This is a genomic window from Streptomyces sp. NRRL S-118 (assembly GCF_000716335.1).
Taxonomy (GTDB): Bacteria; Actinomycetota; Actinomycetes; order Streptomycetales; family Streptomycetaceae; genus Streptomyces.
Genome location: NZ_KL591008.1, coordinates 108,373 through 163,775 on the forward strand (window position 1 = coordinate 108,373; position 55,403 = coordinate 163,775).

The 55,403-nt window shown below is 73.9% G+C and carries 53 protein-coding genes and 2 pseudogenes (2 of these 55 only partly in view); 33 read left to right on the plus strand and 22 right to left on the minus strand.

Annotated features, from left to right (window positions below; translation table 11 throughout):
• Positions 1-18, plus strand: the final stretch of a protein-coding gene (locus IH00_RS0116000) for a gas vesicle protein K (RefSeq protein WP_031074044.1). The gene continues 237 nt to the left of window position 1, outside the view; 18 of the gene's 255 nt are visible here — the last part of the coding sequence; the start codon falls outside the window, past its left edge; the stop codon is at positions 16-18.
• Positions 19-195: 177 nt separating this feature from the next.
• On the opposite strand, the gene IH00_RS45430 is transcribed toward IH00_RS0116000, so the two are convergent.
• Positions 196-411 (minus strand): helix-turn-helix domain-containing protein, encoded by a 216-nt coding sequence (locus IH00_RS45430; RefSeq protein WP_031074046.1) that lies wholly within the window; start codon positions 409-411, stop codon positions 196-198.
• A 123-nt stretch (positions 412-534) separates the two neighbouring features.
• Here IH00_RS45430 and IH00_RS0116010 point away from each other — a divergent pair, with 123 nt between their 5' ends.
• Entirely contained in the window at positions 535-1,341 is an 807-nt protein-coding gene (locus IH00_RS0116010; protein ID WP_031074048.1) for a hypothetical protein, read from the plus strand.
• Positions 1,342-1,476: 135 nt separating this feature from the next.
• Positions 1,477-2,007, plus strand: a complete 531-nt coding sequence (locus IH00_RS0116015) for a DUF4232 domain-containing protein (RefSeq protein WP_031074050.1) — start codon at positions 1,477-1,479, stop codon at positions 2,005-2,007.
• 166 nt (positions 2,008-2,173) lie between these two features.
• On the opposite strand, the gene IH00_RS0116020 is transcribed toward IH00_RS0116015, so the two are convergent.
• The 6 genes from IH00_RS0116020 to IH00_RS0116045 form a co-directional block, all read right to left on the minus strand.
• Positions 2,174-3,679, minus strand: a complete 1,506-nt coding sequence (locus IH00_RS0116020) for a bifunctional phosphatase PAP2/diacylglycerol kinase family protein (RefSeq protein WP_078887779.1) — start codon at positions 3,677-3,679, stop codon at positions 2,174-2,176.
• A 101-nt stretch (positions 3,680-3,780) separates the two neighbouring features.
• The gene (locus IH00_RS0116025; protein ID WP_031074053.1) at positions 3,781-4,944 is read right to left on the minus strand and encodes a baeRF2 domain-containing protein; all 1,164 of its coding nucleotides are present in this window, start codon (positions 4,942-4,944) and stop codon (positions 3,781-3,783) included.
• A 57-nt stretch (positions 4,945-5,001) separates the two neighbouring features.
• Positions 5,002-5,574: a TIGR03086 family metal-binding protein gene (locus IH00_RS0116030; RefSeq protein WP_031074055.1), complete on the minus strand. Its 573-nt coding sequence runs from the start codon at positions 5,572-5,574 to the stop codon at positions 5,002-5,004.
• 130 nt (positions 5,575-5,704) lie between these two features.
• Entirely contained in the window at positions 5,705-6,250 is a 546-nt protein-coding gene (locus IH00_RS0116035; RefSeq protein WP_031074057.1) for a type 1 glutamine amidotransferase domain-containing protein, read from the minus strand.
• Positions 6,251-6,301: 51 nt separating this feature from the next.
• Positions 6,302-6,730, minus strand: a complete 429-nt coding sequence (locus IH00_RS0116040; protein ID WP_031074059.1) for a CBS domain-containing protein — start codon at positions 6,728-6,730, stop codon at positions 6,302-6,304.
• A 100-nt stretch (positions 6,731-6,830) separates the two neighbouring features.
• On the minus strand, positions 6,831-7,193 hold the full coding sequence (locus IH00_RS0116045; RefSeq protein ID WP_031074061.1) for a DUF2795 domain-containing protein: 363 nt from the start codon (positions 7,191-7,193) through the stop codon (positions 6,831-6,833).
• A gap of 276 nt (positions 7,194-7,469) precedes the next feature.
• On the opposite strand from IH00_RS0116045, the gene IH00_RS0116050 reads away from it, so the two are divergent.
• Positions 7,470-7,889 carry a hypothetical protein gene (locus IH00_RS0116050; protein ID WP_031074063.1) on the plus strand — a complete coding sequence of 140 codons (420 nt, stop codon included), beginning with the start codon at positions 7,470-7,472 and terminating at the stop codon, positions 7,887-7,889.
• Between the two features lie 380 nt (positions 7,890-8,269).
• Positions 8,270-9,064, plus strand: a complete 795-nt coding sequence (locus IH00_RS0116055; protein ID WP_031074065.1) for an RNA polymerase sigma factor SigF — start codon at positions 8,270-8,272, stop codon at positions 9,062-9,064.
• On the opposite strand, the gene IH00_RS0116060 is transcribed toward IH00_RS0116055, so the two are convergent.
• Positions 9,042-10,298 (minus strand): PAS domain-containing protein, encoded by a 1,257-nt coding sequence (locus IH00_RS0116060; protein WP_031074067.1) that lies wholly within the window; start codon positions 10,296-10,298, stop codon positions 9,042-9,044. The genes IH00_RS0116055 and IH00_RS0116060 overlap by 23 nt on opposite strands.
• Before the next feature lie 90 nt (positions 10,299-10,388).
• Between IH00_RS0116060 and IH00_RS0116065 the strand changes: the two genes are divergently transcribed.
• From IH00_RS0116065 to IH00_RS0116075, 3 genes are all read left to right on the plus strand, one after another.
• A complete protein-coding gene (locus IH00_RS0116065; RefSeq protein ID WP_052411416.1) occupies positions 10,389-11,129 on the plus strand; it encodes an ANTAR domain-containing response regulator in 741 nt (246 codons plus the stop codon).
• A gap of 66 nt (positions 11,130-11,195) precedes the next feature.
• Positions 11,196-12,584: an aminotransferase class I/II-fold pyridoxal phosphate-dependent enzyme gene (locus IH00_RS0116070; protein WP_107064467.1), complete on the plus strand. Its 1,389-nt coding sequence runs from the start codon at positions 11,196-11,198 to the stop codon at positions 12,582-12,584.
• A gap of 13 nt (positions 12,585-12,597) precedes the next feature.
• Complete coding sequence (locus IH00_RS0116075) at positions 12,598-13,710, plus strand: MBL fold metallo-hydrolase (protein ID WP_031074079.1); 1,113 nt, start codon at positions 12,598-12,600, stop codon at positions 13,708-13,710.
• Between the two features lie 57 nt (positions 13,711-13,767).
• Here the strand turns inward: IH00_RS0116075 and IH00_RS0116080 are convergent, their stop codons facing one another.
• Both IH00_RS0116080 and IH00_RS0116085 read right to left on the minus strand, forming a co-directional pair.
• Positions 13,768-14,388, minus strand: coding sequence for a DedA family protein (locus tag IH00_RS0116080; protein ID WP_031074082.1), 621 nt, complete (start codon positions 14,386-14,388; stop codon positions 13,768-13,770).
• Positions 14,378-15,154 carry an MBL fold metallo-hydrolase gene (locus IH00_RS0116085; RefSeq protein WP_031074084.1) on the minus strand — a complete coding sequence of 259 codons (777 nt, stop codon included), beginning with the start codon at positions 15,152-15,154 and terminating at the stop codon, positions 14,378-14,380. The genes IH00_RS0116080 and IH00_RS0116085 overlap by 11 nt, the downstream gene beginning before the upstream one ends.
• A gap of 94 nt (positions 15,155-15,248) precedes the next feature.
• On the opposite strand from IH00_RS0116085, the gene IH00_RS0116090 reads away from it, so the two are divergent.
• The 3 genes from IH00_RS0116090 (at position 15,249) to IH00_RS0116100 (ending at position 19,391) form a co-directional block, all read left to right on the plus strand.
• Entirely contained in the window at positions 15,249-15,653 is a 405-nt protein-coding gene (locus tag IH00_RS0116090; protein WP_031074086.1) for a hypothetical protein, read from the plus strand.
• A 117-nt stretch (positions 15,654-15,770) separates the two neighbouring features.
• Entirely contained in the window at positions 15,771-17,939 is a 2,169-nt protein-coding gene (locus IH00_RS0116095) for a phage holin family protein (protein WP_063835380.1), read from the plus strand.
• 69 nt (positions 17,940-18,008) lie between these two features.
• Positions 18,009-19,391, plus strand: a complete 1,383-nt coding sequence (locus IH00_RS0116100) for an amino acid permease (protein ID WP_052411417.1) — start codon at positions 18,009-18,011, stop codon at positions 19,389-19,391.
• A 267-nt stretch (positions 19,392-19,658) separates the two neighbouring features.
• Here the strand turns inward: IH00_RS0116100 and IH00_RS0116105 are convergent, their stop codons facing one another.
• Together IH00_RS0116105 and IH00_RS45255 are read right to left on the minus strand one after the other, a co-directional pair.
• Positions 19,659-19,943, minus strand: coding sequence for a YjfA family protein (locus IH00_RS0116105; RefSeq protein ID WP_234334861.1), 285 nt, complete (start codon positions 19,941-19,943; stop codon positions 19,659-19,661).
• Positions 19,944-20,277: 334 nt separating this feature from the next.
• A pseudogene (locus IH00_RS45255) lies at positions 20,278-20,655 on the minus strand (helix-turn-helix domain-containing protein); the annotation flags it as partial.
• A gap of 46 nt (positions 20,656-20,701) precedes the next feature.
• On the opposite strand from IH00_RS45255, the gene IH00_RS42760 reads away from it, so the two are divergent.
• Complete coding sequence (locus IH00_RS42760) at positions 20,702-21,181, plus strand: hypothetical protein (RefSeq protein ID WP_158827834.1); 480 nt, start codon at positions 20,702-20,704, stop codon at positions 21,179-21,181.
• A 115-nt stretch (positions 21,182-21,296) separates the two neighbouring features.
• Here the strand turns inward: IH00_RS42760 and IH00_RS0116120 are convergent, their stop codons facing one another.
• From IH00_RS0116120 to tdh, 3 genes are all read right to left on the minus strand, one after another.
• On the minus strand, positions 21,297-22,217 hold the full coding sequence (locus IH00_RS0116120; protein WP_031074099.1) for a LysR family transcriptional regulator: 921 nt from the start codon (positions 22,215-22,217) through the stop codon (positions 21,297-21,299).
• Positions 22,214-23,395: a glycine C-acetyltransferase gene (locus IH00_RS0116125; protein ID WP_031074102.1), complete on the minus strand. Its 1,182-nt coding sequence runs from the start codon at positions 23,393-23,395 to the stop codon at positions 22,214-22,216. Before IH00_RS0116125 ends, IH00_RS0116120 begins: the two co-directional genes overlap by 4 nt.
• A gap of 186 nt (positions 23,396-23,581) precedes the next feature.
• Entirely contained in the window at positions 23,582-24,610 is a 1,029-nt protein-coding gene (gene tdh / locus IH00_RS0116130; RefSeq protein WP_031074103.1) for an L-threonine 3-dehydrogenase, read from the minus strand.
• Positions 24,611-24,751: 141 nt separating this feature from the next.
• Here tdh and IH00_RS0116135 point away from each other — a divergent pair, with 141 nt between their 5' ends.
• Positions 24,752-25,375 carry a hypothetical protein gene (locus IH00_RS0116135; protein WP_031074104.1) on the plus strand — a complete coding sequence of 208 codons (624 nt, stop codon included), beginning with the start codon at positions 24,752-24,754 and terminating at the stop codon, positions 25,373-25,375.
• Positions 25,376-25,596: 221 nt separating this feature from the next.
• Entirely contained in the window at positions 25,597-26,019 is a 423-nt protein-coding gene (locus IH00_RS0116140) for a hypothetical protein (RefSeq protein ID WP_031074105.1), read from the plus strand.
• On the opposite strand, the gene IH00_RS0116145 is transcribed toward IH00_RS0116140, so the two are convergent.
• Positions 26,016-26,879, minus strand: a complete 864-nt coding sequence (locus IH00_RS0116145) for a helix-turn-helix domain-containing protein (protein WP_052411418.1) — start codon at positions 26,877-26,879, stop codon at positions 26,016-26,018. The two genes, IH00_RS0116140 and IH00_RS0116145, sit on opposite strands and share 4 nt — an antisense overlap.
• Positions 26,880-26,982: 103 nt before the next feature.
• On the opposite strand from IH00_RS0116145, the gene IH00_RS0116150 reads away from it, so the two are divergent.
• The gene (locus tag IH00_RS0116150) at positions 26,983-27,288 is read left to right on the plus strand and encodes a 4a-hydroxytetrahydrobiopterin dehydratase (RefSeq protein WP_031074109.1); all 306 of its coding nucleotides are present in this window, start codon (positions 26,983-26,985) and stop codon (positions 27,286-27,288) included.
• Positions 27,289-27,698: 410 nt separating this feature from the next.
• The gene (locus tag IH00_RS44095) at positions 27,699-27,863 is read left to right on the plus strand and encodes a hypothetical protein (RefSeq protein WP_420710879.1); all 165 of its coding nucleotides are present in this window, start codon (positions 27,699-27,701) and stop codon (positions 27,861-27,863) included.
• A 23-nt stretch (positions 27,864-27,886) separates the two neighbouring features.
• Here IH00_RS44095 and IH00_RS0116160 read toward each other — a convergent pair whose 3' ends face one another.
• Positions 27,887-28,777 carry a LysR family transcriptional regulator gene (locus tag IH00_RS0116160; RefSeq protein ID WP_031074111.1) on the minus strand — a complete coding sequence of 297 codons (891 nt, stop codon included), beginning with the start codon at positions 28,775-28,777 and terminating at the stop codon, positions 27,887-27,889.
• Between the two features lie 271 nt (positions 28,778-29,048).
• On the opposite strand from IH00_RS0116160, the gene IH00_RS37345 reads away from it, so the two are divergent.
• Positions 29,049-30,383: a serine hydrolase domain-containing protein gene (locus tag IH00_RS37345; protein ID WP_052411419.1), complete on the plus strand. Its 1,335-nt coding sequence runs from the start codon at positions 29,049-29,051 to the stop codon at positions 30,381-30,383.
• 668 nt (positions 30,384-31,051) lie between these two features.
• On the opposite strand, the gene IH00_RS0116175 is transcribed toward IH00_RS37345, so the two are convergent.
• Positions 31,052-31,879, minus strand: coding sequence for a Rossmann-fold NAD(P)-binding domain-containing protein (locus tag IH00_RS0116175; protein WP_031074116.1), 828 nt, complete (start codon positions 31,877-31,879; stop codon positions 31,052-31,054).
• Positions 31,880-31,960: 81 nt separating this feature from the next.
• Between IH00_RS0116175 and IH00_RS0116180 the strand changes: the two genes are divergently transcribed.
• From IH00_RS0116180 to IH00_RS0116200, 5 genes are all read left to right on the plus strand, one after another.
• Complete coding sequence (locus tag IH00_RS0116180; RefSeq protein WP_078887781.1) at positions 31,961-32,983, plus strand: AraC family transcriptional regulator; 1,023 nt, start codon at positions 31,961-31,963, stop codon at positions 32,981-32,983.
• A gap of 85 nt (positions 32,984-33,068) precedes the next feature.
• The gene (locus IH00_RS0116185; protein WP_039947005.1) at positions 33,069-33,962 is read left to right on the plus strand and encodes a class I SAM-dependent methyltransferase; all 894 of its coding nucleotides are present in this window, start codon (positions 33,069-33,071) and stop codon (positions 33,960-33,962) included.
• A 119-nt stretch (positions 33,963-34,081) separates the two neighbouring features.
• Positions 34,082-34,639 carry a hypothetical protein gene (locus tag IH00_RS0116190; RefSeq protein ID WP_031074121.1) on the plus strand — a complete coding sequence of 186 codons (558 nt, stop codon included), beginning with the start codon at positions 34,082-34,084 and terminating at the stop codon, positions 34,637-34,639.
• Positions 34,640-34,659: 20 nt separating this feature from the next.
• Positions 34,660-35,268 (plus strand): hypothetical protein, encoded by a 609-nt coding sequence (locus IH00_RS0116195; protein WP_031074123.1) that lies wholly within the window; start codon positions 34,660-34,662, stop codon positions 35,266-35,268.
• A gap of 159 nt (positions 35,269-35,427) precedes the next feature.
• Complete coding sequence (locus IH00_RS0116200) at positions 35,428-35,928, plus strand: hypothetical protein (protein ID WP_158827836.1); 501 nt, start codon at positions 35,428-35,430, stop codon at positions 35,926-35,928.
• A gap of 88 nt (positions 35,929-36,016) precedes the next feature.
• Here IH00_RS0116200 and IH00_RS0116205 read toward each other — a convergent pair whose 3' ends face one another.
• The 3 genes and pseudogenes from IH00_RS0116205 to IH00_RS44100 all read right to left on the minus strand — a co-directional run.
• Positions 36,017-36,850, minus strand: a complete 834-nt coding sequence (locus tag IH00_RS0116205) for an aldo/keto reductase (protein WP_031074127.1) — start codon at positions 36,848-36,850, stop codon at positions 36,017-36,019.
• 97 nt (positions 36,851-36,947) lie between these two features.
• The gene (locus tag IH00_RS0116210) at positions 36,948-38,747 is read right to left on the minus strand and encodes an AMP-dependent synthetase/ligase (RefSeq protein ID WP_031074128.1); all 1,800 of its coding nucleotides are present in this window, start codon (positions 38,745-38,747) and stop codon (positions 36,948-36,950) included.
• Positions 38,748-39,097: 350 nt separating this feature from the next.
• Positions 39,098-39,420, minus strand: a pseudogene (locus tag IH00_RS44100) (LysR family transcriptional regulator); the annotation flags it as partial.
• 130 nt (positions 39,421-39,550) lie between these two features.
• Between IH00_RS44100 and IH00_RS0116220 the strand changes: the two are divergent.
• The gene (locus tag IH00_RS0116220; RefSeq protein ID WP_031074131.1) at positions 39,551-40,072 is read left to right on the plus strand and encodes an isochorismatase family protein; all 522 of its coding nucleotides are present in this window, start codon (positions 39,551-39,553) and stop codon (positions 40,070-40,072) included.
• On the plus strand, positions 40,069-40,485 hold the full coding sequence (locus IH00_RS0116225; RefSeq protein WP_234334862.1) for a (2Fe-2S) ferredoxin domain-containing protein: 417 nt from the start codon (positions 40,069-40,071) through the stop codon (positions 40,483-40,485). Before IH00_RS0116220 ends, IH00_RS0116225 begins: the two co-directional genes overlap by 4 nt.
• 111 nt (positions 40,486-40,596) lie before the next feature.
• Here the strand turns inward: IH00_RS0116225 and fdhD are convergent, their stop codons facing one another.
• Positions 40,597-41,445, minus strand: a complete 849-nt coding sequence (gene fdhD, locus IH00_RS0116230; protein ID WP_031074135.1) for a formate dehydrogenase accessory sulfurtransferase FdhD — start codon at positions 41,443-41,445, stop codon at positions 40,597-40,599.
• Positions 41,446-41,951: 506 nt separating this feature from the next.
• On the opposite strand from fdhD, the gene IH00_RS0116235 reads away from it, so the two are divergent.
• The 9 genes from IH00_RS0116235 to IH00_RS0116275 all read left to right on the plus strand — a co-directional run.
• Positions 41,952-42,899, plus strand: coding sequence for a beta-ketoacyl-ACP synthase III (locus IH00_RS0116235; RefSeq protein ID WP_031074136.1), 948 nt, complete (start codon positions 41,952-41,954; stop codon positions 42,897-42,899).
• Between the two features lie 405 nt (positions 42,900-43,304).
• Positions 43,305-44,486 carry an ROK family transcriptional regulator gene (locus tag IH00_RS0116240; RefSeq protein WP_031074137.1) on the plus strand — a complete coding sequence of 394 codons (1,182 nt, stop codon included), beginning with the start codon at positions 43,305-43,307 and terminating at the stop codon, positions 44,484-44,486.
• 369 nt (positions 44,487-44,855) lie between these two features.
• Positions 44,856-46,382, plus strand: coding sequence for a sugar ABC transporter ATP-binding protein (locus IH00_RS0116245; protein ID WP_078887782.1), 1,527 nt, complete (start codon positions 44,856-44,858; stop codon positions 46,380-46,382).
• On the plus strand, positions 46,379-47,392 hold the full coding sequence (locus IH00_RS0116250) for an ABC transporter permease (RefSeq protein WP_031074139.1): 1,014 nt from the start codon (positions 46,379-46,381) through the stop codon (positions 47,390-47,392). The genes IH00_RS0116245 and IH00_RS0116250 overlap by 4 nt, the downstream gene beginning before the upstream one ends.
• A 48-nt stretch (positions 47,393-47,440) precedes the next feature.
• Positions 47,441-48,478 carry a substrate-binding domain-containing protein gene (locus tag IH00_RS0116255; RefSeq protein ID WP_031074140.1) on the plus strand — a complete coding sequence of 346 codons (1,038 nt, stop codon included), beginning with the start codon at positions 47,441-47,443 and terminating at the stop codon, positions 48,476-48,478.
• A gap of 47 nt (positions 48,479-48,525) precedes the next feature.
• Positions 48,526-49,737 (plus strand): Gfo/Idh/MocA family protein, encoded by a 1,212-nt coding sequence (locus tag IH00_RS0116260; protein ID WP_031074142.1) that lies wholly within the window; start codon positions 48,526-48,528, stop codon positions 49,735-49,737.
• A gap of 12 nt (positions 49,738-49,749) precedes the next feature.
• Complete coding sequence (locus tag IH00_RS0116265) at positions 49,750-50,754, plus strand: sugar phosphate isomerase/epimerase family protein (protein WP_031074144.1); 1,005 nt, start codon at positions 49,750-49,752, stop codon at positions 50,752-50,754.
• 255 nt (positions 50,755-51,009) lie between these two features.
• Entirely contained in the window at positions 51,010-54,735 is a 3,726-nt protein-coding gene (locus IH00_RS0116270; RefSeq protein ID WP_031074147.1) for a ThuA domain-containing protein, read from the plus strand.
• Between the two features lie 87 nt (positions 54,736-54,822).
• A protein-coding gene (locus IH00_RS0116275; protein WP_031074150.1) for an inositol-3-phosphate synthase crosses the window boundary here: on the plus strand, positions 54,823-55,403 show its 5' portion. It continues 547 nt past the right edge of the window; only the first 581 of its 1,128 coding nucleotides appear in the window; its start codon is at positions 54,823-54,825; its stop codon lies beyond the right edge, outside the window.

Here is a 55,403-nt window from a genome sequence, read left to right on the forward strand (position 1 = left end):
CTCGGATCCCTGCTGTGAGCCTGCCCCGCGGCGCCCGCCCGGAGGCGCCGGGCATCACGCCCCCGCCCGGCGGCAGCACCGCCGCCACCGTCCAGCCGCCCTCGGCGGCCGGGGCCGCGTGGAGCTCGCCGCCCATCGCCCGGGCCCGCCCGGCGATCCCGGCCAGGCCGAAACCGCCGCCGCGCGCCTGCTCCGTCAGCCGCGGACGCCGGCCGTCGTCCGCGACCCGCAGCCGGCGGGTGGCGCGGGGGCCGGCTCCTGACCGGGCCGGCCCGCCTTCCCACGCCGCGCGGCGATCTCCACCCGGTTGCGGGCCTCCCGCGTGGTCCGCACGTTCGCCAGGTGCGTCCTCACCGTGGAGAGCGGGACGAAGAGCTCGGCGGCGATCTCCGCGCTGCGGGCATGCGACATGAACGGCCCGTCGTGCCGGTGCGGACAACCGCTTCCGCGGGGCGTAGGTGGACCGGGCGAACTTCGCGCGCGTCACGCACGCCGCCGTGCGGGACCGGAGCGAGCGGCAGATCATCTGGTTTCATGGCCACACGATCGGACATCCCTCTCATCTCCGGCGCCACCGTGCTGCTCACCGCGCTGTGCGCCGGGCTCCTGCTCACCGGATGCGCCCAGTCACCGTCCGCTCCCGCCGCCCGGGGCGCGGAGGCGAGGACCGCGCCGCCGCGCTCCTCGCCGTCGCCGGACGCGTCCTCACCGGCCCCCGGCCCGCCCGCCCTGGCGCCCAGCGCCCGCGCCGGTGACCTGCCCGGCCTCGGCCCGCTCACCCGGTCGCGGATCCCGGCCCGCACACGCCAGGCGCTCGTCGTCACCGGCGAAGGCCGCGACGCACCGCGCTCCACCGCCGTCCTGTACGAGCACGACCCTGCGCTCGGCTGGTACGCCGTCACCGGCCAGTGGCGGGCCCACAACGCCCTGCGCGGCTGGACCGACGACCACCGCGCGGGTGACCTGCGCACCCCTGTCGGCGTATTCCCGCTGGGTGACGCCGGGGGACGCCTGCCGGACCCGGGCACACGCCTCACCTACGACCAGGACGAGGAGTTCAACATGTCCGGCACCGGATTCCTCGGCGAACCGCTCGAAGGCTCCTTCGACCACGTCGTGGCCATCGACTACAACCGCACCCGCGGTGTCTCGCCCCTCGACAAGACGCGGCCGCTCGGCACCGAGATGGGCGGCGGCGTCTGGATCCACGTCGACCACGGCGGCCCCACCCGGGCCTGCATCTCCCTGCCGCTGGAGCGGATGCGGGAGCTGCTGCTCGCCCTCGACCCGGCCAAGGAGCCGGTGATCGTCATGGGGGACGCGGCAGCGCTGAAGCGCTGAGGCTCCGGCGGGCGGTGACCGGCCGGCTGCGGCTCGGCGACGGTGGCTGCCCGGCGGCGTGCTGCCGACATGAACATGGCGGCAGGGCGGCCGATAATGGACACGCCCCCTGCTCCCTCGCCGTGGAGGTGGCCCATGACCCGGCCCTCCCGTGCCCCGCGCGTGCGCACCTGCCTGGCCGTCCTGACGGCGTCGGCCGCCGTGCTGCTATCGGCCCCCGGCCCGGCCGCCGCGGTGCCCGCCCCCTGCCGCGGCGCCGCGCTCGCACTGTCCTGGGCACCCGGCGGCACGGCGGTACCCGGGGGGAGCGCGCCCGGCTCCCGGCGGACCGCCGTCGTGGAGGTGCGCAACAACGGCGCGGGGGAGTGCACGCTGCGCGGCTATCCCCTGGTGAGGCTCGCGCGGGGAGACATCGCGGAAACGCTCTTCGACCAGGTCGCGGTCGCGCCGGTCACGGTGTCCCTGGGGCGCGGCTCCACCGCGCGGCTGATCCTCACGTTCGTCGCGGCCCAGCGGGGCGGGGCCGGCGGGATCGATCCCGCGCGCGCGTCCATCACGCTGCCCGGCACCGCGGCGGTGAAGGAACTGCCCTGGCACTGGGGACCCGTCGCCCGGCCGGCCACCGGCACCCATCCCGGCAACCAGGTGAGCCCGGTGGTGCCATAGGGGAGGTGCCGCCGGGAGGGAGAGAACCGGGGAGAAGCCGGGCGTGAACCCGTAGGAGGAGCCCCCGGGACGGCGTCGTCCTGCCTTCCGCGCCGGCTCCCGAACCCGGCCGGCCCCGCCGGACGGACCGGCCGCCCGACCCGGCGAGGCGCTGCCCGCCGGCGCGTCAGGAACGGATCTGCGGCCGGTAGACGGTGAGCGCCTCGTCCTGCTTGTCGACGAGCAGGTCCGGCGGCGCCTGCGTCACTTCGCCGTCGTACGCCAGCACCGTGCCCGGTGACAGGCCCTCGATCCGCAGCCGCCGCAGCTTCACCGCCGCGTGCACCGGCGAACGGCTCAGCGGGCCCGCCAGGACCGCCGCCAGGAGGCGCAGCCCCGGCAGCCGCCCGCCGTGCACCACCCGCACGTCCAGCAGGCCGTCCGCCAGGTCGGCGCGACGGCCCGGGGTCGGGCCCATCCGCCGGTACATGCCGTTCCCGGCGAACAGCAGCCACAGCGGGCGCCGCCGGCCGTGCAGCTCCGCCTCCAGCGGGTGCTCGCCCCGCAGCACCTTCAGCGCCCCCAGCACGCCGGCCGGTACGCCGCCGATCCGCGGCGACCAGCGCTCCCGCAGCCGCACCAGCTCGGGGTACACGCCCAGGCTGAACGTGTTGAGGAAGTAGCCGTGGTCCGCGCCGTCGGGGCCGGGCGTGAAACGCCCGAGATCGACCCGCACGGCGTCGCCGTCCGCCACCGCGCGGCACGTGTCCTGGACCGACTCGACGCCCAGGTCGTACGCGAAGTGGTTGAGGGTGCCGCCCGGGAAGACCGCCAGCGGCACCCGGTGCCGGGCCGCCGCGACGGCCGCACGGTTGACCGTGCCGTCGCCGCCCACGACACCGAGGGCCCGGCACCGCCCCGCCGCCCGCTCCAGCTCCTCCTCGACCTCCTCCGCCGGGCACTCCACCACCTCGGCCCCCGGCAGCGCGTCCCGCACGAGGGCGGCCATGTCCGTCGCGGAACCCGACGCGAGGTTGACGACCACCACCACGTCCGTACCGTCCGGCAACGCCGGCGCGTCGGCGTGCGGCCGCCCCGGCGCCGGCAGCTGGGAGCGGGTGGGCACCAGGCCCCGCACGGCGAAGGCGGCGCCCACCCCCAGCGCCGCGCCCACCAGCACGTCGCTCGGATAGTGCGCCCCCGTGTACACGCGGGACAGCGCGACGGCGGCGGCGACCGGCACCACGGCTGCCCCCCAGCCGCGCGACTCCAGCAGGACGCCCGTCGCGAAGGCCGCCGCCGACGCCGAGTGCCCGGACGGGAACGACGTGGTGAACGGCTGCTTCTTCAGCCGCCGCACCACCGGAACCACGTCGAGCACGGGACGCGCGCGCCGCACCGACCGCTTGGCGACGGTGTTGATGGTGGCGGACGCCAGTGCCAGCGACGCCACCCCGCGGACCGCCGCCCTGCGCGAGCGGGCCCCGCGCCCGAGCGCCGCGATCCCGGCCGCCGTACCGAACCAGAGCAGCCCGTGGTTCGCGCTGCGGCTCAGCCGGGGGAGCAGCGGTTCGGCGCCCGGCCAGTGCCGGGTCGCCACGCGGTGGAAGACATCGCGGTCCCAGGCGCTGAGCAGTTCCGTGACCCGGGCACGGGCGGTGTCGGCGGGTTGCTCCCAGTAGACGTCGGACATGGCACGCGCCTACCCGCTCCGCCGCCCGGCACGCGCCCGCCCGGCCACGGCCCCGGCGGGGCGGGTCGCGGCGGGGCGCCGGGCGTGCCGGCCCCGCACGGTCAGGCGGGCTCCACCTCGCGCTCGCGTTCGCGTTCCTCGTACGGCCACCGCAGCAGCGCCCCGAGGCCGCCCACCGGGACCTCGTTCTCGAACTCCGGCCGCACCCGCAGCACGTCCGCGCCGGTCATCACCGCCGAGCGGATCAGCGCGTCGTCGGCACGCGCCGGCATCGGTTCCGTCTCGCCCAGGTACTGCGTCTCGTTGCGGCGCACGGCGATCTGGTCCGGCTCGGCGCCCACCCACACCTCACGGTGCGCGTCCGGGCCCTCCGTACGGATCAGCAGCTCGGCGATCCGGTGCTCGCGTGCCGCCTCCACCAGCGCGGGCACCCCCTCGGCCGCGCCCTCCGGACGGGCCCCGCCGCCGGAACGCGCGGCACGGAACCGGTCCAGCTCCGACGCGGCCATGCGCCGGAGGTGATCACGCCGGGCCGCCTCCACGTCCTGGTCCAGCAGCCGCCTGCTCGCGCCCGCGGCCCGTCCGCCGTGGTCGCTCTCCACGGCGAGCGCCCGCACGTCGGGGGCGAGCCGCTCGTGCACGGAACGCCGTTCGCGAGGGTCACCGGCCAGCACGATCAGATCGGCACCGGTCTCGTGCTCGCATGCGGCGAGCGCCTCGGCGATCTCGGCGGCGTTCTGCTCCCAGGTGTTCTCGACGCTCAGCTGGAAGTGCCGCTCGGACCAGTCGGCGGACGCGGTGCGGTGCACCGGCCAGGTGCGGCCCTCGACGCTTCCGGCCGGACGGCCGCCGAGCGGGGTGCGCAGCTCCAGGTCCGCGCCGGTGCGGTCGATGTACGCGACCAGGCAGACGGGCTCCTGTGCCGCCAGGTCCAGCAGCGGGCTCAGATGGGGCAGCGCCGACCAGGTGACCAGCGACGGAGCCTGCGGCCGTACGCCCAGCGGGGGATCGAGGACGACCTCGCCGTGCGCGGCGAACACCGCGCGGCCCGCCTCGCCCGGCGGCCGGGGCTCGTCCGTCAGCGCCTGGAACACGGCGCGCTCGGTCTCCGGATCGCAGCCCTGGGCCCGCAGCTCGCCGCACACCTCCTTGGCCTGCAGCGCACGCCGGTCCTTGGTGGACTCGTCGATCCGTGAGGTGTCCAGATAGACACTGGCCCAGGGGCCGGGACGGTCGAAGAGACTGGTGAGAAAAGCGAGTTGCATGGGTCCCTCCCGGAGGCCGGGTGTGGGTCACTTACAGGTACTCGGGGGCGGGCGCCCTCACGCCGCGCGGCCCACGAGAGCCAGCAGCCTGGTCTGCGGGTCGGCGTCGGCCGGCGGTGTGACCGGCGGCGCGAACAGGCCGCTGCGCGACAGGGCGGCCGCCTGCGGGGCGATGTCCCGGGTGGTGAAGCCGACGAGGGCCGCGGGCAGCCGCTCGTCGGCGCCGATCGCCCGCGACAGGTCCCAGGCGTGGATGACGGCGTCGTCGATCATCTGGTGGCAGTAGTCGGCGGCGGGCGTGTCGCCGTAGGAGAGGTGCACGGTGCGCTCCAGCGCACCCTCCTGCCGGAACGCCTCGACGGCGGCAGCGGCCGCCCGGTCCCACGCGCCGACCGGGTCGTCGCCGAGGACGTCCCCGTCGAAGCGGTCGCCGACGTCCTCGATCCGCAGGCCGTCCTGTACCAGCGGGACCACCCACAGCTGTTCCCCGGTGAGGTGGTTGACGAGATCACGCACGGACCACTCCGTGCACGGTGTCGGGTCGTCCCACTGGTCGTCCCGGACGGCGTGCACGCGCCGGCCGAAGAGTTCCACGGCCTCGGCGTGTCGTGCGGTCAGTGTGCCGGCCATACGTCGTCACCTCCGGGTCTCCCGGACGTACGTCGGGTGTCACGGCTCCGGATCGTCCCTCCGGCGGGGCGGCCCCCCGAAAGGCTCCTCGTCCGCCGCGCTGGACGAGGAGCCGGCCGGCGCGGGTGCGTCAGCCCCGCGAGACCTTGGCGAACACCTCGGTGAACGCCTCGCAGAACGCCTTGAGGTCGTCCGGCTTGCGGCTGGTGATCAGCGTGCTGGGCGCCGCCTCGCAGACCTTGACCTGCTCGTCCACCCACTCGCCGCCGGCGTTGCGGATGTCCGTCCTCAGGCTGGGCCACGAGGTGAGGGTCCGGCCGCGCACGACGTCCGCCTCCACCAGCGTCCACGGCCCGTGGCAGATCGATGCGACCGGCTTGCCCGCGTCGAAGAACGCGCGGACGAAGGCGACCGCCTGCTCGTCCATCCGCAGGAAGTCCGGGTTGGCGACCCCGCCCGGCAGGACGAGCGCGCCGTAGTCGGCCAGCGACGCGTCGGCGACGGTGTCGTCGACCGGGAACGTGTCCGCCTTGTCCAGGTGGTTGAAGGCCTGGATCTTCCCGGACCTGGTCGACAGCAGCCGTGGGGTGTCACCGGCGTCCGCGACCGCCTGCCACGGATCGGTCAGCTCCACCTGCTCGACGCCTTGCGGCGCCACGAGGAATGCGATCTGCACGATGTTCCGTTCCTTTCCTGCCAGTCCGGCCCTGCGCGGGGTCGCCGCCGGTCAGGCCGGCTCGGTGTTGGGCTCCGCCGCGCTGATGTCGGCGAGGACGGAGCCGGGGTCCATTGCCACCGCCACGTCCCCGATGCTGACCATGCCGAGCGGCCGCCCGTCCTCCACGACCGGCAGCCGCCGGATCGCATGGCGGCGCATCAGTTCCACGGCGGCCGCCACCTCGTCGTCCGGGGTGACGCACACCGGGTCGGGGGTGCAGACGGACTGGGCGTCGACGGTGAGCGGGTCGACACCGTCGGCGACCGCACGCACCGCGATGTCGCGGTCCGTGACCATGCCGATGATCCGGTCCCCGTCCGCGACGATCACGTCGCCGATGTCCTGGGACCGCATCAACTGCGCGGCCTCGACGAGGGACGCGCCCGGCCGCACGGCGGCGACGCCCGGCGTCATCACTTGCCTCACCAGCTGTGCCATCGTGTCCGTCCGCCTTCCCTGCCCTCGGTCCTTCCGGGGTGCGACCTCCGCCCGGAGTACCCGGGCGGAGGAGGGCCATGCCCTCCGGCCCCCGGTCCCGTCACGTCCGGTGCACGGCCACGGCCACGTCCTGGACGCTGTGGTACGTGGCGTCGCCCGGCAGCCCCGACACCAGCTCCGTCAGCGGATCCGGGGCGTGTCGTTCGCGCAGCACCCGGATGAGGTCGCCGCGGTGCGCCGGGAAAGGCGTGCGGGCGAGATGCCTGCCGAGTTCCAGGCGCAGCGCCTCGAACCGGTCGGAGGTGACCCGGCTCGACGGCACCTCGGGGTCGTCGTCGGCCTGCGGCTCCGGATCGTGCCACTCCTCCGTCCTGGTGGGGTGACCGGACCGGAGCAGCCCTTGCAGCTGGTGCTTCATCTCGTCGTCCCTGCGACGGCTGAGCCGGCCGCTCCCTCGCTCCATGGAACCCTCCATGCTCTGCGCGATCTGCTCTTCGGTCGCCCGGCGGGTACCCGACGGGGCGGACGCAAACCCGGCCGGAACCACGTCGGAACCCGGTCGGCTCCCGGCCGGATCCCCCGGCGCCCGGGCCGGCGGGTTTGGGTGCGGGGGCGCGGGGGACTCGCTGGTGCGGCCGAGCGGCCACGGGGTGCATGGGGTGGAACGGGTCTTCGGGCGCGGGCGGCGGTCCGCGTCCGAAGACCGTCCGGTCCGCGGCGCGGAAGGGAGAGCGGGGCGATGGGAGTGCTGACCGTACTGGTCCCCCTGCTGATGCCCCCGGCACTGCTCGGCGCCGTGCTGGCCCTGGGCCGGTACGAGGAGGCCGTGCTGCCACCCCCCGGGACCGGCCCCGTCCCGGATCCGGACGCTTTCGCGGCCGCCGCAGCGGCGGACCGTGCCCCTGCGAACGGTGCCGCACCCGTCCCGGCGGGCGTTGAGGCCCCCGCACCGGGGGGCCTTGCCCCTGGGAACGGGACCGGTCCCGCGGTCCTCGCGGCCGCCGCGCCCGCGCCTCCCGCCCCCGCCGTACCCGAGGCAACCGCCCCCGGCCCGGCTCCGGCCCCCGCGCACGCGGCCGGGCCGCGCCACGCCCGCGCCCGGCACCGCCGCCCGGGCCGGCCCGCGCTCCGCCGTTCCGCTCCCCTCGCCACGCGGTGACGTACGGCGGCCCCGCGACACCCGCCTGCGCGCCGGGGAGCGGCGGCCGCAGCCGAAGCCGGAGACCGTGTCACCACCCGTACGGCCGAACCGTCCCGCCGCCCCGGGCACCCCTGCCCCGCTGCGCCCGCACCTCCACGCGGGGCTCGCGAGGCCCCTCTCCGGGGTGCCGATCCGCCCCGACGCGAGGACAGTGGAATCAGTGCAACGACGCGTTTGCCGGGAAAGGCCCCGGGCATGCGCATCTCGTGCTTCGGACCGGAGGCACGTCCGTGGGAGCGGCCCGCCGCTCCGGGCGTGTCCGTGCCCGGAGAGAGGAAGGGAGCTCTCCCTCGGGGTGACACCAACCGTCAGCGCCGTTCAGGGAGCTGAAACGCATCATGCCTACCCTCGCCCACTCGAAGCATCCGCACGACGACGCCCCGGACACCGCTGAGGCGTTCCGCCGACTGGCGTCCCTCCCGGACGGGGAGGAGAAGGAAGCCGTCCGGCAGGACATCGTCCGCGCCTGGCTGCCCATGGCAGACCGGCTCGCCGGCCGCTTCCGCAACCGCGGAGAATCACTGGAGGACCTCAAGCAGGTCGCCGCCCTCGGCCTGGTCAAGGCCGTCGACCGGTACGACCCCTCGCGCGGCGCCGCGTTCGAGAGTTTCGCGGTGCCCACCATCACCGGCGAGATCAAGCGCCACTTCCGCGACCACATGTGGACCCTTCACGTGCCACGCCGCGTGCAGGACCTGCGGGGCCGCGTCCGCGCCGCCTACCAGGAGCTCTCGCATTCGGTGGGGGGCCGCGCCCCCACCGTCGCCGAGATCGCCGAGAAGGCCGGGATGACGGAGGAGGAGGCGATGGCCGGTCTGGAGGCCCTGGACAGCTTCACCGCCCTCTCCCTCGATGCCGAGCTGCCCGGCACGGAGGACGGCTACACGCTGGTGGACGCGCTCGGCGGCCCCGACCCCGCGCTCGACGTCGTCGTCGACCGGGAGTCGGTCAAGCCGCGGCTGCGCACGCTTCCCGAGCGCGAGCAGAAGATCCTCTACATGCGGTTCTTCCGCGACATGACGCAGAGCCGGATCGCCGAGGACCTCGGCATCTCCCAGATGCACGTGTCCCGGCTCATCAGCCGGTGCTGCACACGGCTGCGGGAGGACATCATGCGGGACGTCGCCGCATAGCCAGCGCGACATGGTGGGCCATCACGTCCGCCGCCTGCGCCTCGGCCATCGAGAAGGCGCGCCTCGCCCCCGTACGGAACAGCGTCAGCACGCCCAGCGCCCCGCTGCCGCCTCCACCGGCCGGCAGCGGCGGCAGCGGCAGACACAGCAGGGAACTGACCCCGGCGCGGGCCAGTACGGCCGCACCCGACGAGTCCTCGCCGAAGGCGAGGATGTCCTCCGGGCGCACCTGGAGCGACGCGGATCCGCCCCGGACCACCTCGACCACCAGGGGACAGCCCGCCGGGTCCTGCTCCCGGACCGCCTTCGACAGCGGCTCCCCGCCGTTCGCGCCACTGCGCGCGTCCTCCTCCTGGGGGCCCAGGACGACCGCGCGGCGCAGCGGCGGCATTCCGCCCGGCCCGCCCGGCCCGTCCGGTCCGGCGGGAGCCCCGGCCGGCGCCTCGCCGTCCGCGTCGGCCGTGTCGAGGACCACCCAGTCGGCGAACCGGCCGTGCAGGACCCGCCCGGCCGCCTCGGCGACCGCGTCGCGGTCCCCCGCGGGACAGGCCAGCAGTGCGCTCGCCATGGCGTCGACCAGGTCCAGCGTCTCGGCGCGCTGCGTGGTCTCCGCCAGGTCCGGCGGCACCAGCCGCCGCCCCACGGCGCCCGCCCGTGCCCCGGGGGGCGGCGAGGCCGTCCCCGCCATCCCCGGCTGGAGCACCACCACGACCGTCGGCTGCGGTTCGCCCGGCAGGGGAAGCGACACCAGCGTTGCCCGCACCGGCTCGTGCGGCCGCTGCTGGAGGCGCAGGCTCAGACTGCGGCCGCCCTCCCCGCGGGCGGTGGCCGCGGCCTGGGAACGGAAGGGCGCCCGGTCGCCGGAGACGAGCAGCCCGGCGAGCGGCCGGCCCGTGGCGTAACCGGCCCGCACCCCGGTCAGGCCGGTGGCGGCGAAGTTCATCCGGCGCACCACCGTGTCCCGGTCGACCAGCACCACCGGCAGGGGCATCCGCTGGAACAGCGTCTTCAGCAGCTGCCGCTCCCGCCGGTCCGCCGGGGTGCCGTCCGGTGCGCGTGCCGCCAGCCGCTCGTAGCGCGGCCACAGCGACTCCGCGGCATGCTGGAGTTCGAAGAGGGCGGCGTCCAGGACGCCCTGCTGCTCCTCGGCCGGCAGGGCCCGCGCGGTGCGGAGCTCACCGACCCGGCGCACAAAGTCCGCGAGGTCCTCGCCGAACGCGTCGGTCTCCGTCATAGGAGCACCGTAACGGCACAGCGGGCCGGGACGAGCGGTCGTTTCGTGCCGTCGGCGCGGGGCAACCGGACGGCGGAAGGAGAGGTGTCGATGCTTCCCGAGCGCGCGTACGAAGGGCCCGAACCGGCCTCGACCGTCCGCAGATTGCAGAAGCTCACCGAACAGTGCGTACGTTCCCTCCCCGCGTGCTGCGGCGCGGTCGCCACCCTGAGCGGTGGCGAGGCCGAACGCCGCGCCAGCGCCACCCATCCGGACCTGGCGGCCCTCGTGTCGGTCCAGCTCGACGCCGGCGACGGTCCGATCCCCACCGCGCTCGACACCGGGCGGCCCGTCGACGCCGAGGACCTCCTCACCGAGGAGCGATGGCCCGACTACCGCGCGATGGCCCTCGGCTCCGGCGTGCGCGCCAGCGTCACCCTCCCCTTCCACCGGGCGGGCATCGACATCACCCTCAACCTGTACGCCTTCCGGCCCGGCTCCCTGGAGGACGCCGTGCACGGCCCGGCCGTCGTCCTCGGCGAGGAGATCACCGCGGGCCTCGCCCGCGACCGCCGCTACCGCGCCGCCCTCACCGAGGTCGGCCAGCTGTCCACCGCCCTGCGCTCACGCCCGGTCATCGACCAGGCGGGCGGCATCGTGATGCACGTGCTCGGCTGCGGCGCCGACGAGGCGCACGGTGTGCTGCGCCGCATCTCACAGCTCACCAACCGCAGGCTCGCGGACGTGGCGAGCGGTGTCGTCCGCAGCCGGGGGCGCGATCTGGAGAAGGAACTGGCCCGGCTGGCCGCGCTCCGCCCGCGACCGTCGGCACGGAGCGGCGGCACGACATGAACGTCCGTATAAAGGGCTGTGGGGACGGGCAGGGTCCCCCGAAGCACGAGCGGCGGAGGTGACGGCATGCGGGAACCGGCCCCGTCCCACCGACAGGACCACCGCGGCCCTGCCGGCCACTCCGGTCACCCCGGCCACTCCGGTCACCCCGGCCATGCCGGTGACCTAGGCCACTCCAGCCACTCCGGTCATGCTGGTCCCCCCGGTCACGCCGACCACGGCGACCACGGCGACCACGAGCTGCCCGTAGGGCGCGGGCCCGTACGGTACGCGCCGGGCGCGCCCGAGGCGGGGCTGCCGGTGCTGCCCGAGCTCGCCGCCGTCCTCGCGGACGCCGCCCTCCGCGCCGGGCCCGAACCACCCGGCGGCGGCGCCGTCCTGCGGGACGCGGCCTGCGGCTACTGGTGGCGGCGCGGGCTGCGCTGCCACCCCGAGGACCTGGCCGCCGCCCCCGGCGCCTCCTCGCTGCTCGCCGCGGTGATCGCCGCGCACGGCGGCGACGTCCTGCTGCCCCGGCCCTGCCCCGCCGGATGGGCCCCGCAGGCGCGGCTCCTGGGCCGCCCCGCCTACCACGTGCCGACCCCCGCCGAATGCGGCGGCGTGCCCGATCCGTACGCCCTCCTGGAGACCGTACGGCGGGTCCGTGCCGAAGGCGGCCACCCGGCGCTGCTGCTGCTCTCCGTCGCCGACGACCCGACGGCCACCGTCCCGCCGCCCGAACTCGTCCGCGAGACGTGCGAGGCGGCCGTCGCCGAGGGCCTGCACATCGTCAGCGACGAGACCTGGCGGGACACGCTGCACCAGCCGCACGACACCGTGCTCGTCAGCCCCGCCGAGATGTGCCCCGACGACGTCACCGTCCTGTGCGACCTCGCCGGCTCCCTCCTCCCACCGGCCTGGCCCGCCGCTGTCGCCCGCTTCCCGCCCACCGCGGCCGGCGCCGCCCGCCGCGCCCGTGCCCTGGACCTGCTCACCGCGCTCGGGGCGCACGTGGCGGGGCCCGTCGCGCAGGCCGCCGCCCACGCGCTGGACGAGCCGGAGCCGGTCACCGCCCGCGCGGCCGCCGCTGCCGCCCTCCACGCGCGCGTGGCCGCCGCCGCGCACCGGGCCGTCCTGGCCGCCGGCGCCCTCGCCCTGCCGCCCGCGGCGGGACGTCACCTCTACGTCGACCTCGGGCCCCTGCGCGGCCCCCTCGCCGAGCGGGGCGTCACCGACTCCATGGAATTGGAGGAGTACCTCTCCACCCGGCTCGGCGCGCCCGCGCCGGGCGGACACCGGTTCGGCGACGAACTCGGCGCCCTGCGCGTACGGCTCGCGACCGGGCCCCTGCTCGGCGCCGGACCCGACGAGCGCACGGAGTCGCTCACCGCGGAGCGCCCGCTGGAACTCCCGCACATCGCACGGGCGTTGCAGGCCTTCGGATCCGCTTTTCAAGAACTCCAAGAACCACGGTGAACGGAGTGCGCAGATGACGGAACGGACGTCACCCGCCGGATGGACGGCATCCTCCACCGGGCGGACCGCCGCGGACACCTCCCCCGCGGGGAGCCCGCGAACCTCCACCGCCCCCGCGGGCGCCACCGCCGCGACGGTCTCCACCGGCCCCGCCGGGCCCGCCTGCGGCGCCCCACGCCCCCTCGGCGAGGAGCGCGTCTGGCCCAGATCCTTCGCCGACCGGCTGACGGCTCCCCTGCCCGGCGTCCGGGCCTTCGCCCGCTTCGCCCGTGAGGGAGCCGTCCGCCCCGGCCCGGAAGGGCTGCGCGACATCCCGAACCTGCCGTTCGCCCCCGCCCCGCTGCCCGCCGCCGCCCCCGGCACCGTCGCCGTCACCTGGGCCGGCCACGCCAGCTGGGTCGTCCGGATCGGCGGGCTCACCGTCCTCACCGACCCCGTCTGGTCCCGCCGCATCCTCGGCACCCCCGCCCGCATCACCCCCGTCGGCGTGCGCTGGGAGGACCTGCCGCCCGTCGACGCGGTCGTGATCAGCCACAACCACTACGACCACCTCGACGCCCCCACGCTCAAACGACTGCCGCGCGACACCCCGGTCTTCGTGCCCGCCGGCCTGGCCCGCTGGTTCCGCCGCCGCGCGTTCACCCGCGTCACCGAGCTCGACTGGTGGGAGGCCGCCGAACTGGACGGCGTCCGCTTCGACTTCGTACCGTCGCACCACTGGTCCAAGCGCTCCCTCACCGACACCTGCCGCTCCCTGTGGGGCGGCTGGGTCCTCACCGACCCGCACGGCCTGCGCGTCTACTTCGCGGGGGACACCGGCTACGGCCACTGGTTCGGCGAAATCGGGCGCCGCCACCCCGGTATCGACCTCGCGCTGCTCCCCATCGGCGCGTACGACCCCCGCTGGTGGCTCCGCGACGTCCACACGGACCCCGAGGAAGCGGTCCGGGCATTCCAGGACCTCGGGGCGCACGCCATGGCCCCCATGCACTGGGCGACGTTCGTCCTGTCCTCCGAGCCGGTCATGGAGCCCCTGACCCGCCTCCATGCCGCCTGGGAGGCCGCGGGCCTGCCCCGCGACCGCCTCTGGGACCTGCCGGTGGGCGCGTCGCGCACCTTTTCCTAGGGGCCGTGTCCGGTTTCCCGGGGGCCGTGTCCGGCCGGGCGGCCCGCCCGCCGGGGTTCAGGCCGCGTGGCGGCGGCGCACCCGCCGCCACGCGCCCGGCACGGCGCTCATCAGCAGCGTCAGGGCGACCGCGGCCAGCACGCCCTGCCACGGCCGGGCGAACAGCGAACCGCCGAGGATGCCGATCAGCTGGTACGTCGCCGCCCACGCCAGGCACGCCGGGAGATCACCGCGCAGGAAGCGGCCCAGGCGCATGTCGGAGAGCAGACACGCCAGCATCACCGGTATCCGGCCCGCCGGCACCAGCCGCGACAGCACCAGCACCGACACCCGGTGCGTGCGCAGCTTCTCCTGGGCCTGCTCCAGCCGGTCCGGCGCGGCGCGGTCGCGCAGCGCCGCCAGCCAGCGGGAGCCGTTCGCGGAGTGCACCCCCCGCCGCCCCAGCCAGTACAGGGCGGCGTCCCCGGTGAACGCCGCGCCCGCCGCCAGCACGAACACCGCGAGCAGCGCGAGCGGCGCCGTCTGATGGAAGGCCACCACCGCCGCCGAACTGACGATCGCCCCCGTCGGCAGCACCGGCACCAGCGCGCCCAGCGCCACCAGCAGGAACAGCGACGGGTACCCGACCGCCTGCTGGGTGGATTCGGGCGGCAGCCGCCCGACCACCTCACCGATCACCGGACACCTCCGGCCGCACCCGCTCGCCGTGTCCGAGCCGGTGCACCACCACCCGGGGCGCGATCCGCGCCGCGTGCCGTACGAACTCGTCGCCCGGCGCGTGGAACTCGTGCGGCCGCACCGCGTCCATCCCGACCGGCCAGTACGTGCCGTAGTGCACCGGCACGGCGGCGCGCGGCGCCAGCGCGGCGAGGACCTGCGCCGCGCGCCGCGCGTCCAGGTGCCCGTGGCCCAGGTACGGCCCCCAGCCCCCCACCGGGAGCAGGGCCAGCTCGACCTCGCCCACGGCGTCCGCCATCCCGTCGAACAGCCCCGTGTCACCGGCGAAGTAGGTGCGCGCCGTGCCGCGGACGACGTACCCCAGGGCGGGGGAGCGGTGCGGACCCCACGGCAGCCTGCGCCCGTCGTGCGCCGCCGGCACCGCACGGACGACGACCCCGCCGATCTTCAGCTCGTCGCCGGGCGCGACCTCCGTGATCCGCAGCAGCCCGCCCAGCCGCCGCAGCCCCGCCACCGCGCGCAGGGCGCCGCGCGGCACGACCAGCCGCGTACCCGGCGCGAGTCGCGCCAGCGACGGCGGGTGCAGGTGGTCGGCGTGCAGGTGCGACACGAGCGCCACGTCCGCCCGCGCGGCCTCCGGCGGCGGCAGCGCCCCGCGCCTGCGCCGCAGATGCGCCAGGCGCGGCGCGAACAGCGGGTCGGTCAGCACCCGTACGCCGGAGTCCTCGACCGTACAGGTGGCGTGACCCCACCAGGTGACCTCCACGGCACACACCTTCCTCCCGCCCTCCTCCCGCTCTGCTCCTCCGAGCGTAGATGCGCGCCTCCTCGCGCGGAGGGGTTCGGAGTAGGGTCGGCCCATGGACGACGTACGCGTGGCGGCGATCGCCAGCCTGACGCCGCTCGAGGAGCTCGACGCCGACCCGTTCCTGGTCGACACCCGCAGCCAGCACGCGATGTGCGAGCGGTGGGCGGCCGGCCAGGGCTATGTCGTCATCCGGGAGTTGCTCTTCTACGGGCTGCGGCCCGACCACCGGATGCTCTGGGCGGACGTCGAGGCCGGCGCCGTCGACCTGTTCGTCGCCCCCAACCACCGCGTGCTGGAACGGGCCGTGACCTCGGCCCGCGACTTCACCGCGGAATGCGAGCGCCGGGGCGTCCGGCTGGAGACCGCGGGCCTGGACGAGCCGGCCTACGACTCCGCGATGAAGGCCCACGTCCACCGCAGACTCTCCATGCCGACGGCCGGATACGACGGCTGCTGACCCCGTCCACTCGCTGCCCGCTCGCCGTCCGCGGGCCGTCGTGCGCCGTGCCGTCCGCGGGCCGCGACGACTGCGGCACATCCGCCCCGGACATGCCGCGGGTGTGTGCCACGCTGGATGCCGGGCTCGGGATCCGGAACGGGTGAAAGGCTGACGGTCGTGGTCGAGGGGCGGTGGCGCAGGGCCGTCGGTGCCTTGCTGCGGATCGTGGTGGTGTGGGTGGTGTCCACCCTCACGCTGCTCGCCCTCGCCGGGCTGCTGCCCGACGTCGAGCTCCAGTCCGACGACGGTGACAGCATCACCCGCACCGCCGTCACCGCCGCCTGGGGCGCCGGGGCCTTCGGCCTGCTCAGTGCGCTCGTGTGGCCGCTGGCCGTCCGCGCGCTGCTGCTCGTCCCCGCCCTCCTCCTCGGCCTGCTCGCGTTCTTCCTCAACGGCTCGCTGCTGCTCGTCGCGCTGTGGCTCATACCCGACGGCCGGGGCGAGGCCGACCCGCGGGACGCCGTCGTGGTGGCCGCCGTGATGTCCGCCGTCGCCTCCGCCACCTCCACCGCCCTCGCCGTGCGCGACGACGACGCCTACCGCCGCCGCCTGCGCCGGCTCGCCGGACGGCGCCGCGGCGCCCCGGCCGGCCCCGGCCCGGGAAGTCCGCCCGGCACGGTGTTCCTCCAGCTCGACGGCGTGGGCCACCGGGTGCTGCGGGACGCCGTGGCCGAGGGCCTCATGCCGACCGTCGCCGCCTGGTTGGGCTCCACCCACCGCCTCACCCCCTGGTACACCGACTGGTCCAGCCAGACCGGCGCCAGCCAGCTCGGCATCCTGCACGGCTCCAGCCACGATGTGCCCGCCTTCCGCTGGTACGAGAAGGACACCGGCCGCCTGATGGTGTGCAACCGACCCGCCACCGCCGCGGAACTGCAGCGCCGCGCCGTCGAGCGGACCGGCCACGACGGGCTGCTCACCCAGGACGGCGCGAGCCGCGGCAACCTGTTCGGCGGCGGCGCCGGCCAACTCGCCCTCGTCCTGTCCGTCTCCGCGCGCCGCGGCCACCGCACCCGTTCCCGCGCCGGATACTTCGCCTACTTCCGCGACCCCGCCAACGCCGTCCGCACCGCCATCTCCTACGTCGCGGAGGTGTGCCGGGAGACGGGCCAGTCCACCCGGGCCCGCCTCCGCGGCGACACACCCCGCGTCGGCCGCGGCGGCCTGTACCCGTTCATCCGGGCCTTCGCGACCGTCGTCGAGCGGGACGTCGTCGTGGCCGCCGTGATGGGCGACATGCTGTCCGGCCGCACCGCCGTGTACGCCGACCTCGTCGCGTACGACGAGGTGGCCCACCACTCGGGCCCCCACAGCCGTGACGCGGCCAAGGTGCTGGAGCGGCTCGACCGGTCCATCGCCCTGATGGCGAAGGTCGCCGAGCACGCGCCCCGCCCGTACCGATTCGTGCTCCTCTCCGACCACGGCCAGAGCCCCGGCGAGACCTTCGAGAGCGCGTACGGGCTGACGCTCAGGGACCTGGTCCGGGCCGGGTGCGGCCTGCCCGTGCCGCGCCGCGCCCGGCACACCCGCAGCGGCGCCGAAGCGCGCGGCGCGCTGCGCAGCGCGGTGCACCTGCCCGTGGAGGAGGGCCGCGAGGAGCGTCCGCCGCGCGGCTCGGGCCCGATCGTGCTGGCCTCGGGGAACCTGGGCCTGGTCTCCTTCCCCGACGTGCCCTACCGGATGTCCCGCGAGGAGATCGAGCGCCGCCACCCCGGCCTGCTGCGCACCCTCGCCGACCACCCGGGCATCGGCTTCCTGCTGGTCCGCAGCGAGGCGCACGGCTCGGTGGTGCTCGGCGCCGGTGGGCAGGAGACGCCGGTGGACGAGCTCGCCGACGGCGAGGGACCCATCGCCGTGTACGGGCCGGGCGCGGCCGACGCGATACGCCGCACCGACTCCTTCCCGCACGTCGCGGACATCATGGTCAACTCCATGTACGACCCGGCGACCGGCCGGGTGCACGCCTTCGAGGAGCAGATCGGCTCGCACGGCGGCCTCGGGGGCGAGCAGTCGCACGCCTTCCTCCTGTCCCCGCTGAGCCTGTCCGCGCCGGTCGCGAACGGCGGTCTGCCGACCGGCGCGGAGGAGGTCCACCGGGTGCTCGGACGCTGGCTGCGCGAGTCCCAGGGGCCGCAGGTCCCGCTGGGACCCGCTCCGGCCGCCGTGCAGGAATGCCCGCCGCGCCCCCGTCCCGAAGGAGCATTTCCGGTTGCCGACAGTCTTGCGCCGGACAAAAGCGGGTGATTTGGTGCGCCGCTCTCCGTCACCGACCATGTTCGAGGTTTACACGGAGAAAGGCGCATCGCACCCCCCATGACCACGGTCACGACCCCATTTCACCAGCAAAAGCAAGGTCCTTCCCTTGAGGGAGGACGATCGCAGGACAAACACGCACGGCGGTTCGGCCTCCCGGTCGCCACCGCGCTGGTCATGGGCAACATCATCGGCGGCGGAATCTTCCTGCTCCCGGCGTCCGTCGCCCCCTACGGCACCATCAGCCTGGTCGCCTTCGCCCTCCTCACGGCCGGCGCCATCGCCCTCGCGCTCGTCTTCGGCCGCCTCGCCCGGCGCCACCCCCGCACCGGCGGGCCCTACGTCTACGCCCGCGAGGCCTTCGGCGATTTCGCCGGCTTCCTCGCCGCGTGGTCGTACTGGATCACCACCTGGGTCTCCAACGCCGCGCTCGCCGTCGCCGCCGTCGGCTACCTCGACGTCCTGGTCCCGGTGCACACCTCCACGGCGGCGACGATCGCGGCGGCGCTGTTCCTCCAGTGGCTGCCCGCGCTCGCCAACCTGGCCGGCACGCGGTACGTGGGCGCCGTCCAGCTCGTCGCCACCGTCCTCAAGTTCGTGCCGCTGCTCCTGGTCGCCGTCGGCGGGCTGTTCTTCTTCGACAGCGCCAACCTCGGACCGTTCCAGGCCGGCGACGCCGGGGCCGTCGGCGCCGTCTCCGCCTCCGCCGCGATCCTCCTCTTCAGCTACCTGGGCGTCGAGTCGGCCGCCGTCAGCGCCGGCGAGGTCCGCGACCCCGAGCGCAACGTCGGCCGCGCGACCATCCTGGGCACCCTGGGCGCCGCCGTCATCTACCTGCTCGGCACGCTCTCCGTCTTTGGCACCGTCCCGCACGACACCCTCATCGCCTCCGGCGCCCCCTTCTCCGACGCCGTCAACACCATGTTCGGCGGCACCTGGGGCGGCACCGCCGTCGCCTGCATGGCCGTCGTCTCGATGGCCGGCGCCCTCAACGGCTGGACGCTCCTCAGCGCCCAGACGCCGTACGCCGCGGCCCAGGACGGCCTGTTCCCGCGGGTCTTCGCCCGCAGGAAGCGCGGCGTGCCGACCGCCGGTGTCCTCGTCACCGTCGTCCTCGCCTCGCTGCTGACCGTGTACAACTACACGGCCGGCCCGGGCGGCGTCTTCGAGATCCTGGTCCTCGTCACCACGTTCACGGCGACCGTCCCGTACCTGCTGTCCACCGCCGCGCAGATCTACTTCCTCGCCTCCGGCCGGACCGACCGCGTCCACCGCGGCCGCCTGGTCCGCGACGCCCTGCTCGCCGCCCTCGCGGCCGGCTTCTCCCTCTGGCTGGTCGCCGGCTCGGGCTACGCGGCCGTCTACCAGGGCGTGCTGTTCCTCTTCGCGGGCGTGCTGGTGTACGCGTGGATGTCGGCCCGCAAGGAGCGCACGGCGCGCTGACACGGGCGCGCGCCGACCGGGTGCGCGCTGCTCCGTGGTGCAGCCCTGCGCCCGGGTGGTGCGCTGACCCCGGAGGGGGCGGGGACCCGCCGGTGCGGACGCGGGGGGGTGCCGACCGGGCGTGGGCCGACCTGGCGCGCGCTGCCCCCGGTGTGGAGCCCTGCCCGTCGAGGTGGAGCCCTGCGCCCGGGTGGTGCGCTGCCCCCCGGGGGGCGCGGGTCCGGCGGAGCGTGGGCGTCCGCGCGCGAGGCCGGCCGGTGCGGGCGCTCAGCCGAAGCACTCCCGCTCCCCGCGCGCCGGCATCAGGCAGACCCGCGCGCCCGAGGCCCCGGGGCCGTCGGCCGCCGCCATCGGCGTGACGACGTACGTGCCCACGCCCTGCCGGCCGGTCGTGGCGAGGTGCTGCGTCCGGCCGTCCGGCATCCGCAATTCCACCCGGTCGCCGGGCCGGAGGCGCGAGGCGCGCACCCACACCGCCCGGCAGTCCTCGCCCCGCCGCAGCTCCATGCGCTGTCCGTCCCCGCCGGTACGCGCCGCGACGGTGGAGACCATCCCCGTGCCGCCGCACCCCATGGTCTTCCCCGCCCGCCGCGCCCGCCGGCCGGGCACCGTCCGTCGCCCCCTGCCCGGCCTCCTCGCGGCCGGCGGTCTCCCCGGCGGCCCCCGCGGTCGCGGTCCGGCCGAGCCCGGCGCGTGCGGTCTCCCGCGCGGAGCCGGTCCGCGCGCCGGGGACGGGACTCCCGTCGGCGGCGCCGCGGTCCGGGGAGCCCGCCGGCCCGGTGCCGTCCGCGGCCTCCGGCTCCCCACCCGGGCCGGGCGGCGCCGCCGGTGCTTCCGCCCGGTGGCCCACCGCCACCTCGTGGAGCACGACCAGCCGCGTCGGGTCGGTCGCACACACCCGGGCGAGCTCCTCCACCGCCCGGCGCGGCACCGGCTGCTTGCCGTTGAGGTAGCGCTCCCAGGAGGAGCGGCTGTAGCTGGTGCGGCCCGCGAGCGCGGCCAGGCTCAGCCCGTTGTGATCCTTCAGCCGGCGAAGCTGTACGAGCAGTTGCCGCTCACGTTCACCGAGCCCGGTCGGCAATTCCTTCCATCGAGCCATGTCTCGTCCCCCTTCTTCATCCCGCGGTGACACCCGGCGGGGGGCGGAAGTTCCCGTCCGGTGCGTCGTACGGCGTGATCCGGACAGGGCCGGCCGTCCCACCGCCACCGCGTGGGACGCGGCATCCCAGCAGGTCGGACCGGGGGACGTCCCACGCCGCCCCATCCCCGGGGCCGAGCCTGGACCGGTCCGATGTGACGCAGGAAAGTCGTTGCCACGAAGCCGGGCGGCACCGCCCCCGGCCCACCAACGGAGGGAACACGACCATGAACCTGCGCAGGAGCCTCGCGCTCTCCACGGCGACCGTGATGCTCGGCGGCGGCCTCGCCCTGGGCGCCGCCCCGGCCGTCTCCGCCGCCCCGGCCCCGGTGCCGCCAAGGCGAGCTGGACCAACGTCTGGAACGCCGGCATCAGCGGGGACTATCTCAAGAGCCACGGCAAGAAGTGGGTCTCGCAGGGCTACAAGCTGCCCCGCGGCACCAACATGGCGCGCGGCGTCTTCACCTGCTGGGGCGGCGGCAACGCCAAGCTGAAGGTGCTCGTCCTGGACACCGGCAAGTCCACCACCAAGAAGCACCGGTGCAACGGCAAGAAGCACTACGCGACCATCGCGTACAAGCGCGGCCAGACCGTCAAGCTCGTGCTCAACGGCTCGAAGGACACCCGCGTGGAGGCGTGGGCCGGCCGCTGACCGACCGGGACGGTCCGGCAGCAGCCGTACGGGGGGTGGCCCGTTCCCGATCCACATGCGGGAACGGGCCACGCGTGCGCCAGGCGCCGGAGACCCCGCGCGGTCCGCGGCCCGGTCAGACGTCCGGCGCCGACAGGCCGCCCGCCGCGTCGGCCAGTGCGTCCAGGACCGGGCGGATCAGCGGATGGTCCTCCGCACCGCGCCGGACCGCCGCGAAGACCCGGCGGAACGCCGCAGGGCCCGCCACCGGACGTACCACCACGTCCTTGAGCTCCATGCCGCGCAGGGCCGACCGCGGCACCAGAGCCACCCCCGCGCCGGCACCCGCCAGGGCGACCACCGCGCGGAAGTCGTCCGAGGAGTGCACGAGCCGCGGGTCGAAGCCCGCCAGTTCACAGGCGAGGAGCACCATGTCGTGGCACGGGTTGCCCGGGTACGGCCCGATCCAGTCGCTGCCGGCGAGCGCCGCCAGCGGGATCTCGGGCTCCTGCCCCAGCGGGTGCCCCGCGTGCAGCACCGCGTCGAACGGCTCCGCGTACAGCGGCACGCGCGCCAGCCGCCGGTCGCCCTCGCGCGGCGCACCCCGGTACTCCACGGCCAGCGCCACGTCCGCCTCGCCGTCCAGGACCAGCGGCAGCGACTCGTCGCCCTCCGCGTCCCGCACCCGGACCCGTATGCCGGGGTGCCGCTCGGCGAGCCGTCCGATCGCCGGCGCCAGGACCTCGGCGATCCCGGTGGCGAAGGCGGCCACCGTCACGTCGCCGGATGTCCCGCCCGCGTACGCCGCGAGCTCCGCCTCCGCCCGTTCGAGCTGGGCCAGCACCTCGTTGGCGTGCTCCAGGAGGATCTCGCCGGCCGCGGTGAGCCGCACGCCCTTGCCGCTGCGCGTCAGCAGGATGTGCCCCGTCTCCTGCTCCAGCGCGGCCAGCTGCTGGGAGACGGCGGACGGGGTCAGGTACAGCGCCGCGGCCGCGGCGGTCACCGTGCGGTGGTCCGCCGCGGCGCGCAGGATGCGCAGTCGCCGGGGGTCGATCACCCAGCCATTGTCGCTCGCGCGTCGACGAACGCGGCCACCGCCCGCTCCACGTCCCGGGCCGAGTGCGCCGCCGACAGCTGCACCCGGATCCGGGCCTGCCCCATCGGCACCACGGGGTACGAGAAGCCGATCACGTACACGCCCCGCTCCAGCAGCAGTTCGGCCATCCGGCCCGCCTCCGCCGCGTCACCGATCATCACCGGCGCGATGGGGTGGTCGCCGGGCAGGATCTCGAAGCCCGCCTCCGTCATCCTCGTACGGAACAGCTTCGTGTTGGCGTCCAGCCGCTCCCGCAGCTCACCGGCGGACTCCAGCAGGTCCAGCACCTTCAGCGACGCCGCGGCGATCACGGGCGCGAGGGAGTTGGAGAAGAGGTAGGGGCGCGAGCGCTGGCGCAGCAGCGCGACGATCTCCGCGCGCGCCGCCACGTATCCGCCGGACGCACCGCCCAGCGCCTTTCCGAGCGTGCCGGTGATGATGTCGACGCGGTCCATCACGCCGTGCAGCTCGGGCGTGCCGCGCCCGCCCGGTCCGACGAACCCGACCGCGTGCGAGTCGTCGACCATCACCATCGCGTCGTACCGGTCGGCGAGGTCGCAGATCTCCGGCAGCGGCGCCACGTACCCGTCCATGGAGAACACGCCGTCGGTGACGATGAGCCGGCGCCGCGCGTCCTGCGTCTCCTGGAGCTGCTTCTCCAGCTCGGCCATGTCCCGGTTGGCGTACCGGTGGCGGCGGGCCTTGGACAGCCGGATGCCGTCGATGATCGAGGCGTGGTTGAGGGCGTCGGAGATGACCGCGTCCTCGGGGCCGAGCAGGGTCTCGAAGACGCCGCCGTTGGCGTCGAAGCAGGAGGAGTAGAGGATCGTGTCCTCCTGGCCGAGGAACGCCGACAGCCGCTGCTCCAGCTCCTTGTGGATCTCCTGCGTGCCGCAGATGAAGCGGACCGAGGCCATGCCGTAGCCCCAGCGGTCCAGTGCCTCCTTGGCGGCGGTGATCACCTCGGGGTGGTCGGCGAGGCCCAGGTAGTTGTTGGCGCAGAAGTTCAGCACGTCACCGGAGGGGACGGACACCTTCGCGCTCTGCGGGGTGCCGATGACCCGCTCCGGCTTGAAGAGCCCGGCGTCCCGGATCTCGTCGAGGGTGGCGCGCAGCTCGTCGCGGACGGACGCGTACATGAGGGGTGCTCCTTAGAGGTCACTGCGGTGCGTGGCGAGTGAGCCGAAGGGGCGCGCGGGTGTGGTGCCGAACGGAGGAACGCGCGCGGGTTCCGGGGTACGGAACCGGCGCGATCGACCGCCGACGCCCGCAACAGGCGCCCAGGGGGGTCCCCGGCCGGGCCGGGGGAGGACCGAGCCGGGAAACTACGTGGTCCAGTCGAGGATGATCTTGCCGCTGCGGGCGGTGGCCGCCTCGTCGAACGCGGCGTCGAAGTCCTGGTAGCCGTAGCTGCCGGTGATCACGGGACCGAGGTCGAGACCGCCCTCCAGCAGCACGGTCATCGCGTACCAGGTCTCGAACATCTCCCGGCCGTAGATGCCCTTGATCGTGATCATCGAGGTCACGATCTTCGACCAGTCGACGGCGAACTCCTCGGAGGGCAGCCCGAGCATCGCGATCCGGCCGCCGTGCGTCATGTTCGCGACCATGTCCCGGACGGCCTCGGGGCGCCCGGACATCTCCAGGCCGATGTCGAAGCCCTCGCGCAGCCCCAGCTGTCGCTGCGCCTCGCCGATGGTCGTCTCGGCGACGTTGACCGCCAGCGTCGCGCCGACCTTGCGGGCCAGCTCCAGCCGCGGCTCGCTCACATCGGTGATCACCACGTTTCGGGCACCCGCGTGCCGGGCGACCGCGGCCGCCATGATCCCGATCGGTCCGGCACCCGTGATCAGCACGTCCTCGCCGACGAGCGGGAACGACAGCGCGGTGTGCACGGCGTTCCCGAACGGGTCGAAGATCGCGGCCACGTCCAGGTCCACCTTCGTCCGGTGCACCCACACGTTCGTCGCGGGCAGCGCCACGTACTCGGCGAAGGCCCCGTCACGGCCCACGCCGAGGCCGACCGTGGCCCGGCACAGGTGCCGGCGCCCCGCAAGACAGTTGCGGCACTTGCCGCACACCAGGTGCCCCTCGCCGCTCACCAGGTCGCCGACGGCGATGTCCCGCACGTCCGCTCCGACGGCCGCGACCTCGCCGACGAACTCGTGCCCGAGCACCAGCGGCGTGCGGATGGTCTGCCGGGCCCAGCCGTCCCAGGACCGGATGTGCAGGTCCGTGCCGCAGATGCCGGTGCGCAGCACCCGGATCAGCACGTCTCCGGGCCCCGTCTCGGGTTCCGGCACGTCCATGAGCCAGAGACCGGGCTCGGCCTTCTGCTTGACAAGCGCCTTCATAGGGTGCGGCTCCCGGGGAGGTACGGGTGGAGATCGTGAACGGGCACCAATCTGCCCAGGTCGCGCCCATGGCGTCCATCGAGGTTTTCTTAAGCGGGTCAACAGCAGAACTTCACGCGCCACGCCCGCTACGGTCGCGGCATGACGACGCGGGTCTGGTACACGTCCTACGGCTCGAACATGCACACCGACCGCCTGGCGTACTACCTGGTCGGCGGCTGCCCCCCGGGCGCCGCGCGCACCTATCCCGGCGCCCGGGACCCGCGCCTGCCGGCCGCCTCCCGGCCGGTGGAGCTGCGCGGCGCCCTGTACTTCGCCACCGAGTCCCCCGTGTGGACCGGCGGCCGCGCGTTCTACGACCCCGACGCCGAAGGGCGCGTCCTGGCCCGGGCGCACCTCGTCACCGCCGAGCAGTTCTCGGACATCGCCGCCCAGGAGATGTACCGCGAGCCCGGCCCCGGCACGGACCTCGACCTGACGGAGGTGCTGCGGGAGGGCCGCTCCGTACTCGGGAAGGGCCGCTACGAGACGCTGGTGTGCGCGGGCCGCCTCGACGGCCGCCCCCTCCTCACCTTCACGGCCCCGTGGGGCATGCACGACATCGCCTGGAACGCGCCGTCCGCCGACTACGTCCGCCACCTCGCCGCCGGTCTGCTCGCCACCGGCGCCTGGGACGCCCCCACGGTGGCCGCCTACGTCTCCTCCTGCCCGGGCGCGTCCGGCCACTGGACCGTTCGCCGGATCCTGGACCTGATCGGTCCCTGAAGCCGCGAACCCCGAGGCGCACCGCGGGGGCGGCGCCCAGCCCCGGCCGCCATTACCCCGGCGGTAATCGACCCGTGCCGACCCGTCCCGGCAGGGTGGTTCCACCGGAACCCGGGTGGGGCCACCGCGGTCCAGGGGGGAACTCCGTCCCGGCTCCGGTCCCGCCCCTCCCCGCGCCTGCGGCGCGGGGAGCCCGACGACCTCCATGGAGGCTGATCCCCATGTCCCACGCCCTGCTCGCCGGTATCTCGCGCACCACCGAGCCGCGGACCATGCTGCGCCGCTTCCTCGCCCTCGACGCGGTCGTCACCGGGGCCAACGGGCTGGCGTACGCCCTCGCGTCCGGGCCCCTCGGCCGGCTCCTCGGCGTCGACGCGGCGCTCCTGCTGGGGCTGGGCGTCTTCCTCACCGTCTTCGCCGCCGGTGTCGGGTACCTCGCCTCACGGCCGCAGCCGCCGGCCGCCGCCGTCACGCTGGTCGTCGACGCCAACGTGCTGTGGGCCGTGCTCGGGGTCGTCGCCCTCGTCGCGTGGCTGTCGCCGACCACCGCCGGAACGCTGTGGATCCCGGTGCAGGCCGCCACCGTGGCCGGGTTCGCCGCCCTGCAGTGGACCGCTCTGCGGGCGGCCGCGGCCGGCCGTTAGGGTCTTGCGCCCGGATCGGACGCCACGAGCCCGGCAGGATCCGAACGAGACACCCCCTGGAGGGACCGCAGGTACTCGACCGTCGCCGGGTCGGCCGGGAGCAGCGTCTCGATGGCCAGCTCGGCGACCGTCACGTCCATCGGCGTGTTGAACGTCGAGATCGACGACACGAACGACAGCACCCGCCCCTGGTGCTCGATCCGCAGCGGCAGTGCGAAGTACGGGTACGGCGTCGGGTCCTCGCGGTCCGCCGGGTCGCCGCCCCGCTCCGGCACCGGATATCCCGCGACCTCCTCGTACAGCCGCCGCAGCGGTTCGGAGCGGGCGAGGGCGATCTGGCGCTCCATCTGGGCGAGCAGGTGCCCGCGCCACTCCCGCAGGTTGCGGATCCTCGGGGCGAGGCCCTGCGGGTGCAGGGTGATGCGCATGGCGTTCATCGGCGGGGTGAGCAGGTGCTCCGGCAGCCCGTCCAGCAGCATCGCGATGCCCCGGTTGGCGGCCACCACCGTGTAGGAGCCGTCCACGACGAGCGCGGGGTACGGGTCGTACCCGGCCAGCAACTGCTCGATCCCCTCGCGCAGCGCGCCCAGCGACGGGTCGTCCAGGGGCGTCTCGGCGTACCGGGGGGCGTAACCGGCCGCCAGCAGCAGGGCGTTGCGCTCCCGGACCGGCACGTCCAGGTGCTCCGCCAGCCGCAGGACCATCTCCTCGCTCGGCCTCGACCGGCCCGTCTCGATGAACGAGATGTGCCGGGACGACGAGTCGGCGCGCAGCGCCAGCTCAAGCTGGCTCAGCCGCCGCCGCTCGCGCCAGCCGCGCAGCAGGGGCCCTACTCCGGTAGCGGTGGCGACAGTTGTCATACCGCAGACGGTAGCCCACGTGTTGACCGCCGGCCCGGGGCACCGGACCGTATCGTCACGGGCACGACGTCAGTGTCCGTACCGACCGGAGGGAGCACGGGACATGCCCACAGAGCCGCTGTCGCAGAAGGAGATCGAGGACCGGTTGCGCGAACTCCCCGGGTGGTCCCAGGAGGGCGACCGCATCGCGCGCACCTACCGCCTCGGCACCCACTTCGCCGCGGCCGCGCTGGTCGTCCACGTGGCACGGATCCAGGACGAACTGGACCACCACTCCGACCTCACGCTCGGCTACAACACGGTGAACCTCACGGTGAACACCCACTCCGCGGGCGGCGCCGTCACGGAGAAGGACTTCGAGCTCGCCGCCCGCGTGGAGTCGGTCGCCCCCTCCCACGGCGCGGCCTGACCCCACCGGAACCCCCTGACCGCACCGGTGCCACGGCGGCGCCCGCCCCCCCACCGGGCGCCCCGGAACCGGCTGCTCCCCTCAGAAAGTGTTGGGTAACTGATCACCTGCTGCTTGTAGTCGATGGCGGTGATCTTCGTGGTCTGAGGGTTCGCGAAGATCATCGTCATGTGTGTCTGCGCGTGCAAGCCCGCCTTGCTTGCGGCCGCGATTTCCGCAGGTGGGGCTCGTGTGGGTGGATGGCGGATACGTCAACGCCGTCGATTCCCGGCTGGTCGGCTGGGCCGCCGGGACAGAGAACGTGGAGATCGTCGCGGTGCCGCGGAACGCGGACGTGAAAGGGCTTCCGGGTACTGCCCCGCAGGTGAGTGGTGGAAGGAACGTTCTCCTGGCTGGGACGGTGCAGAGGATTGGCACGGGACTACGAGCGCGAGACGGCGCACGCAGAAGCAATGATCAAGGTCGCCATGATCCGGCTCATGGCCGCACGGCTGGCCGGCGAGGACGTCGAGCCGCACGGCCCCATCGAGACCGAAGCAGCCCGACGCCTCACCGAAGACCTCAACCGTGAGTGATCAACGGCTTGCCCAGCACTTTCTCAGTGCCTCGCCGTACCCAAGTCCCCCACGACCTGGGCAAGCGCCCGGACGGGGGCGAACTCGGTGTCGCTGCGCCAGACCAGGCCCCAGCGCAGGCCTGGCCAGTCGTGAATGGGCAGATAGACGATGTCGGGGCGGGCGTGGTAACGGGTGACGTGGGCGCCCAGGCTGTGGATGACGTCCCCGGCGCCGACCTGGGTGAACATGTCGTCCAGGCTCTTGATGACCGGGCTGTGGCGTTCGATCGGGCGGCCGCTGGGGGTTTGGAAGGGCGTGAAGGCGTCCGCCCAGTAATCGGGTCCGGCCGGGCCCTGCCAAATGCCGAAATCGCCGAAGACCTCCAGGGAGACCGATGGCCGCACGGCCAGTTCGTGGTCGTGGGCGACGAGTGCCACCGCGTGCTCGGTGTAGATGACCGGCCCCACCGTGAGGTCGGGCTCCTCCACGGGCAGCCAGGCGACCAGGACGTCGATTTCTCCCCGCCGCAGCGGGCCGAACGCGTCGACGAACGGGTTGTGCCGTATGCGCAGGGCCCACTGCGGGTGGCGGGCGCGGAACGCCTCCCAGTAGGGCCGTAGATCGTGGGCGTTGCTGGGCAGCATGCCCACACGTACCACCTCGGTCGTGCCCCGCGCGGCGAGCCTCGCCCGCTCCATGCTCTCCTGTAGCCCCCGGTAGACCGGCAGCAGGTCCGCGCGCAGTTGCTCGCCCAGCGGGGTCAGCCGCACGTTTCGGCTGTTGCGCTCGAACAGCCGCGCCCCGACGCCTCGTTCCTGCTTCTTGAGGGCCTGGCTGACCCGGGCTTGCGACACGTGCAGCCGTTGGGCCGTCCTGCCGAAATGAAGCTCTTCCGCAAGCGTCAGGAAGATCTCGATGTCCCTCAGCTCCACCCGTCCTGTCCCGTCCCCCTCGGTGCCATGACGACGCACCACGATCCATAAGCGGCCGGTTATCCGGCCTTTCGTGATCTCCCGTTGATCCCCCTCCGGCCAGGCGAAATGCTGAAGGGCAGGCCGGACGACCACTCGGCGATCAAAGTAAACACAAGGGGGCGGCGACATGTCACAGGCCATCAGGCAGACCGTGAGCTGGGACGGGCGGGGGAACTGGGCTCTGAGCGGCGGCGCGGACGGTGGGCTTTCGCGAGCGGGGCTGCACCGGATGCGCGAGGTGCTTGCCGGTTACGTCGAGTCCGGGGCGGTTCCCGGACTGGTCGCCCTGGTCGGCAGGGGCGATCAGGTGCACGTCGAGGCGTTGGGCACCCTGCATGCGGCTCATCGATCGGATGCTCGATCGGATGGCCCCTCGGGCGGCGGATCGGACGGCGCACTCCACGGTGGACCGGAGGGCGGACCACTGGACGGCGGTGGGGCCGGCGGGGAGGCGGGCGGCCTCGTCGGCACTGCACGCGGTGACCGATGCCCTGGGGGCGCTCCGGGTGGTGCGCCCATGCGTCGGGACACCCTCTTCCGTATGGCCTCACTGACCAAGCCGGTCACGGCCGCGGCGGTGATGATCCTGGTCGAGGAGTGCCGGCTGCGACTGGACGACCCGGTCGAGACCTGGCTGCCCGAGCTCGCGAACCGGCGGGTGCTGACGCGGATCGACGCCTCGTTGGACGACACCGTGCCCGCCCGGCGCTCGATCACCGTGCGCGATCTGCTGACCCTGACCTTCGGTTTCGGTCTGGTGCCGGCTCCGCCGGACACGTACCCGATCCAGGTCGCCGTCCGGGAGCGGGGCGTCATCGGTGACGGGACCGCGAACTGGCCGACGGTCGAACCGGACGAGTGGATCAAGCAGCTGGGCGCCCTTCCGCTGATGTACCAGCCCGGCGAACGGTGGCAGTACCACGTCGGCTCCGATGTGCTCGGGGTCCTGGTCTCGAGAGTGGTGGGCCGATCCTTCGGGGAGTTCCTGCGCGAGCGGCTGTTCGAGCCACTGGGGATGGTGGACACCGGGTTCCACGTGCCCGCCGACCGGATGCACCGGCTCCCCACCAGCTATGCCCACGACCCGGTGACCGGCGAGCTCACGACCTGGGACGAGGCCGTCGGCGGTAAGTACAGCCGGCCGCCGGTGTTCGAGGCCGGTGGTGACGGTCTGGTCTCCACCGTCGACGATTACCACGCGTTCCACCGGATGCTGCTGAACAAGGGGAGGCACGGAGGCGAGCGCGTCCTCTCCCGCGCCTCGGTCGAGCTGATGACCATGGACCACCTGACGCCGGAGCAGAAAGTCGAGAAGGACCAGTTCGGCGACCTCTTCGGACGGCACGGCGGTTACGGCTTCGGCATGGCGGTGCGCACTCATCGCCGTGACCTCGCGTCCGTGAAGCAGTTCGGGTGGGACGGCGGCCTGGGCACGACGGCGTACACCGACCCGGCGGAACGGCTCACCGGGATTCTGCTGACGCAGACGGCCATGGACTGCGCGGACACCCCCCGACTCCACCAGGACTTCTGGACCACCGTCTACCGGACACTCGACGACTGACCATAGGCGGGTACCCGGTCGGTAAACGAGTGTTCGGTCCAGTGAGCAATCGGGCGGCGCGTGCTCGACCCACATCGGCGGAGGCCACAGGAGCGGGGCCCGGCCGTACTGGGAACGGCCGCATCCGAGCTCAGAGCGTGCGGGTGCCCGATCTGCTCCCAGGTGGCGCCCACTTCCCGGTCCGCGATCACTGCACACCCCACGAGCTCGCTGGTCAGGTGACGGAAGTTTGCGGCCGCGGTGCTGTGCAGCACCGCGGCCGCCCGCTTGTTCCCGACCGCGTCGGCGACCAGCAGCTCCAGTGCCTCGCCGCGCCGGGCCCGGATCTCCCGCGCGATCTGCAGCAGAGCGCTCCGGGCCTGCAAGGCTGCAGCGGCCTTTGCCGCAGCTCCCGCCCTGCTGCCGGCAGGATGGAGGAACGAGGCTAGTACCGGCGCGGCCGCCCACCGGGCGCCCCGCGCCACGCTACGCACGCTCGCGCGCGGCCGGCCCGCACCGCCCGCACGCCGGCGGAGTGGTACGGGGACGCCGGGTGACCCCCTGTCCCCCGGCCCGGACCCGCCGTCCGCGGGCGGCCGCGGGGTGCGCCGCGTGCCCCGAACGCCACCCGCACGAACGCCTTGCGCCCCGGACGTCCCAGGCGCGGAACGTCACGCGCCCCTAACGTCCTACGCGCCGAACGCCTCCCGCGCGAACGCGCCGAAGTCCCGCGGCTCACGCCCCAGCACCCGCCGCACGCCGTCCGTCACCGACGCGTTGTGGCCGTCGAGCAGCATCGCGAACAGCGCTGCCAGCCATGCGGCCTCCGGCGCCGGCAGCCCGTGGTCGCGCAGCAGCCCGGCGTACTCCGCCTCCGTCACCGGCACGTACCGCACCTCGCGCCCCGCCGCCCGGGACAGTTCGGCCGCCACCTGGGCGAAGGTCAGCGGCCGGGGCCCCGTCAGCTCGTGCACGAGGCCGCCGTGCCCGTCCTCCGCCAGCGCCGCGACGACCACGTCCGCCACGTCGTCCGCGTCGACGAACGGCTCCGCCGTGGCGCCCGCGGGGAACGCCACCTCACCGGCCGCCACGCCCTCGGCCATCGCGCCCTCGGTGAAGTTCTGAGCGAAGAACGCGGCCCGCACGACGGTGAGTCCCGGGCCCCACGCCGCCCGCAGCTCGTCCTCCGCCACCACTGCCGCCGGCTCGCCCCGCCCCGACAGCAGCACCAGCCGCCGCACCCCGAGCTCCGCCGCCAGCCGCCCGAAGGCCCGCATCGCCTCCGGAGCGCCCGGCGCGGCCAGATCCGGGTAGTACGCCACGTACGCCGCGTCCGCGCCGCGCAGCGCGTCCGCCCAGGTGGCGGGCGCCTCCCAGTCGAAGAGCGTCGTGCCGGTGCGCGACCCGGCCCGGACCGTCACCCCGTGCGCCGCGAGGCGCTCCGCCACCCGGCGCCCGGTCTTGCCCGTCGCCGCCGTCACCAGCACCGTTCTCGTGTCCTGCGTCGTCGTTGTCATGCCTCAAGGCTCGCGGGCGGCGCCTGGACTTCCCATGCGTGAAAGGCTCAATCCCATACGCGTACGTCTAAACTCGCGGGCATGGACGCACTCGCCGGACTGCTCGACGGGCCACGGGCGCGCGGCGCCTTCCTCCTCCGCATGGTGATGGAGCCGCCGTGGTCGCTCCGGATCGAGGACCGGGCGCCGCTGTGCCTGATGTGCGTCAGCGAGGGCGAGGCGTGGATCGTCCCCGGAGGCGCCGCCGCCCCGGTCCTGTTGCGCCCCGGGGACATCGCGATCGCCCGCGGCCCGGAGCCGTACACCGTCGCCGACGCGCCCGGCACCGCCCCGCACGCCCGCATCGGGCCCGGCGGCACCTGCCACACCCTCCTGGGTGAGCCCCTGGAGGAGAGCATGCGGCTGGGCGTGCGGACGTGGGGCAACGCCCCCGACGGGCGGCACACCCTGCTCGTCGGGACGTACCAGCAGATGCACGGCGAGGTGAGCCGCAGGCTGCTGGACGCCCTGCCGCCGCTGCTGCACCTCTCCGCCGGCGCATGGAACTGCCCGGTGATGCCCGTGCTGGAGGAGGAGATCGGCCGGGACGAGCCGGGCCAGAGCGTGGTCCTCGACCGCGTGCTCGATCTGCTGCTGATCGCCGTCCTGCGGAACTGGTTCGCCCGGCCCGACGCCGCGGCCCCCGCGTGGTACCGGGCGATGGGGGACCCGGTCGTCGGCGCGGTGCTGCGGCTGATGCAGGACGACCCGGCCCACCCCTGGACGGTCGCCTCGCTCGCCGCGAAGGCGGGGGTGTCCCGGGCCGGGCTGGCGCGCCGCTTCACCGAACTTGTGGGGGAGCCGCCCATGACGCACCTCACCGGCTGGCGCCTCGCGCTCGCCGCGGATCTGCTGCGCGAGACGGACGCGACGGTGGAGGCGGTGGCCCGACAGGTCGGCTACAGCGGTTCGTTCGCGCTGAGCGCGGCCTTCAAGCGCGTCCGCGGCATCAGCCCCCAGGAACACCGAACGCGGGAACGCGGCGGGGGGCAAGGGGTCGGTTGGCAACCCGGCGGGCCGCAAGGCGACGCGGCCGGGCGCCCGCCGGGGGAGCGGCGCCCGTAGGGGCCACCGCACGTGCGGCGGGCCCGTGTTGCGGAACCGGCAACAGAACTCGCTCCCCGGGCCCCGCCCCCGCAGGCTGTTCCCCATGAGCCCTCACCACCATCATCACGGCCACCGGAGCACCGACTCCGGCACCGACACCGACATCGACTGGAACGAGCTGCTGCCGCTGCTGGAGCGCGGCGCCGAGCTCCAGACTCCCCTGTACCGGCGGGTCACCGCCTGGCTCGGCGAGCTCGTACCGGCGGCCGGCGTGCGCCGCGTGCTCGACGTCGGCAGCGGCCCGGGCGTGCTGTCGTGCCTGCTCGCCGAGGCCTTCCCGTACGCAAAGGTCGTCGCCGTGGACTCCACCCCGCAGCTCCTGGAGCGGGCGCGCGACCGGGCCGCGTCACTCGGCCTGGCCCGCGTCACCACCCGGCACGCCGAACTCCCCGCCGACACCGCGGACCTCGGGCAGGCCGACCTCATCTGGGCGGCCGGCTCCCTGCATCACCTGGGTGATCAGCGCGCCGCCCTCGCCGGACTCGCCGGCCTGCTGCGCCCCGGCGGTCTGCTCGTCCTCGTCGAGGGCGGCCTGCAGTCCCGCCACCTGCCGCAGTACACCGGTGTCGGGCGCCCCGGGCTGGAGGCCCGCATCGACGCGGCGAACGCCGACTGGTTCGCCGGGATGAGGGCCGCGCTGCCCGGTGCCAAGGAGGAGACCGACGACTGGCGGGCCCTGCTCACCGCGGCCGGCCTCACCCCGAGCGGCACGCGCTCGTTCCTCCACGACGTCCCCGCTCCGGTCACCGACGCCGTACGCGACCACGTCGTCTCCCACTTCACCTGGCAGCGCGACTCCCTCGGCGAGCGCCTCGCCGCCGACGACCGCGCCGCTCTGGACCGCCTCCTGGACCCGGCGGACCCGCTGAGCGTGCACCGGCGGCCGGATGTGTTCGTCCTGGGAGCCCGTACGGTCCACACGGCCCGCCGCGCCTGAGGCCGATCGGACCGGAACCCGGGAGGAGGGCGACGGACGACGGCGGCCCACGCCGGGGAAAGGAAGCGGATATACCCTGTAACCAGGGCATACCGGCCAACAGCGAGGGGGTCGGTCCCATGACGACAGGGACTCTTCTGGCGATCATCATCCCGGTCGTGGTGGTGCTCGCCGTCGTCGCCGCAGTGGCCTTCATCGCCTTGCGCCGCCGACGCCTGCGCGAGCGCTTCGGTCCGGAGTACGAGCGGACCGTCGAGGACGCCGGAGGCCGGCTCGCCGCCGAACGCGAGCTGAGCGAGCGGGAGAAACGTCACGACGCGCTGGACATCAGGCCACTGCCGGACGACGCCCGGGACCGCTACTCCCGGGACTGGGCGAACGTCCAGGGTGAATTCGTGGACCGTCCGGAGGACGCCGTGCAGGACGCGGACCTCCTGGTGACGTCCCTCATGCGCGACCGCGGCTATCCGACCGAGGGCCTCGACCAGCGCCTCCGGGACCTCTCCGTCGAGCACGGCCGCACGATCGACCACTATCGCGCGGCGCACGAGGTCAATCAGCTGAGCATGAAACACCAGGCGACGACCGAGCAGTTGCGGGGGGCCATGGTGCACTACCGCGCCCTCTTCGACGAGTTGCTGTCCGACGGCGGGCAGGCTCGCCACGCCCGGGCCTGACGTCGGTGGGAGGAGGAGAGATGCAACGCGAGGACATGCCGGGACCCGTCGGACGCCGCCTGTCCACCGAGGACCTCGCCCGGCCCCGTGACACCGGCACCGACGAGGACACCGCGATGACGGAACCGGGACCGGAGACCGGACGAGGGGCCGCACCGGACCCCGAGCCGGGGCACGGGCCGGAACCCGGACCGGGTCTCGGGAGCAGGGCGGAACCCGACGTCCCCACCTTCCCCGGTGACAGCACGCCGACCGCCACCGGCGGGGAACCGGTGACGACCGGGGGATCCGCGACAGCCGAACCGGCCGCCCCCGCCGGAAGGACGGAGCCCGGCCGGCAGGGGGACGCCCCGCAGGACGCGCCGCGGCTGCTCGCCGCGGCCGACCAGGACCGCTTCCGCGAGAGCTGGCAGTCGATCCAGAACGAGTTCGTCGACGATCCGCGCGAGGCCGTGCACAAGGCCGACGCCCTGGTCGCCGACGTCATGCAGCAGCTGGCCACGAACTTCGCGTCCCACAAGAAGGAACTGGAGGGTCAGTGGAACCGCGGTGAGGAGGCGAACACCGAGGACCTGCGGATGGCGTTGCGCAGATACCGGTCGTTCTTCAACCGTCTGCTGACCACCTGACGAGGCAGTGAAGCACCGAGCCACCGAGCCACCGAGGAACCGAGGCAGCGAACCACCGGGTCATCGAGACACCCGGACGCAGCCAGCGGCGCAAGGCACCCGGACGTGCGGGAACGGGCGTCCGGGTGGCCGTTGACCCGTATCCGGCGGCGCCGTACCGTGGACGGCCCCATCCGGACCACAGACAGCGGGCGCAAGATGGAACTCGACTCGGCTCCCCGCCGCCGGAGCGCCGCCCTCGTCGGCTCGGTGCTCCTGGCCATGACCCTGCCGTTCGCCCTCACCGCCTGCGGCTCTGATGCGAGTCCGGGCGCACAGCGACCGGCCCCGCAGCGGCCCGCCGCGGTGCGGCTGGCGTTCGACAGCACCCCCGTCATCGCCGCGCTCGCCGGTCAGGCCGGTGCGGCACAGCAGGCAGTCGCGCGCACCGCCGCCGACGAGGGGCGGGGCGTCTGCACGACCGACCCGGCCGACCGGGCGGCCTGCCGCAACCCGGACGGGCACATCCACCCGGACGGCGGCGACGTGGACGGCGACGGCGTGTTCGAGGACCACGAACCGGTGGGCCCCGGGTACCGGGACCCGCGCGCGTACGACGGCGGGAGGACCTCCGGCGAGACGCAGTGCGACTGGCTCCGTTCGCAGGGCATCGCCTGCTGAACGGGCATCGCTCCACCCCGGCCCGGTTCCGGCCCGCCGAGCGCGGTGCGGCCACGTGTGCGCGGCCTCACCGCACCGGCGCGGACGATCAGCTGTAGTCGAACGTGGCCGGGTCCGGGCCCAGCCGCTTGCCCTCGTCGAGGGCCGCGAAGGCCGCCAGGTCGTCGGCGTCCAGCTCGAAGTCGAAGACGTCGATGTTCTCCCGGATCCGCGAGGGCGTCACGGACTTCGGGATCACCACGTTGCCGATCTGCAGGTGCCAGCGCAGCACCACCTGCGCCGGGGTGCGGTCGTGCTTGCGGGCGATGGCGACCACGGTCGGCACCTCCAGCAGGCCCTTGCCCTGCCCCAGCGGCGACCACGCCTCCGTGTGGATGTCGTGCCGGGCGTGGTACGCCCGGGACTCGGCCTGCTGCAGCTGCGGGTGCAGCTCGATCTGGTTGAGCACCGGCACGACCGAGGTCTCGCCGATGAGGCGCTCCAGGTGGTCCGGGAGGAAGTTGGAGACGCCGATCGCCCGGGCGCGGCCGTCCGCGTAGATCTTCTCGAAGGCCTTGTACGTGTCGACGTACAGGTCCTTCGAGGGCAGCGGCCAGTGGATGAGGTAGAGGTCGACGTAGTCGAGGCCGAGCCGGTCCAGCGAGGCGTCGAACGCCCGCAGCGTCGAGTCGTAGCCCTGCTCGCTGTTCCAGAGCTTGGTGGTGACGAAGAGCTCCTCGCGCGCGATGCCGGAGGAGGCGATGGCCTCGCCGGTGCCCTTCTCGTTCTCGTAGATCGCGGCGGTGTCGATGCTGCGGTAACCGGCGTCCAGGGCCGTGCCCACCGCCTTCGCCGCCTCGTCGTCGGGGACCTGCCAGACGCCGAAGCCGAGCTGCGGCATGGGAACGCCGTTGTTGAGGGTGATGGAGGGGCCCTTGCTCACGAGCGGTCGATCCTTACGTCGTGTTCCTTGCGTACTCCGATGGTCAACGAGCACCTACCCCGACCTGTTCCCCGAGGCACCTATTGACCGTGGCCCGTCACCGGTAGAGCGCGTCGACCTCGGCCGCGTACGCCGTCTCGATCGCCTTGCGCTTCAGCTTGAGCGACGGTGTGAGCAGGCCGTGCTCCTCGGTGAACGGATGCGCCAGTATGCGGAACGTCCGGATGGACTCGGCCTGCGACACCGTCGTGTTCGCGGCCACCACCGCCCGTCGGATCTCCATCTCCAGCGACGGGTCGCGCACCAGTTCGGCCGGCGGCAGGGGAGCCCGGTTCTGCATCGCCAGCCAGTGCTCCACCGCCTCCTGGTCGAGGGTGACCAGCGCCGCGATGTAGGGGCGGTCGTTGCCGACCACGATGCACTGCGCCACCAGCGGATGCGCCCGCACCCGGTCCTCAAGGGCGGCCGGGGAGACGGTCTTGCCGCCCGACGTCACGAGGACCTCCTTCTTCCGCCCGGTGATGGTCAGGTAGCCCTCGGCGTCCAGCGTGCCGAGGTCGCCGGTGGCCAGCCAGCCGTCCTTCAGCACGGTGTCGGTCGCGGCGGGATCGTTGAGGTAGCCGGAGAAGACGTGCCCGCCGCGCAGCCAGATCTCGCCGTCGTCGGCGATGCGCACCGTCGTGCCCGGGATCGGCCGGCCCACGGTGCCGTACTTCGTGCGCTCGGGCGGGTTCGCGGTCGCGGCCGCCGACGACTCGGTCAGCCCGTACCCCTCGTACACCGTCACGCCCGCGCCCTCGAAGAACAGGCCCAGGCGCCGGGACATGGCCGAGCCGCCGGACATGGCGTGCCGCACCCGGCCGCCGAGGGCGTCGCGGACCTTGCCGTACACGACCTTCTCGAAGAACTGGTGCTGCATGCGCAGCGCCGCGGACGGGCCGGGCCCCATACCGAACGCCTTGAGCTCCAGCGCCTCCGCGTAGCGCACCGCAACCTCGACGGCCTTGTCGAAGGGGCCCGCCTTGCCGGCCGCCTCCGCCGCGCGCCGCGCCGCGTGGAAGACCTTCTCGAAGATGTACGGCACGGCCAGGACGAACGTAGGCCGGAACGCCGCCAGGTCCGGCAGCAGCGCGCTCGCCGCCAGGACCGGCTGATGACCGATCTTCACCCGCTTGCGGACCGCCGCCACCTCCACCATGCGCCCGAAGACGTGCGCGAGCGGCAGGAACAGCAGGGTGGAGGCCTCGTCGCCCGGCTTGGAGTGGAACACCGTCTCCCAGCGGCCGACCAGGGTGTCCGCCTCGAACATGAAGTTGGCGTGGGTGAGGACGCAGCCCTTGGGGCGGCCGGTCGTCCCGGACGTGTAGATCACGGTGGCGACCGATTCCGGGGTGACCGCCCGCCGGTGGCGGTGCACGACCTCGTCGTCGATGTCCGCACCCGCCGCCAGCAGCTCGTCGACGGCGCCCGCGTCCAGCTGCCACAGCCGCTGGAGCCGCGGCAGCCGGTCGATCACCGAGCCGATGGTCATGGCGTCGTCCTCGTGCTCGACCACGCACGCCGTGACCTCGGCGTCGTACAGCATCCAGTGCACCTGGTCGGCGGAGGAGGTGGGGTAGACCGGCACGGGCTGGGCGCCCACCGTCCACAGCGCGAAGTCGAACAGCGTCCATTCGTAGCGCGTCCTGGACATGATCGCGACACGGTCCCCGAACCGCACGCCCTGTGCGAGCAGCCCCTTCGCGAGCGCCAGCACCTCGTCGCGGAACTGCGCCGAGGTGACGTCGCGCCACTGCCCGTCCCCGCCCTTGCGGCCGAGCGCGACCCGGTCCGGGTCGTCCCGGGCATGGTCGAACACGGCGTCGGCGAGCCCGCCGACCAGGGGAGCTGTCGCCATGGGTGGGACGGTGAACTCGCGCAAGGGCCTGCTCCTTGTGACGCTCCGCACAGCGGAGGGTGACGGTACCCCACGCGCAGGTGCGGCGGGAGGGGCTTCAGGAAGCCCGCACATGACGCATCGCCACAGGTCAGACGCTCCGTGCCCGGCCACGGGGGGTGCGCGGCGAAGGATCCTGACTTGGGAGTAAGGAGGAGGGCCGGGAATCTCCACCGGATCTGTACGCCATGCACACGCGCGATCACTGGTCTGAGCGCGCGAAGCGCCCCATGGCTGGCGCGCTCGGGATCAGTCCCGGGCTGTCGACGACCGACCGACCGACCGGCCGGGCCCGCCCGGAAGGACGGCTGTCAGCCGTGCAGCCGTTCGCCGCCGGCCAGGATCGCCGGGCCCAGCGCGTCCGCCGCCTCCTTCGCCGGGCCCCGGGACCGGCCGCGCAGGAGGGCGAAGTCCACGTCGCCGCGGTCCGGCAGGCCGGCCCGCGCCGTTACCGGTGCCGGACCCGGCGGTACCGGTCCGCGTGCGTGGGCCAGCACTCCCAGCCCCGCACGGGCCGCCGCGATCAGGCCGCTCAGGCTCGTACGCGAACAGACGACGCGCCCCGGACGGCCCTGCCCTCCAGCGCCTCCAGCGCCTTCAGGGCGCGGGCGCGCGTGATGCGCGGCGGGAAGGCGATCGGCGGAAGCCCGCCGCCGAGGGCGACGCCGACCGGACGGCCCGCCCCCGCTCACCCGCGCCGGGGGGCGGGCCGGATCGCGACCCCACCGGCCGGGGTTGATCATCCCGGGGGCTACCGTGACGTCATGCCCGCATTCGATGCCAGCCGCGCCGCGCTCGTCCTGGTCGACCTGATGGAGCGCATCGTCGCCCTGCCGCTCGCTCCCCGCCCCGGGGCCGACGTCGTCGCCACCGCCACCGGGCTCGCGGCGGCGTTCCGCGCCGCGGGCGCGCCCGTCGTCCTCATCCGTGCCGAACGCCCGGGCACCGACCCCCAGCCCCCCGGCAGCGGCTTCGTCCCCGGCCTGGTCCACGACGGCGACCTCGTCGTCGTCAAGCGCACCATCGGCGGCTTCCACGGCACCGCCCTGCACGACCTGCTCACCGAGCGCGGCGTCACGACCCTCGTGTTCGGCGGCATCGCCACCAACCTCGGCGTCGAGTCCACCGCCCGCTCCGCCGCCGACCTGGGATACGACCTGTACTTCGCCGAGGACGCCCTGACGGCCCTCACCCCCGAGGAGCACCGGGCGGCCGTCGAGCTGAACTTCCCCCGCCTCGGCACCGTCACGCGGGCGGCAGCCCTGACGCCGGACGCCGCCCGGTGAACCGCGGCCCGCTGAACCGCACGCCCGCCGCCCGCACATGGATACGCCCCGGGGCTTCCCGCCCCTGCAGCCTCGTGGTCTGCCGGGGCTGCTGCTGCGGCGACGCCCGCAAGCACCCCGGTACCGACCACGCCGGTCAGCTGCGACGGTTGCAGGAGGCCGCGGCGGCCTCCGGCGGGCGGCTCGCCGTCCGCACCAGCGACTGCCTCGGCCCGTGCGGCCAGGCCAACGTCGTGGTGGTCCAGCCCTCCACGGAGGGCCGCCGGCGGGGTGCCCGCGCCGCGTGGATCGGCTGGGCGCTGGACGACGACTGCCTCGACGACATCCTGGAGTGGGTCGAGGCGGGCGGGCCGGGTGTCGCACAGCCCCCGGACACGCTCACGCTCCAGATGATCGACCCGCCGCGCTCGTAGCGCAGGGGCCCGCGGCGCCGGCGGGCGCAGGGGGCGCACCTCGCCGGCCGGTCCGCCTGCCCCGGGCGCCCGCGGACGCGGGGCCCGCGGTGCCGCCGGCCGGACCGCCGCTCAGCCCCGCGAGGCCGCGGCCGGCAGGGCGATGCGGTTCTCGCCCGCGTACACGTTCATGTTCCGGCCGCGCAGGAAGCCCACCAGCGTCAGTCCCGTCCCGGCCGCCAGGTCCACCGCGAGCGACGACGGCGCCGACACCGCCGCCAGCACCGGGATGCCCGCCATCACCGCCTTCTGCGCCAGCTCGAAGGAGGCCCGCCCCGACACCAGCAGCACCGCCCGGTCCAGCGGCAGCAGGTCCTCGCGCAGCGCGCGCCCCACCAGCTTGTCCACCGCGTTGTGGCGGCCGACGTCCTCCCGTACGTCCAGCAGCTCGCCCTCCTCCGAGAACAGCGCGGCCGCGTGCAGCCCGCCGGTCCGGTCGAAGACCCGCTGTGCCGCGCGCAGCCGCTCGGGCAGCTCCGCCAGCAGCCCCGGCTCCAGCCGCAGCGGGGGAGCGTCGGCGATGGGGAAGCGCGCGGTGGTGCGTACGGCGTCGAGGCTGGCCTTGCCGCACAGCCCGCACGACGACGTCGTGTAGACGTTGCGCTCCAGCGTGATGTCCGGCACGGGGACGCCCGGGGCGAGCTGGACGTCCACGACGTTGTACGTGTTGGAGCCGTCCTCCGCGGCGCCTGCGCAGTACACGATGTTCCGCACGTCCGACGCCGAGCCGAGGACGCCCTCGCTGACGAGGAAACCCGCCGCGAGCGCGAAGTCGTCGCCCGGCGTGCGCATGGTGATGGCGAGCGGCCGGCCGTTCAGCCGGATCTCGAGGGGCTCCTCGGCGACCAGGGTGTCGGGGCGGGCGGAGACGGCCCCGTCCCGGATGCGGATGACGCGGCGGCGCTCGGTGACCCGTCCCATGACTCCTCAGTCCCGGTTGCGGAGGTTCTGTACGTGCGGAAGGCCGCACCGGCCCTCGATGCGGAAGGTGCCGCGGTCACCGGGTGGTCGTGCGGTGAGGTGACCCCGACGATCTCATTGTCCTGCACGGGCGGGGCGGGGATGCAGCCGACTCCGCGGGAGGCACGGACCGTGACCGGTTCCGTCCGGCGCGATGCGTCCCCCGCAGCCCCAGCCCCAGCCCCCCAGCCCGCCACTCGCTCCCGCTCCGGAAGCCGGGCGTGTCCGTCGCGGTGTTCCGCCCCCGACTCGCCCCGCACGCGTCGGCGTACCTCCAGGTCGGCAGCCCTGCGGCGTTCGGCCGGTGCCCCGGAAGATGTTGCGGAGTCTCCAATCGGCGGCCGGGAATCCTGTCGGATCACTTGTCCTGTTACCGGTGAGTCGCTGACCAGACTGGGACACTCGTGCGCGCGCTTCGCGTGCGCCTCCCACCTCGTACGCTTCGTTCACCCAAGGGGGTCCCGGGCATGACGGGCACTCGTATCGCCGCGCTCGGGCACTACCAGCCCGCCAAGGTGCTCACCAACGACGACCTGGCCGCGCTGGTCGACACCAGCGACGCGTGGATCAGCAGCCGGGTCGGCATCCGCACCCGGCACGTGGCGGGACCGGACGAACCGGTCGACGAGATGGCCGCGCACGCCGGGGCCAAGGCCCTCGCCTCTGCCGGGCTCACCCCCGCCGACGTCGACCTGGTCCTCGTCGCCACCTCCACGGCGATCGACCGCTCCCCGAACACCGCCGCCCGGGTCGCCGCCCGGCTCGGCATGGCGTCCCCCGCCACCATGGACCTCAACGTGGTGTGCGCCGGCTTCACGCACGCGCTGGCCACCGCCGACCACGCCGTGCGCGCCGGGTCCGCGACCCGCGTCCTCGTCATCGGCGCCGACAAGATGACCGAGGTCACCGACTGGACGGACCGGACCACCTGCGTCCTGGTCGGCGACGGTGCGGGCGCGGCCGTCGTCGAGGCCGCACCGGACTCCGTCGGCGCCGGGATCGGCCCGGTGCTGTGGGGTTCGGTGCCCGAGATGGGGCACGCCGTCCGCATCGAGGGCACCCCGCCGCGCTTCGCCCAGGAGGGGCAGACGGTCTACCGGTGGGCCACCACCCAGCTCCCGCCCATCGCCCGCCGGGTGTGCGAGCGGGCCGGCGTCGCGCCCGAGGACCTCGCCGCGGTCGTCCTCCACCAGGCCAACCTGCGCATCATCGAGCCGGTGGCGCGGCGGATCGGCGCGGTCAACGCCGTCATCGCCCGGGACGTGACCGAATCGGGGAACACCTCGGCCGCCTCGATCCCGATGGCCTTCTCCAAACTCGTCGAACGCGGCGAGGTCACCTCCGGCGCGCCGGCCCTGCTGTTCGGCTTCGGCGGCAACCTGTCGTACGCCGGCCAGGTCGTCCGCATCCCGTGAGGGCGCCGGGGCCGGTGCGGGCCCCGTCGCTCCGTGGCGCCGGCCGCGTACGTGCCGGTTCGGGCACCACGGGCTGATCGCGGCCCCCGCCGCCCGCCGGCCGACGTGGTCGCGCCCGGCAGTCCCGACCCGGTGACGGGACGCGTCGCGCCACCGCGGTCATGCGGGCCCGCCCCGAACCCACGTGGCCACGCGCCACCGGCGCGACACGGACCGTCCCGCGTTCCGGCCCCGCGGCCGCCTTTGTCCTCGGTGAGGAGAAAGTCGGCATGGATTGCTGCGCAACTTCTTCCCCCTGTGGCAAAGCGCTGCTACGTTCCCCCCGAAAGCCCGGCCGGACACGGTTGCTCGCCGGTCCGGGCGGCATCACCGAGCCACGGAGGCGGGGAGGGACGGGTGAGACGTATGACGGCTCGACCCGCCAATGCGCACCAGGCGCGGCTGCTGCGGCTGCTGCGCGACGGCGGACCCAACTCCCGCGCCCAGCTGGGCGACCAGGTCGACCTCTCGCGCTCCAAGCTCGCCGTCGAGGTCGACCGTCTCCTGGAGACCGGCCTGGTGGTGGCGGACGGCCTGGCCGCCTCGCGCGGCGGGCGCCGCTCGCACAACATCCGTCTCGCGCCCGCCCTGCGCTTCCTCGGTGTCGACATCGGCGCCACCTCGGTCGACGTGGCGGTCACCAACGCGGAGCTGGAGGTCCTCGGCCACCTCAACCAACCCATGGACGTGCGCGAGGGCCCGGTCGCGGTCTTCGAACAGGTCCTCGCCATGGCCGCCAAGCTCAAGGCGTCCGGCCTCGCCGAAGCTTTCGACGGCGCGGGGATCGGCGTACCGGGACCGGTCCGCTTCCCCGAGGGCGTACCGGTCGCGCCGCCGATCATGCCCGGCTGGGACGGCTTTCCGGTGCGCGAGGCGCTCAGCCAGGAACTCGGCTGCCCGGTCATGGTGGACAACGACGTGAACCTGATGGCGATGGGGGAGCAGCACGCGGGTGTCGCCCGCTCGGTCGGCGACTTCCTCTGCGTCAAGATCGGTACCGGCATCGGCTGCGGCATCGTCGTCGGTGGCGAGGTCTACCGCGGTACCACCGGCAGCGCCGGCGACATCGGGCACATCCAGGTCGAGCCGGACGGCCGCGCCTGCGCGTGCGGCAACCGGGGCTGCCTGGAGGCTCACTTCAGCGGCGCCGCGCTCGCCCGCGACGCCGAGGACGCGGCGCGCGCCGGCCGGTCCGAGGAACTCGCCCGCCGCCTGGAGGGCGCGGGGCGCCTCACCGCCGTGGACGTCGCCGCGGGAGCGGCGGCCGGCGACGCGACGTCCCTCGCGCTGATCCGGGAGGGCGGCAACCGGGTCGGCCAGGTCATCGCCGGGCTCGTCAGCTTCTTCAACCCGGGCATGGTGGTGATCGGCGGTGGCGTCACCGGCCTCGGACACAACCTGCTCGCCAGCGTCCGCACCCAGGTCTACCGCACGTCACTTCCCCTGGCGACGGGCAACCTGCCCATCGTGCTGGGGGAGCTGGGCGCGGCCGCCGGAGTCATCGGCGCCGCCCGGCTCATCAGCGACCACCTGTTCTCCCCGGCCTGAGGCCGACCGTCCCGGGACCGGGACCGCACCACCCCCAAGCGCCACCGCACCACAGCCGCGCATCACCGCACCGCCCCCGTACCGCCGTCCAGCGCACCGCCGTCCAGTTGTACCGCCGTTCTCCGCGCAGCCGTTCAGCCCGTCCAGCCGTACCCGCCCTCGTACCACCGGCACCTACGACCGCACCGGCGCCCCGCACCTCACCGGCCCAGCACGCACGGGACAGTCCCCCAGCCCGTCCCGCCCACCCGTACGCACGGCACAGCACCCGTACCACCCCCGCACGCCCGGGTGCGCGACGCACCCGTTCCTGGTCATCCGCCCTGTCCGCTCACCGGCACCGCACACCGCCCGCCGAGGGGATTCGTCATGGCAACACCAGAACCACCGCTGCTCACCATGTCCGGGATCACCAAGTCGTTCCCCGGTGTCCGGGCCCTCGACGGCGTCGACCTCGAAGTGAGGTCCGGCGAGGTCCACTGCCTGCTCGGGCAGAACGGGGCCGGGAAGTCCACCCTCATCAAGGTCCTCGCCGGGGCCCACCAGCCCGACGAGGGCGAGATCATCTGGTGCGGCGCACCCGTCACCCTCAGGTCGCCGATCGCCGCCATGCGGCTCGGCATCGCCACCATCTACCAGGAACTCGACCTGGTGGACGGCCTGTCGGTCGCCGAGAACGTCTTCCTCGGGCACGAGCCGACCACCGCCGGCTTCGTGGTGCGCGGCGGACGCGCCCGCGCCGCCACCGCCGGACTGCTGCGCCGACTCGGCCACGCGGAGATCGACCCGGGCCGGCCCGTGGCCGACCTGTCCGCGGCCCAGCGGCAGATCGTCTCCATGGCCCGTGCGCTCTCGCACGACGTCCGGCTCATCGTGATGGACGAACCGTCCGCCGCGCTCGACCCCGACGAGACGGCCAACCTCTTCCGCATCGTCGCCGACCTGACGGCAGCCGGGGTCGCCGTCGTGTACATCTCCCACCGGCTGGAGGAGATCCGGCGCATCGGCCACCGCGTCACGGTCCTGAAGGACGGGCGGGCCGTCGCCGGCGGACTGCCGGCGGCGGCCACCCCGACCCGGGACATCGTTGCCATGATGACCGGCCGGAACGTCGAGTACGTCTTCCCCGCGCCCCGCCCCGCCGCCGGCGCACCCGCCGCCCGGTCCGTCCTGGCGGTCGAAGGGCTGGCCCGGGACGGCGAGTTCGCACCCCTCGACCTCGAACTCCGGCCCGGCGAGATCGTCGGCCTGGCCGGCCTCGTCGGCTCCGGGCGCTCCGAGATCCTGGAGACCGTCTACGGCGCCCGCCGCCCCACCGCCGGGCGCGTACTCGTCGACGGCCGGCCCCTGCGGCCCGGAAGCGTGCGTGCCGCCGTCCGCGCGGGGATCGGCCTCGCGCCCGAGGAGCGCAAGGCCCAGGGCCTGCTGATGCTCGAATCGGTCACCCGGAACGTCTCCGTGTCGTCCCTCGCCCGCTTCTCGCGCGCCGGCTGGCTCGACCGGACCGCCGAGCGCGGCGCGGCGTGCCGCGCCACCCGCGAGCTGTCGCTGCGCCCGGACGACCCCGACGTCCGGATCCGTACGCTCTCCGGCGGCAACCAGCAGAAGGTCGTCCTCGCCCGCTGGCTGCTGCGCGGCTGCCGCGTCCTGCTCCTCGACGAGCCCACCCGCGGGGTGGACGTCGGGGCACGCGCCGAGCTGTACGCCGTCATCCGGCGCCTCGCCGACGACGGGCTCGCCGTCCTCCTCGTGTCCAGCGAGGTCCCCGAGGTGCTGGGCCTGGCCGACCGGGTGCTGGTGCTCCGGGAGGGGCGCGTCGTCCACACGGCGCCGGCCCGGGAGCTCGACGAACACCGCGTACTCGACCTCGTGATGGAAGGGAGCCCGACGCCATGACGCAGCCCGCGCCGGCCACGACCGCCGAACCACCCCTCGCCAAAGCCTCCGGGCGGCCGGGGGGCCCGCGGGCCGACGTCCGCAACCTGACCCTGCTCGGTGTTCTCGCCGTGCTGGTCGCGGTCGGCGGGATCACCAGGCCGGACCAGTTCCTCGACACCTCCAACCTCCAGCTGATCCTCACCCAGGCATCGGTCATCGGTGTCGTCACCGTCGGCATGACCTTCGTCATCACCAGCGGCGGCATCGACCTCTCGGTCGGGGCGATCGTGGCCCTCGCGTCCGTGTGGGCCACCACCGTCGCCACCCAGGAGTACGGCTTCGCCGGCATCCTCTTCACCGCGGTCGTCGTCGGACTGGGCTGCGGACTCGTGAACGGGCTGCTCATCGCCTACGGGGGGGTGGTGCCCTTCATCGCCACTCTGGCCATGCTGGCCTCGGCACGCGGTCTCGCCCTGCAGATCACCGACGGCAGGACGCAGATCGTCACCGTCCAGTCCGTTCTCGACCTCGGCGTCCCCGACTCCTACCTCCTCGGCATACCGCCGCTGGTGCTGGTCTTCGCCGCCGTCACCGTCGTCGGCTGGCTGCTGCTGAACCGGACCACCTTCGGACGGCGCACCGTCGCCGTCGGCGGCAACGCGGAGGCGGCCCGGCTCGCCGGCATCGACGTACGCCGTCAGCGGCTCCACCTCTACCTGCTGTCCGGGCTGTGCTGCGGCATCGCGGCCTTCCTGCTGATCGTCCTCGCGGGCTCCGGCCAGAACACCAACGGCAACCTGTACGAGCTCGACGCGATCGCCGCCGCCATCATCGGAGGCACCCTGCTGAGCGGGGGGCGCGGCACGATCGCCGGCTCCGTGCTCGGTGTCCTCGTCTTCACCACGATCACCAACATCTTCGCCCTGAACAACCTGCAGAGCGACGTCCAGCAGATCGCCAAGGGCGCGATCATCGTCGCCGCCGTCCTGGTCCAGCGCCGTACCGCGCGCGACGCCGACGGGGCCTGACGCCCCGGCACCTCCGCACGACCGCCCAACGGAAAGGGTTCCACCGCCATGCCGGAAACCAGCCGCAGAGGACTGCTGTTCGGCACCGCCGCCGTCTCCGCCGGCGCCCTGCTGTCCGCCTGCACCAGCAACGAGCCGAAGAACGCCGCCCCGGCCGCCGGCAGCGCCCCGGCCGCCGACGACAAACCCGGCACGCCCGTCACCATCGGGTTCGCCGGTCCGCAGGCCGACCACGGATGGCTCAACGCGATCAACGTCAATGCCAAGGAGAGGGCGAAGGCGTACCCGGAGGTCACGCTCGAGATCACGGAGGGGTCGAACGACACCGCCACCCAGATCGGCCAGATCCAGACGCTCATCAACAAGAAGGTCGACGTGCTGGTGATCCTGCCGGCCGACGGCAAGGCCCTCACCCAGGTCGGGCTCCAGGCCATGAAGGCCGGCATCCCGGTGATCAACCTCGACCGGGTCTTCGCCTCCCCGCAGGCCTACCGCTGCTGGATCGGCGGCGACAACTACGGCATGGGCCTCAACGCCGGGCGCTGGATCGGCGAACAGCTCAAGGGCAAGCCGGACGCCAAGGTCGTCGAACTCGCAGGGATGGACAACCTGGAGCTGACCAGGCAGCGCACCCAGGGCTTCGACGACGCGCTGAAGAACTACCCGAACATCCGGAAGGTGGCGCGGCAGGCAGCCGAGTTCACCGTCGAGTCCGGCCAGGCCAGGATGGCGCAGCTCCTGCAGGCCCAGCAGCAGTTCGACGCGCTGTGGAACCACGACGACGACCAGGGTGTGGGCGCGCTGCGGGCCATCCAGCAGGCGGGCCGCGACGACTTCCTCATGGTCGGCGGTGCGGGCGCCAAGTCGGCGATGGACGCCATCAAGGCCGACAACGGCGTGCTCAAGGCGACGGTGCTCTACCCGCCGACCATGGCCGCGTCCGCCATCGACCTGGCCCGGGCGCTGGGCCGGAAGAAGGGCATCGTCGGCATGTCCGAGCTGGAGATCCCCGCCTCGATCACCCTGTACTCGGCAGTGGTCACCAAGGAGAACGTCGACGAGTACCTGCCCACGGGCTTCAGCTGACCCTGGTCCGCCCGTCCCCACCGAGCAACCGACGAGGAGGAACCCGTATGGCGCAGGCGCAGGAGAGGCCGACGGAGCGTCAGGAGACGCTGCCGGGACTGGGGATCGGCATGGTCGGGTACGCCTTCATGGGCGCCGCCCACTCGCAGGGGTGGCGCACCGTGGGCCGGGTCTTCGACCTGCCGGTGCGGCCCCGGCTCGCGGCGGTCTGCGGGCGTGACCCGGCCGCCGTACGGGCCGCCGCGGCCCGGCACGGCTGGGCCGCCGCCGAGACCGACTGGCGGGAACTCGTCGCGCGGGACGACGTACAGCTCGTCGACATCTGCACCCCCGGCGACAGCCATGCCGAGATCGCGATCGCCGCGCTGGAGGCGGGCAAGCACGTGCTGTGCGAGAAGCCCCTGGCGAACACGGTCGCGGAGGCGGAGGCCATGGCGGCGGCGGCCGCGCGGGCCCGTGCACGCGGTCAGGTGGCGATGGTCGGGTTCAACTACCGTCGCGTACCGGCCATGACGTACGCGCGGCGGCTGATCGCCGAAGGGCGGCTGGGCGTGCTGCGGCACGTGCGGGTGACGTACCTCCAGGACTGGCTGGTGGATCCCGCCTTCCCCCTGACCTGGCGGTTGCAGCGGGCGCACGCCGGATCGGGCGCGCTCGGCGACCTGGGCGCGCACATCGTGGACCTCGCCCAGTACCTGGCGGGGGAGCGGCTGGTGGGTGTCTCGGCGCTCACCGAGACCTTCGTACGGGAACGGCCCCTGGTCGCCGGCGTGTCCGCCGGGCTCTCCGCCCCGGGAGGCGCCGAGCGCGGCGCGGTCACGGTCGACGACGCGGCGGTGTTCACCGGACGGCTGGCCTCCGGGGCGCTGGCCACCTTCGAGGCCACCCGGGTGGCGGCGGGGCGCAAGAACGCCCTGCGCCTGGAGATCAACGGAGAGCGCGGTTCGCTCTCCTTCGACCTCGAGCGGCTGAACGAACTGTCGTTCCACGACCAGACCGAGCCCGCCCGGTCGGCCGGCTTCCGCCGGATCCTGGTCACCGAGCAGGACCACCCGTACCTGGAGGCATGGTGGCCGCCGGGCCACGCTCTCGGCTACGAGCACACCTTCACGCACCAGGCGCGCGACCTGGTGCACGCCATCGCCTCGGGCACCGAGCCGGCACCGTCCTTCGCGGACGGGCTCCAGGTGCAGCGGGTGCTGGCGGCCGTGGAGGAGAGCGCGGAGAAGAACGCCGTCTACACCCCCGTCACCGTCTAGGAGGCCGCCGCCGTGCCACGTCCCTTCACCCTCTTCACCGGCCAGTGGGCCGACCTGCCCCTGGAGGAGGTCTGCCGGCTCGCCCGTGACTTCGGCTACGACGGGCTGGAACTCGCCTGCTGGGGCGACCACTTCGAGGTCGACAAGGCCCTCGCCGATCCGTCGTACCTCGACGGGCGGCGCGCCCTGCTCGACACGTACGGGCTGAAGTGCTGGGCGATCTCCAACCACCTGGTGGGCCAGGCCGTCTGCGACCACCCCATCGACGAGCGCCACCAGGCCATCGTGCCGCCCCGCGTCTGGGGAGACGGGGAGCCGGAGGGGGTCCGGCAGCGGGCGGCGCGCGAGCTCGCGGACACCGCGCGGGCGGCCGCGGCCTTCGGCGTACGGACCGTCATCGGGTTCACGGGCTCCTCCATCTGGCACCTGGTGGCGATGTTCCCGCCGGTCCCCGAGCGGATGATCGAGCGGGGGTACGAGGACTTCGCCGAGCGCTGGAACCCGGTCCTGGACGTGTTCGATGCGGAGGGCGTGCGCTTCGCCCACGAGGTGCACCCGAGCGAGATCGCGTACGACTACTGGACGACGCAGCGTGCCCTGGAGGCGGTGGACCGGCGCCCGGCCTTCGGGCTGAACTTCGACCCCAGCCACTTCGTGTGGCAGGACATCGACCCCGTCGGCTTCCTGTACGACTTCCGGGACCGGATCTACCACGTCGACTGCAAGGAGGCGCGGCGGCGCCTCGACGGACGCAACGGCCGGCTGGGCTCCCACCTGCCGTGGGGCGACCCGCGGCGGGGCTGGGACTTCGTGTCGGCCGGGCACGGCGAGGTGCCGTGGGAGGACGTGTTCCGGATGCTGCGGTCGATCGGCTACGACGGGCCGGTGTCGGTGGAGTGGGAGGACGCCGGCATGGACCGGCTGACGGGTGCTCCGGAAGCGCTTGCCACCCTCAAGCGGTACGACTTCGACCCGCCGTCCACGTCCTTCGACGCCGCCTTCGGGAGCGGCGACTAGAGCATCACTGCAGGTCAACGCCCGGTGGCCAGGCTGCTGCCGGGCCGGTCCGACCTGCCCGTGCGCCGCTTTGTCCTTCCTCAGGAAAAAGTTCAACCGAACTGCGGTGCAAGGGCTTTCGGCACGGAACCAACCCGGCTACGGTCCCTGAGGTGTACAGGACAGACCAGCGTGACGGCGCACGCCGGTCCCCGGACATCCGGACATCCCGCCCCGTACGACCGGCTCACGGCCGGCCCCTTCCGGAGGACACTCGTGCACAGACAACGGCTCCGAGGGCGCACCGCGCTCGCACTCCTCACCGGTGGCCTGCTCGCCATGACCTCGTTCACCCTGGGCGCCGGGCAGGGCGCCGCGGCCGCACCCGCCGCACCAGCTTCCCCCGAGGCGGCGGCCGGCGCCACCGCCGAGGAGCAGTTCCAGCAGGTCACCCTCGCCAAGGGCGGCGAGGAGGTCGGCGAACCGATGTCGCTGGCCGTACTGCCCGACCGCAGCGTGCTGCACACCTCCCGCAACGGCGAACTGCGCCGTACCGACGCGGCCGGGAACACCAAGGTCATCGGCACCGTTCCGGTCTACTCGCACGACGAGGAAGGTCTCCAGGGCATCGCCCTCGACCCGGCCTTCGAGCGGAACCGGGCCGTCTTCCTCTACTACGCGCCCCCGCTCGACACGCCGGCCGGAGACGCGCCGGGCGACGGCACGGCCGCCGACTTCGCACGGTACGAAGGCGTCAACCGGCTCTCCCGCTTCGTCCTCAAGGCCGACGGCACCCTCGACAACGCCAGCGAGAAGAAGGTCATCGACATCCCGGCCACGCGTGGCATCTGCTGCCACGTCGGCGGTGACATCGACTTCGACGCGCAGGGCAACCTCTACCTCTCCACGGGCGACGACTCCAATCCGTTCGCCTCCGACGGCTACACCCCGATCGACGACCGGCCCGGCCGCAACCCCGCCTACGACGCACGGCGGACCTCGGGCAACACCAACGACCTGCGCGGCAAGATCCTGCGCATCAAGGTCGCCGACGACGGCTCGTACACGGTCCCCGACGGCAACCTCTTCGCACCCGGAACGGCGAAGACACGGCCCGAGATCTACGCGATGGGCTTCCGCAACCCCTTCCGCTTCAGCGTCGACAAGAAGACGGGTGTGCTGTACGTCGGCGACTACGGGCCCGACGCGGGCACCGCCGACCCCCGGCGCGGCCCGGCCGGCCAGGTGGAGTTCGCCCGTGTCACCCAGCCGGGCAACTTCGGCTGGCCCTTCTGCACCGGCGACAACGAGCCCTACGTCGACTACGACTTCGCCACCAAGGTCTCCGGCGCCGCCTTCGACTGCGCGGCTCCCAGGAACGACTCGGCGCTCAACACCGGCCTGGCCGACCTGCCGCCCGCCGAGCCCGCGTGGATCCCGTACGACGGTGGCTCCGTGCCCGAGTTCGGCTCGGGCTCGGAGTCGCCGATGGGCGGACCCGTCTACCGCTACGACCCCGCGAACACCTCTCCCGTGAAGTTCCCCGAGGCGTACGACGGCGACTTCTTCGCAGGCGAGTTCGGACGCCGCTGGATCAAGCGCATCGAGCACGGCGCCGACGGCGCCGTCCAGGCCATCAACCCGGTCCCGTGGACCGGCACCCAGGTGATGGACATGGCCTTCGGCCCCGACGGTGCGCTGTACGTCCTCGACTACGGCACCGCCTGGTTCGGCGGCGACGAGAACTCCGGTCTGTACCGCATCGAGAACGCCACCGGCGGCCGCTCCCCGGTCGCCGAGGCCTCCGCGAACAGGACCTCCGGGAAGGCGCCGCTGCGGGTCGCCTTCTCGTCGGCCGGCACCACGGACGCCGACGGCGACACCCTCACCTACAGCTGGGACTTCGGCGACGGCACCGCTCCCTCCACGGCCGCCCACCCGACGCACACCTACCGGAGGAACGGCACCTACACCGCCACCGTGACCGCCGAGGACCCGACCGGGCGGACCGGCTCCGCCAGCGTCCACGTCGTCGTCGGCAACACCGCGCCCAAGGTGACGCTCGACCTGCCGAAGGACGGCGCGCTGTTCGGCTTCGGCGACGAGATCCCGTTCAAGGTGACCGTGACCGACCCGGAGGACGGCACGATCGACTGCGCCAAGGTCAAGGTCACGTACATTCTCGGCCACGACAGCCACGGCCACCCGGTCACCTCCGCCAACGGCTGCACCGGCACCATCAAGACGTCCGCCGACGGCGGCCACGACCCGAACGCCAACATCTTCGGCGTCCTCGACGCCGAGTACACGGACGGCGGAGGGGGTGGCCAGGCCGCACTGACCAGCCACGACCAGGCACAGCTCCAGCCCCGCCACCGGCAGGCCGAGCACTTCTCGTCCCAGTCCGGGATCCGTACGTACGACAAGGCCACCGCCAACGGCGGCAGGACCGTCGGCGACATCGACGACGGCGACTGGATCTCCTTCAGGCCCTACCACCTGACCGGCTCGACGAAGCTCACCGCCCGCATCTCGTCCGGTGGCGCGGGCGGCTTCCTGGAGGTGCGCACCGGCTCGGCGACCGGCACGCTCCTGGGATCGGCCCCGGTGCCGGTGACGGGCGGCTGGGAGACCTTCCAGGACGTGGACGTACCGCTGCGGTCCGTGCCCAGGCGGACCACCGAGCTGTTCCTGGTGTTCAAGGGCGGCAGCGGTGCCCTGTACGACGTCGACGACTTCGAGCTGTCCAGCACACCGGTGGACCGCACCGCCAAACGCGTACTGGTCTTCTCGAAGACGGCCGGTTACCGCCACGACTCCATCCCGGCGGGGATCGCCGCGCTCAAGGAGCTCGGCGCGTCGAGCAACATCACCGTCGACGCGACCGAGGAGGCCCGCCAGTTCACCACCGGCAACCTCGCCCGGTACGACGCCGTCGTCTTCCTGTCCACCACCGGTGACGTCCTCGACGCGCAGCAGCAGAAGGCGTTCGAGAACTACGTCGCCACGGGCGGCGGATACGTCGGCGTCCACGCGGCCGCCGACACCGAGTACGACTGGGAGTTCTACGGCGGGCTGGTCGGCGCCCGCTTCGCCTCCCACCCGCACATCCAGCCCGCGACCGTGCGCGTCGAGGACCACGACCACCCGGCGACCGCGCACCTGCCGTCGGCCGGCTGGCAGCGCACGGACGAGTGGTACGACTACCGCACCAATCCACGCGGCCAGGCCCGGATCCTCGCCACCCTCGACGAGACCACCTACGAGGGCGGCACCATGAAGGGCGACCACCCGATCGCCTGGTGCCGGAGCTACGAGGGCGGGCGCGCCTTCTACACCGGCGGCGGCCACACCGCCGCCTCCTATGAGGAGCCCGCCTTCCGCCGGCACCTGCTCGGCGGCCTGCGGTACGCCACCGGCCAGGTCCGCGCCGACTGCACCCCGCAGACCGGCTACCGGGACCTCTTCAACGGGCACACGCCGGAGGGCTGGAAGCAGGCCGGCCCGGGCAGGTTCACCGTCGTGGACGGCGAACTGCGCACCGAGGGTGGCATGGGGCTGCTGTGGTACCAGGCGAAGGAATTCTCGTCCTACTCGCTGCAACTGGACTGGAAGCTGGACGGTGACGACAACTCCGGTGTCTTCGTCGGCTTCCCGGCCTCCGACGACCCCTGGTCGGCGGTGAACAAGGGGTACGAGATCCAGATCGACGCCACCGACGCCCCCGACCGCACCACCGGCGCCGTCTACGGCTTCGCGCCGGCCGACCTCAAGGCCCGCGACCGGGTGCTGCGGCCGCCCGGCCAGTGGAACAGCTACGAGATCCGGGTCCGGGGGGAGCGGCTCCAGGTCTTCCTCAACGGGGTGAAGATCAACGACTTCACCAACACCGACCCGGCCCGGAGCCTGAAGGACGGCTTCATCGGCCTGCAGAACCACGGCACCGACGACCAGGTGTCCTTCCGCAACATCCGACTCAAGGAGCTGCCCTCGCCTTCGTAGGGCCGCGCTCCTCAAGCCGGCGGCGGGCGGGGAGGCGCCGTACCCCCCGCCCGCCGTCTCCGACGCACCACACCAGGGAGGCTGGCCATGTTCGCTGAACGTCGTGCCGATCGACGGGTCGGGGTCTGGTTCACCGGAGCGCGGGGCTCCGTCGCCACGACCGCGGTGGCGGGGTGCGCGGCGGTCGCCACCGGGCTGCACCCACCGACCGGCATGGTCACCGAAACACCCCCCTTCGCCTCCTCCGGCCTCCCGTCCCCGGCTTCCCTCGTCTTCGGCGGCCATGACACGGCGGCCTGCCCGCTGCCGAAGCGCGCGGAGGAACTGACGGCGGCGGGCGTCCTGCCGCACGGCCTGGCCGCCGCCGTCCGCTCGGAACTCACCGCGGCGGACACGGAGATCCGCCCCGGCGGCCCCCTCCCCGGCGACACCCGCACCGACGAAGCACTCATCACCGCCTTCACCTCCGACATCACCGACTTCACCCGCCGCCACGACCTCGACCGCACGGTCGTGATCAACCTCGCCTCCACGGAGCCGGCGCCGGCCGCGGACGCGGTACGGCTGCCCCCCAGCTCCCTGTACGCGGCCGCCGCGCTCCGGGCGGGCTGCCCCTACGCCAACTTCACCCCCTCCACCGGACTGCGCGCCGACGCCCTCGCCGGCGC

Excerpts from the sequence above, each read along its gene's own strand:
- IH00_RS45430 (WP_031074046.1), bottom strand. The coding sequence starts at position 411 with ATGTCGCATGCCCGCAGCGCGGAGATCGCCGCCGAGCTCTTCGTCCCG.
- IH00_RS0116010 (WP_031074048.1), top strand. The coding sequence starts at position 535 with ATGGCCACACGATCGGACATCCCTCTCATCTCCGGCGCCACCGTGCTG.
- IH00_RS0116015 (WP_031074050.1), top strand. The coding sequence starts at position 1,477 with ATGACCCGGCCCTCCCGTGCCCCGCGCGTGCGCACCTGCCTGGCCGTC.
- IH00_RS0116020 (WP_078887779.1), bottom strand. The coding sequence starts at position 3,679 with ATGTCCGACGTCTACTGGGAGCAACCCGCCGACACCGCCCGTGCCCGG.
- IH00_RS0116025 (WP_031074053.1), bottom strand. The coding sequence starts at position 4,944 with ATGCAACTCGCTTTTCTCACCAGTCTCTTCGACCGTCCCGGCCCCTGG.
- IH00_RS0116030 (WP_031074055.1), bottom strand. The coding sequence starts at position 5,574 with ATGGCCGGCACACTGACCGCACGACACGCCGAGGCCGTGGAACTCTTC.
- IH00_RS0116040 (WP_031074059.1), bottom strand. The coding sequence starts at position 6,730 with ATGGCACAGCTGGTGAGGCAAGTGATGACGCCGGGCGTCGCCGCCGTG.
- IH00_RS0116045 (WP_031074061.1), bottom strand. The coding sequence starts at position 7,193 with ATGGAGCGAGGGAGCGGCCGGCTCAGCCGTCGCAGGGACGACGAGATG.
- IH00_RS0116050 (WP_031074063.1), top strand. The coding sequence starts at position 7,470 with ATGGGAGTGCTGACCGTACTGGTCCCCCTGCTGATGCCCCCGGCACTG.
- IH00_RS0116055 (WP_031074065.1), top strand. The coding sequence starts at position 8,270 with ATGCCTACCCTCGCCCACTCGAAGCATCCGCACGACGACGCCCCGGAC.
- IH00_RS0116060 (WP_031074067.1), bottom strand. The coding sequence starts at position 10,298 with ATGACGGAGACCGACGCGTTCGGCGAGGACCTCGCGGACTTTGTGCGC.
- IH00_RS0116065 (WP_052411416.1), top strand. The coding sequence starts at position 10,389 with ATGCTTCCCGAGCGCGCGTACGAAGGGCCCGAACCGGCCTCGACCGTC.
- IH00_RS0116070 (WP_107064467.1), top strand. The coding sequence starts at position 11,196 with ATGCGGGAACCGGCCCCGTCCCACCGACAGGACCACCGCGGCCCTGCC.
- IH00_RS0116075 (WP_031074079.1), top strand. The coding sequence starts at position 12,598 with ATGACGGAACGGACGTCACCCGCCGGATGGACGGCATCCTCCACCGGG.
- IH00_RS0116090 (WP_031074086.1), top strand. The coding sequence starts at position 15,249 with ATGGACGACGTACGCGTGGCGGCGATCGCCAGCCTGACGCCGCTCGAG.
- IH00_RS0116095 (WP_063835380.1), top strand. The coding sequence starts at position 15,771 with ATGCCGGGCTCGGGATCCGGAACGGGTGAAAGGCTGACGGTCGTGGTC.
- IH00_RS0116100 (WP_052411417.1), top strand. The coding sequence starts at position 18,009 with ATGACCACGGTCACGACCCCATTTCACCAGCAAAAGCAAGGTCCTTCC.
- IH00_RS0116105 (WP_234334861.1), bottom strand. The coding sequence starts at position 19,943 with ATGGTCTCCACCGTCGCGGCGCGTACCGGCGGGGACGGACAGCGCATG.
- IH00_RS0116125 (WP_031074102.1), bottom strand. The coding sequence starts at position 23,395 with ATGTACGCGTCCGTCCGCGACGAGCTGCGCGCCACCCTCGACGAGATC.
- tdh (WP_031074103.1), bottom strand. The coding sequence starts at position 24,610 with ATGAAGGCGCTTGTCAAGCAGAAGGCCGAGCCCGGTCTCTGGCTCATG.
- IH00_RS0116135 (WP_031074104.1), top strand. The coding sequence starts at position 24,752 with ATGACGACGCGGGTCTGGTACACGTCCTACGGCTCGAACATGCACACC.
- IH00_RS0116140 (WP_031074105.1), top strand. The coding sequence starts at position 25,597 with ATGTCCCACGCCCTGCTCGCCGGTATCTCGCGCACCACCGAGCCGCGG.
- IH00_RS0116145 (WP_052411418.1), bottom strand. The coding sequence starts at position 26,879 with ATGACAACTGTCGCCACCGCTACCGGAGTAGGGCCCCTGCTGCGCGGC.
- IH00_RS0116150 (WP_031074109.1), top strand. The coding sequence starts at position 26,983 with ATGCCCACAGAGCCGCTGTCGCAGAAGGAGATCGAGGACCGGTTGCGC.
- IH00_RS37345 (WP_052411419.1), top strand. The coding sequence starts at position 29,049 with ATGCGCGAGGTGCTTGCCGGTTACGTCGAGTCCGGGGCGGTTCCCGGA.
- IH00_RS0116175 (WP_031074116.1), bottom strand. The coding sequence starts at position 31,879 with ATGACAACGACGACGCAGGACACGAGAACGGTGCTGGTGACGGCGGCG.
- IH00_RS0116180 (WP_078887781.1), top strand. The coding sequence starts at position 31,961 with ATGGACGCACTCGCCGGACTGCTCGACGGGCCACGGGCGCGCGGCGCC.
- IH00_RS0116185 (WP_039947005.1), top strand. The coding sequence starts at position 33,069 with ATGAGCCCTCACCACCATCATCACGGCCACCGGAGCACCGACTCCGGC.
- IH00_RS0116190 (WP_031074121.1), top strand. The coding sequence starts at position 34,082 with ATGACGACAGGGACTCTTCTGGCGATCATCATCCCGGTCGTGGTGGTG.
- IH00_RS0116195 (WP_031074123.1), top strand. The coding sequence starts at position 34,660 with ATGCAACGCGAGGACATGCCGGGACCCGTCGGACGCCGCCTGTCCACC.
- IH00_RS0116210 (WP_031074128.1), bottom strand. The coding sequence starts at position 38,747 with ATGGCGACAGCTCCCCTGGTCGGCGGGCTCGCCGACGCCGTGTTCGAC.
- IH00_RS0116220 (WP_031074131.1), top strand. The coding sequence starts at position 39,551 with ATGCCCGCATTCGATGCCAGCCGCGCCGCGCTCGTCCTGGTCGACCTG.
- fdhD (WP_031074135.1), bottom strand. The coding sequence starts at position 41,445 with ATGGGACGGGTCACCGAGCGCCGCCGCGTCATCCGCATCCGGGACGGG.
- IH00_RS0116235 (WP_031074136.1), top strand. The coding sequence starts at position 41,952 with ATGACGGGCACTCGTATCGCCGCGCTCGGGCACTACCAGCCCGCCAAG.
- IH00_RS0116240 (WP_031074137.1), top strand. The coding sequence starts at position 43,305 with ATGACGGCTCGACCCGCCAATGCGCACCAGGCGCGGCTGCTGCGGCTG.
- IH00_RS0116245 (WP_078887782.1), top strand. The coding sequence starts at position 44,856 with ATGGCAACACCAGAACCACCGCTGCTCACCATGTCCGGGATCACCAAG.
- IH00_RS0116250 (WP_031074139.1), top strand. The coding sequence starts at position 46,379 with ATGACGCAGCCCGCGCCGGCCACGACCGCCGAACCACCCCTCGCCAAA.
- IH00_RS0116255 (WP_031074140.1), top strand. The coding sequence starts at position 47,441 with ATGCCGGAAACCAGCCGCAGAGGACTGCTGTTCGGCACCGCCGCCGTC.
- IH00_RS0116260 (WP_031074142.1), top strand. The coding sequence starts at position 48,526 with ATGGCGCAGGCGCAGGAGAGGCCGACGGAGCGTCAGGAGACGCTGCCG.